38 protein-coding genes and 2 pseudogenes are annotated in these 46,314 nt (G+C 49.1%); 33 read left to right on the top strand and 7 right to left on the bottom strand.

What is annotated here, in order from left to right; genetic code table 11:
- The 5 genes from B5G28_RS08280 to B5G28_RS08295 all read left to right on the top strand — a co-directional run.
- A partial coding sequence (locus B5G28_RS08280; RefSeq protein WP_144265505.1) for an IS3 family transposase occupies positions 1–594 on the top strand: 594 nt, incomplete at its 5' end.
- 206 nt (positions 595–800) lie between these two features.
- Positions 801–965: a hypothetical protein gene (locus B5G28_RS14695; RefSeq protein WP_158098250.1), complete on the top strand. Its 165-nt coding sequence runs from the start codon at positions 801–803 to the stop codon at positions 963–965.
- Between the two features lie 197 nt (positions 966–1,162).
- Positions 1,163–2,371: a cation diffusion facilitator family transporter gene (locus tag B5G28_RS08285; RefSeq protein ID WP_087247756.1), complete on the top strand. Its 1,209-nt coding sequence runs from the start codon at positions 1,163–1,165 to the stop codon at positions 2,369–2,371.
- Positions 2,371–3,555: a pyridoxal phosphate-dependent aminotransferase gene (locus tag B5G28_RS08290; RefSeq protein WP_087247758.1), complete on the top strand. Its 1,185-nt coding sequence runs from the start codon at positions 2,371–2,373 to the stop codon at positions 3,553–3,555. The genes B5G28_RS08285 and B5G28_RS08290 overlap by 1 nt, the downstream gene beginning before the upstream one ends.
- A 51-nt stretch (positions 3,556–3,606) precedes the next feature.
- The gene (locus tag B5G28_RS08295) at positions 3,607–4,821 is read left to right on the top strand and encodes an NADP-dependent isocitrate dehydrogenase (RefSeq protein ID WP_087247760.1); all 1,215 of its coding nucleotides are present in this window, start codon (positions 3,607–3,609) and stop codon (positions 4,819–4,821) included.
- Between the two features lie 248 nt (positions 4,822–5,069).
- Here the strand turns inward: B5G28_RS08295 and B5G28_RS08300 are convergent, their stop codons facing one another.
- The 7 genes from B5G28_RS08300 to B5G28_RS08330 all read right to left on the bottom strand — a co-directional run bounded on the left by B5G28_RS08300 (position 5,070) and on the right by B5G28_RS08330 (position 14,264).
- On the bottom strand, positions 5,070–5,693 hold the full coding sequence (locus B5G28_RS08300; protein WP_087247762.1) for a DUF47 family protein: 624 nt from the start codon (positions 5,691–5,693) through the stop codon (positions 5,070–5,072).
- Between the two features lie 41 nt (positions 5,694–5,734).
- Complete coding sequence (locus tag B5G28_RS08305) at positions 5,735–6,787, bottom strand: inorganic phosphate transporter (RefSeq protein ID WP_087247764.1); 1,053 nt, start codon at positions 6,785–6,787, stop codon at positions 5,735–5,737.
- Positions 6,788–7,062: 275 nt separating this feature from the next.
- Positions 7,063–7,806, bottom strand: coding sequence for a carboxymuconolactone decarboxylase family protein (locus B5G28_RS08310; protein WP_087247766.1), 744 nt, complete (start codon positions 7,804–7,806; stop codon positions 7,063–7,065).
- A gap of 211 nt (positions 7,807–8,017) precedes the next feature.
- Positions 8,018–9,094, bottom strand: a complete 1,077-nt coding sequence (locus B5G28_RS08315) for a hypothetical protein (protein ID WP_087247768.1) — start codon at positions 9,092–9,094, stop codon at positions 8,018–8,020.
- 79 nt (positions 9,095–9,173) lie between these two features.
- Positions 9,174–12,659, bottom strand: coding sequence for a transcription-repair coupling factor (gene mfd, locus B5G28_RS08320; RefSeq protein ID WP_087247770.1), 3,486 nt, complete (start codon positions 12,657–12,659; stop codon positions 9,174–9,176).
- A gap of 154 nt (positions 12,660–12,813) precedes the next feature.
- The gene (gene pth, locus B5G28_RS08325; protein ID WP_087247772.1) at positions 12,814–13,392 is read right to left on the bottom strand and encodes an aminoacyl-tRNA hydrolase; all 579 of its coding nucleotides are present in this window, start codon (positions 13,390–13,392) and stop codon (positions 12,814–12,816) included.
- A 107-nt stretch (positions 13,393–13,499) separates the two neighbouring features.
- On the bottom strand, positions 13,500–14,264 hold the full coding sequence (locus tag B5G28_RS08330; RefSeq protein ID WP_087247774.1) for a DapH/DapD/GlmU-related protein: 765 nt from the start codon (positions 14,262–14,264) through the stop codon (positions 13,500–13,502).
- A gap of 383 nt (positions 14,265–14,647) precedes the next feature.
- Between B5G28_RS08330 and ppdK the strand changes: the two genes are divergently transcribed.
- The 28 genes and pseudogenes from ppdK to tnpB all read left to right on the top strand — a co-directional run bounded on the left by ppdK (position 14,648) and on the right by tnpB (position 46,027).
- Positions 14,648–17,314 carry a pyruvate, phosphate dikinase gene (gene ppdK / locus B5G28_RS08335; protein WP_087247776.1) on the top strand — a complete coding sequence of 889 codons (2,667 nt, stop codon included), beginning with the start codon at positions 14,648–14,650 and terminating at the stop codon, positions 17,312–17,314.
- Positions 17,315–17,547: 233 nt separating this feature from the next.
- Positions 17,548–18,084: a hypothetical protein gene (locus B5G28_RS08340; RefSeq protein ID WP_087247778.1), complete on the top strand. Its 537-nt coding sequence runs from the start codon at positions 17,548–17,550 to the stop codon at positions 18,082–18,084.
- Between the two features lie 232 nt (positions 18,085–18,316).
- Positions 18,317–18,703, top strand: a pseudogene (locus tag B5G28_RS08345) (chromosome partitioning protein ParB); the annotation flags it as partial.
- A gap of 1,236 nt (positions 18,704–19,939) precedes the next feature.
- Positions 19,940–21,004: an NAD-dependent epimerase/dehydratase family protein gene (locus B5G28_RS08350; protein ID WP_087247782.1), complete on the top strand. Its 1,065-nt coding sequence runs from the start codon at positions 19,940–19,942 to the stop codon at positions 21,002–21,004.
- Positions 21,005–21,106: 102 nt separating this feature from the next.
- The gene (locus B5G28_RS08355) at positions 21,107–22,357 is read left to right on the top strand and encodes a nucleotide sugar dehydrogenase (protein ID WP_087247784.1); all 1,251 of its coding nucleotides are present in this window, start codon (positions 21,107–21,109) and stop codon (positions 22,355–22,357) included.
- A gap of 22 nt (positions 22,358–22,379) precedes the next feature.
- Positions 22,380–23,396 carry a glycosyltransferase family 8 protein gene (locus B5G28_RS08360; RefSeq protein WP_158099601.1) on the top strand — a complete coding sequence of 339 codons (1,017 nt, stop codon included), beginning with the start codon at positions 22,380–22,382 and terminating at the stop codon, positions 23,394–23,396.
- Positions 23,393–24,601 (top strand): glycosyltransferase, encoded by a 1,209-nt coding sequence (locus tag B5G28_RS08365; RefSeq protein ID WP_087247788.1) that lies wholly within the window; start codon positions 23,393–23,395, stop codon positions 24,599–24,601. The genes B5G28_RS08360 and B5G28_RS08365 overlap by 4 nt, the downstream gene beginning before the upstream one ends.
- A 22-nt stretch (positions 24,602–24,623) precedes the next feature.
- Positions 24,624–25,406, top strand: coding sequence for a glucose-1-phosphate cytidylyltransferase (gene rfbF, locus B5G28_RS08370; RefSeq protein WP_087247790.1), 783 nt, complete (start codon positions 24,624–24,626; stop codon positions 25,404–25,406).
- Positions 25,407–26,468, top strand: coding sequence for a CDP-glucose 4,6-dehydratase (gene rfbG / locus B5G28_RS08375; RefSeq protein ID WP_087247792.1), 1,062 nt, complete (start codon positions 25,407–25,409; stop codon positions 26,466–26,468).
- Between the two features lie 2 nt (positions 26,469–26,470).
- Entirely contained in the window at positions 26,471–27,382 is a 912-nt protein-coding gene (locus B5G28_RS08380; RefSeq protein ID WP_158099602.1) for an NAD(P)-dependent oxidoreductase, read from the top strand.
- On the top strand, positions 27,382–27,966 hold the full coding sequence (gene rfbC, locus B5G28_RS08385; RefSeq protein ID WP_087247796.1) for a dTDP-4-dehydrorhamnose 3,5-epimerase: 585 nt from the start codon (positions 27,382–27,384) through the stop codon (positions 27,964–27,966). Before B5G28_RS08380 ends, rfbC begins: the two co-directional genes overlap by 1 nt.
- Before the next feature lie 11 nt (positions 27,967–27,977).
- Positions 27,978–28,997 (top strand): acyltransferase, encoded by a 1,020-nt coding sequence (locus tag B5G28_RS08390; RefSeq protein ID WP_242967534.1) that lies wholly within the window; start codon positions 27,978–27,980, stop codon positions 28,995–28,997.
- Positions 28,998–29,042: 45 nt separating this feature from the next.
- Complete coding sequence (locus B5G28_RS08395; RefSeq protein ID WP_087247800.1) at positions 29,043–30,203, top strand: glycosyltransferase family 4 protein; 1,161 nt, start codon at positions 29,043–29,045, stop codon at positions 30,201–30,203.
- On the top strand, positions 30,200–31,270 hold the full coding sequence (locus tag B5G28_RS08400) for a glycosyltransferase (RefSeq protein ID WP_087247802.1): 1,071 nt from the start codon (positions 30,200–30,202) through the stop codon (positions 31,268–31,270). The genes B5G28_RS08395 and B5G28_RS08400 overlap by 4 nt, the downstream gene beginning before the upstream one ends.
- A 1,038-nt stretch (positions 31,271–32,308) precedes the next feature.
- Positions 32,309–33,433, top strand: coding sequence for a polysaccharide pyruvyl transferase family protein (locus tag B5G28_RS08410; RefSeq protein ID WP_158099604.1), 1,125 nt, complete (start codon positions 32,309–32,311; stop codon positions 33,431–33,433).
- Entirely contained in the window at positions 33,430–34,602 is a 1,173-nt protein-coding gene (locus B5G28_RS08415; protein ID WP_087247807.1) for a glycosyltransferase family 4 protein, read from the top strand. The genes B5G28_RS08410 and B5G28_RS08415 overlap by 4 nt, the downstream gene beginning before the upstream one ends.
- Positions 34,603–34,612: 10 nt before the next feature.
- A complete protein-coding gene (locus tag B5G28_RS08420; RefSeq protein WP_087247809.1) occupies positions 34,613–35,881 on the top strand; it encodes a hypothetical protein in 1,269 nt (422 codons plus the stop codon).
- Positions 35,878–36,477 carry an acyltransferase gene (locus tag B5G28_RS08425; RefSeq protein WP_087247811.1) on the top strand — a complete coding sequence of 200 codons (600 nt, stop codon included), beginning with the start codon at positions 35,878–35,880 and terminating at the stop codon, positions 36,475–36,477. The genes B5G28_RS08420 and B5G28_RS08425 overlap by 4 nt, the downstream gene beginning before the upstream one ends.
- Before the next feature lie 11 nt (positions 36,478–36,488).
- A complete protein-coding gene (locus tag B5G28_RS08430; RefSeq protein WP_087247813.1) occupies positions 36,489–37,460 on the top strand; it encodes a glycosyltransferase in 972 nt (323 codons plus the stop codon).
- A 7-nt stretch (positions 37,461–37,467) separates the two neighbouring features.
- On the top strand, positions 37,468–38,397 hold the full coding sequence (locus tag B5G28_RS08435; RefSeq protein ID WP_087247815.1) for an alpha-1,2-fucosyltransferase: 930 nt from the start codon (positions 37,468–37,470) through the stop codon (positions 38,395–38,397).
- A gap of 179 nt (positions 38,398–38,576) precedes the next feature.
- Positions 38,577–39,266 carry a hypothetical protein gene (locus B5G28_RS08440; RefSeq protein WP_144265507.1) on the top strand — a complete coding sequence of 230 codons (690 nt, stop codon included), beginning with the start codon at positions 38,577–38,579 and terminating at the stop codon, positions 39,264–39,266.
- A gap of 157 nt (positions 39,267–39,423) precedes the next feature.
- On the top strand, positions 39,424–40,971 hold the full coding sequence (locus B5G28_RS08445; protein ID WP_087247819.1) for a hypothetical protein: 1,548 nt from the start codon (positions 39,424–39,426) through the stop codon (positions 40,969–40,971).
- A 4-nt stretch (positions 40,972–40,975) separates the two neighbouring features.
- On the top strand, positions 40,976–42,136 hold the full coding sequence (locus B5G28_RS08450) for a glycosyltransferase family 4 protein (RefSeq protein ID WP_087247821.1): 1,161 nt from the start codon (positions 40,976–40,978) through the stop codon (positions 42,134–42,136).
- 288 nt (positions 42,137–42,424) lie between these two features.
- Positions 42,425–43,174 (top strand): acyltransferase family protein, encoded by a 750-nt coding sequence (locus B5G28_RS08455; protein ID WP_087247824.1) that lies wholly within the window; start codon positions 42,425–42,427, stop codon positions 43,172–43,174.
- 257 nt (positions 43,175–43,431) lie between these two features.
- Positions 43,432–43,950: pseudogene (locus B5G28_RS08460) on the top strand (transposase).
- A 120-nt stretch (positions 43,951–44,070) separates the two neighbouring features.
- Entirely contained in the window at positions 44,071–44,994 is a 924-nt protein-coding gene (locus B5G28_RS08465; RefSeq protein WP_087247826.1) for a glycosyltransferase family 2 protein, read from the top strand.
- A gap of 351 nt (positions 44,995–45,345) precedes the next feature.
- Entirely contained in the window at positions 45,346–45,681 is a 336-nt protein-coding gene (locus tag B5G28_RS08470; protein ID WP_087247828.1) for a transposase, read from the top strand.
- On the top strand, positions 45,671–46,027 hold the full coding sequence (gene tnpB, locus B5G28_RS08475; RefSeq protein ID WP_087233766.1) for an IS66 family insertion sequence element accessory protein TnpB: 357 nt from the start codon (positions 45,671–45,673) through the stop codon (positions 46,025–46,027). Before B5G28_RS08470 ends, tnpB begins: the two co-directional genes overlap by 11 nt.
- Positions 46,028–46,314: the final 287 nt, after the last annotated feature.

Consider the following 46,314-nt stretch of genomic DNA (forward strand, 5'->3'; position numbering starts at 1 on the left):
ATTATGAAAACCAACGGTTTGCTGTCTGAAATCCGCAGACGCAGGCAGTGGAAGCAGCTGGGGCAGCAGATTCACAGGTATGAGAATCTGCTGAATCGGGATTTCCATACAGAAAGACCTAACAGCAAATGGGTCACAGATATCTCTTATATCCATACGGAACAAGGTGTCCTGTACCTGTCCATGATCCGGGATCTGTACGACAACAGCATTGTGGCTTACAAAACGGCAACATCCCAGACAGTCAATCTGGTGCTGGACACCGTTCGCCTTGCTCTCAAAAAAGAGAAAGTCGCTGGGGAGTTGCAGCTCCACAGCGACCAGGGGTTTCAGTATACTTCCCAAGCGTACTTTAACCTGACTAAAGAATACGGCATTACGCCGTCTATGTCAAGACGGGGAAACTGCTATGACAATGCGATGGCCGAAAATTTCTTTGGTATCCTGAAAACAGAATGTATCTACCGCCAAAAGCTCAAAACGTTTCAGCAGGCCAACGACCTGATCGACGAGTACATCCACTTTTACAACTATGAGCGGCTCCAGACAAAGACTGGCCTGGCTCCGCTCTCGCTTCGCCAGGCCAGTCTTTGATTCGCTTGTTCTACCCCTTGCAGGCCTCTTTTTTGTACTGTCCGCACAATATGGGGCGGTTCACTGTGGCCGGGCGCTCTTTTTGTGCCCCGGTGTGAAACACTGACCCCCTGTGGTACGTCTAACAGACAGAATCCACAACAAAGACCGGACAGGGGAGCGCGCCGCCTGTCCCGGCCGGTGACAACAAACGGGAGGAAACGAAGATGCTGTATCTTTATGTTCTTGGCTGTGAAATGGCGTGCCTGGTCCTGATGGGGGCCAGCAGTATGGAGACGGTGGACGTCCACCCGACCCGGGTGGCGGCCCAGATTGTTTTCTGGCCGGCGGCACTGCTGTGCTGGCTGAAAGACCGGTGGAAAAAACGGTGATGGGAGAAGGGCGGAAAAGGCCGGGCCGGGGGCGAATGCCCCCGGCTTTTTGGATGCAGGGGAGGGAAATTTCCCGAAAGCACTTTCCAACAGTAAAGTAAAATGCTATACTAAAGGGGTGCAGCCGCAGGAAAATGCCAGAGCTGCCAACAAAAGGTATATTTTGCTGAAATCTGTACAGAAGGGAGATCCTTTCCTTGACACAGCTGCTGATACGCGCTTTCGTCAAAGATTATAACAACCGCCAGGACCCGGTGGTCCGGGAGCGGTACGGCCGTCTGGCCGGTATGGTGGGTGTGATCTGCAACCTGCTTCTGTTTGCCGGCAAGCTGGCGGTGGGCACCCTGTTCGGGTCCATCGCCATCACGGCCGACGCCATCAACAACCTGTCCGATGCCTCCTCCAGCGTGGTGAGCCTGGTGGGCTTCAAGCTGGCGGCCAAGGCCCCCGACGCCGAACACCCCTACGGCCACGCCCGCTATGAGTATGTGGCGGGTCTGGCGGTGAGCACCATGATTATGGCCATCGGCCTGAGCCTGCTGAAAGAGTCGGCGGTGAAGATTTTCCATCCCGAACCGGTGGGCTTCAGCCTGCTGACGGTGGGGGTGCTGTGTGCATCCATCGCCATGAAGCTCTGGATGAGCGTTTTCAACCGGCGGGTGGGCCTCATCATTGAGTCCGAAACCCTCATCGCCACCGCCACCGACAGCCGCAACGACGTGGTGTCCACCAGTGTGGTGCTGATTTCGTCCATCCTGTGCAAGATCACCGGCCTGGACGTCATCGACGGCATCATGGGCGTGGGCGTGGCGGCCTTCATCCTGTGGTCGGGCTGGGGCCTGGTGCAGGATACCCTCAGCCCCCTGCTGGGCGAGAGCCCCTCGCCCGAGCTGGTGGAAAAGCTGGAGAAAAAAGTCCTGTCCTATCCCCGGGTGCTGGGTGTCCATGACCTGATGGTCCACGACTACGGCCCCGGCCAGCAGTTCGCCTCCCTCCATGTGGAGTTCCCCACCGAGGTGGACCCCCTGGACGCCCACGACCTGATCGACAACATCGAGCGGGATGTGCGGGAGGAAATGAATATCCTCCTCACCATCCACTATGACCCCATCGTCACCTCGGATGCCCAGGTGGGGGTGCTGCGGGCCCGGCTGAGCGCCGAAATCCGCTCCATCGACCCGGCCCTCTCCATCCACGACCTGCGGCTGGCGCCGGGCCCCACCCACACCAATGTCCTGTTTGACCTGGTGTTCCCGGCGGGCTATCAGGGGGACAAACAGGCCGTCCGGCAGCAGCTGGAGACCTTTGTCACCCAGCAGGACCCGGCCTATATCTGCAAGATCAAAGTGGAGCAGAGCTATGTGGCGGCCCCGGCCGCCCCTGCCGCCAAAAAGGGGGAATCCTGATGCTGAACGAGATGTACCGCCGGATGCTCTCCAACAAGAGCGTCATCCGGGAAACCGCCGCCTACGGCCACCAGCGGGCCGCCCAGATCGGCTATGAGAACGTGTTCGACTACTCCCTGGGCAACCCCAGCGTGCCCTGTCCGCCGGCCTTTACCAGGGCCATGCAGGACCTGCTGGCGCAGGAGGACCCGGTGGCCCTCCACGGCTACTGCCCCAACCAGGGCGATCCCGGCTTCCGCACCGCGGTGGCGGCCCATCTGCGGGCCAAGTTCGGCCTGCCCTATGAGCAGAAGGATATTTTCCCCACCACCGGCGCTGCCGGCGCCATCGCCCACGCCCTGCGGGCCGTGACGGTGCCGGGGGATGAGGTGCTGACCTTTGCCCCCTATTTCCCCGAGTACGGCCCCTATGTGGAGGGCACCGGCGCCCGCCTCAAGGTGGTGCCGCCCCAGGCCCCGGCCTTCCAGCCCAATCTGGATGCCTTTGAGGCCATGGTCACCCCCAGCGTGGCCGCCGTCCTCATCAACACCCCCAACAACCCCACCGGCGTGGTGTACTCTGCCGAGACCCTCACCCGGCTGGCCGCCATCCTCACCCAAAAGAGCCAGGCCTACGGCCATGTGATCTATCTGGTCAGCGACGAGCCCTATCGGGACATCGTGTTTGACGGCCAGACGGTGCCCTATCCGGCGGCTTTTTATCCCCATACATTGACCTGCTTCTCCTTCTCCAAGAGCCTGAGCCTGCCCGGCGAGCGGCTGGGCTACGTGGCCGTCCGGCCCGGCTGTGAGGGGGAGGAGGTGCTGGTGGACATGATGGCCCAGATCTCCCGGTTCACCGGCCACAACTGCCCGCCCAGCATCATCCAGAAGGCCGCTGCCCGGTGCCTGGACGTCACCAGTGACCTGGGGGTTTATCAGACCAACATGGACATCCTGTACGACGCCCTCACCGCCCTGGGCTTTGAGGTGGAACGCCCCGGCGGCACCTTCTACATCTTCCCCAAGGCCCTGGAGGACGACGCCAATGCCTTCTGCCGCAGGGCCCGGGACTTTGACCTGCTGCTGGTGCCCAGCGACACCTTTGGGGTCAAGGGCTATGTCCGCCTGGCCTACTGCATCGGGACCGAAAAGGTCCGCCGCAGCCTGCCCGCCCTGGAAAAGCTGGCGGCATCCTACCGGTAACTGCGCCGTGACGCACGGCGTACGATCACTATAGAGAGGAAGGAACGAATCATGGAAAAGATCAAGATGACCACCCCCCTTGTCGAGATGGACGGCGACGAGATGACCCGCATTCTGTGGCGGAGCATCAAGGACGAGCTGATCCTCCCCTTTGTGGACCTGAAAACCGAGTACTATGACCTGGGCCTGCCCAACCGGGACGCCACCGGCGACCAGGTGACCATGGACGCGGCTCTGGCCAACAAGAAGTATGGCGTGTCGGTCAAGTGTGCCACCATCACCCCCAACGCCCAGCGGATGGACGAGTACAAGCTCCATGAAATGTGGAAGAGCCCCAACGGCACCATCCGCGCTGTGCTGGACGGCACCGTGTTCCGCGCTCCCATCATGATCGACTGCATCAAGCCGGCGGTCCGCAGCTGGAAAAAGCCCATCACCATCGCCCGCCACGCCTACGGCGATGTGTATAAGTGCACCGAATTCCGCGTGCCCGGCCCCGGCCGCGCCGAGCTGCGGTTCACCGGCGAGGACGGCTCCAAGCAGGAGGCCGTCATCTATGATTTTGAGTGCCCCGGCGTGCTGCAGGGCTCCTACAACAAGGATAACTCCATCGCCAGCTTTGCCCGCAGCTGCTTTGCCTACGCCCTGGACGCCAAGCAGGATTTGTGGTTCGGCGCCAAGGACACCATCTCCAAGAAGTACGACCACACCTTCAAGGATATCTTCCAGGAGATCTACGACGCCGAGTACAAGGAGAAATTTGAGGCGGCCGGCATCACCTACTTCTACAGCCTCATCGACGACATCGTGGCCCGCGTCATCCGCAGCGAGGGCGGCTTCATTTGGGCCTGCAAGAACTACGACGGCGACGTCATGAGCGATATGGTCTCCACCGCCTTCGGTTCCCTGGCCATGATGACCAGCGTCCTGGTGAGCCCCGACGGCAAGTATGAGTTTGAGGCCGCCCACGGCACCGTCACCCGCCACTACTACCGCTGGCTCAAGGGCGAAAAGACCTCCACCAACCCTATGGCAACCATCTTCGCCTGGTCCGGCGCCCTCAAAAAGCGGGGCGAGCTGGACAACCTGCCCGACCTGGTGGCCTTTGGCGAGGCCCTGGAGGCCGCCAGCCTCCAGACCCTCAACGACGGCATCATGACCAAGGACCTGTGCGCCCTGGCCGAGGGCGTCACCCCCACCGCCGTGGACAGCGAGCAGTTCATCCAGGCCATCCGTCAGCGCCTGGAGGCCAAGCTGGGCGCCTGATAGCCCTTTCATATCTCTGTAACCAAAAAATCCCTGCCCCTTTCCCGGGACAGGGATTTTTTCTTTTGCCCGCTCTGTGATAGAAATAAATACACCCCCGCTCGCTGAAAGAGCAGGGGCGTATGTGGAATAGCTGCAACTGTGTCTTAAGAGCCCCATTGGGGCGGCGGCACAGCCGCGGGGGAATTGCCCGTCGCCGCTTGGCGACCCGCGGGGGAATTGCCCGCCGCTGTTTGGCGGCTGGCGACTTAGGAGTTCTTCATGACCACGTATTCGACGCTGTCGGCGATGGCCTCGCAGGCGTCGGCACACTTCTCCAGATAGGTGTAGATCTCGCCCCAGGCAATCACGTCGGCCATGTCCACCTGGCCGACGTGGAGCTCGTGCATGTTGGCAATGTAGAGCCGGTCGCACTCCTCTTCCAGAGAATTGATGCGGATGATGTACTCCTTGAGCTTCTTGGAATGCTTGTAATCCGCAAAGGCCTCCAAAAGCCGGCAGACCTCCTCGCTGGCCCGGATCACCACATCCAGCATGTTCAGGGCGCCGGGCCGGATGGTCTGGACGTTGTGCATGTAAACCCGGATGCAGACCTCCTCCAGCTTGTCGGTCAGGGTGTCGATGCGGGTACTCAGGGCCGAAATATCCTCCCGCTCGATGGGGGTGATGAAAGCATGGGCCAGCTGGTCGGTCATGGCGTGGCGGTGCTTGTCGGCGGTGTGCTCGATCTGGTGAATCTGGTCCATCCAGGTGGGCATCTGGGCCGGGTCAAAGTTGCGGAAAATCTCTTTCAGCATCTGTGCGGCCTGGCTGGCGTAGCCGGCGCACTGGATGAAATTGTCAAAGTACATGGCATCCTGCTTTTTCGACATGAGTTTCGTCTCCTTTTTCACTGGGGCAAAGCCAAGGGGCCTTACCAGATCTGCATGAATATCTTTGCCATTACAAAGCTGATGAGGCCGCACCCGGGGAAGGTGAAGATCCAGGTCAGCATCATGTCCTTGACCACGCCGAAGTTGATGGCCGACAGCCGCTTGACGGCGCCCACGCCCATGATAGCGCTGGTCTTGGTGTGGGTGGTGGACACCGGAATGCCGAACAGGCTGGAATACAGCAGGCAGAGGGCGCCGGCCACGTCGGCGCAGAAGCCCTGATACCGCTCCAGCTTGACCATGTCCATGCCGACGGATTTGATGATCTTTTCACCGCCGACGCTGGTTCCCACAGCCATCACCACACTGCACAGCAGCATCAGCCAGACCGGGATTTCCATGCCCACCACCGAGCTCTGCCCGTGGGCGAAGGCCAGGCCCAGGAACAGCACGCCGATGAACTTCTGGCCGTCCTGGGCGCCGTGCATGAAGCTCATGGCGGCGGCGCCGGCAATCTGCGCCAGTCGGAAAAACCGGTTGGCGGCCTGAAGCTCGACGTTGTAACAGAGGATGGTGACCAGTTTGCAGATGATCCAGCCGGTGGCAAAGCCCAGCAGCAGGCTGAGGGCCAGACCGTAGAGCACCTTGCTCCACTCTCCGAAGTTGATGCCGTCCACGCCGCCCTGAATGGCGATGGCCGCGCCGGACAGGCCGGCGATCAGACTGTGGCTCTCGCTGGTGGGGATGCCAAAGATGGATGCGCCCACGCTGTACACCACAATGGACAGCAGGGCGGCGCACAGGGCGATGAGGGCGCTGGATGTGTCGGCGCCGAAATCCACCATGTTGCTGATGGTGGAGGCCACCGAGCTGTTGATCTGGGTCATGACAAAGACGCCCAGAAAGTTAAAGACCGCGCTCATCCAGATGGCCTGGCGGACACCCAGACAGCGGGTGGTGACGCAGGTGGCGATGGCGTTGGGGGCGTCGGTCCAGCCGTTGACAAAGATGACCCCCAGGGTAAAGACTACCGTGATGATGAGGATCGGGTTGCCGGCCAGCTGCCCCCAAAATGAGGTGAATGACAGATCCATAAACTTGAAACAGTCTCCTTTCGGCAAAACCGGGGCTGCGGCGCCGGGGCCGCAGCCCGGGACGAAAAACGAACGCCTCTGTCGGACCGAAGCCGCAAAACGTCCAGGATCAGAGTTTGGCGGCACAGGCTTTGCGCGCCAAAATCTTACATCTATTTTACTTAATCTATAAGAGATTTTCAAGAATGATGTCATATTCTGCACCCTGTGTGCAGGTCCAGGCAACAAAAAAGCAGCCCCCAAAAAGGAGGCCGCCTCAGGGCGCAAAATGGATGTTACGGGAGCAGGGCGTAGTGGGCGTCGCTCACCGGCTCGCACCACTCGTTGCGGGCGTTTTCGCCGGGCACTTCCACCGCAATGTGGGAGAACCAGCTGTCCCGGGCTGCGCCGTGCCAGTGCTTGACTCCGGCGGGAATGGTGACGGCGTCGCCGGGGGCGAGAGGCTGGGCCTCCTTGCCCCATTCCTGATACCAGCCGCGGCCGGCGGTGCACAGGAGAATCTGGCCGCCGCCCTGGTCGGCGTGGTGAATGTGCCAGTTGTTGCGGCAGCCCGGCTCAAAGGTGACGTTGGCGGCGGTGACGCCGTTTTCGCCCGCCAGCATCTTGAGATAGCTGTGGCCCACAAAATACTGGGCGTAGGCGTCGTTGGGCTGGCCCAGACCGAAGATGCCGCCGTGGGGCTCCTGGGCGGGCTCCTCGTCGGCCCAGACCTCTTTGGCCATCCGGAACGCGGCCCAGGCCTTGGGCCAGCCGGCGTAAAAGGCGGCGTGGGTGATGATCTCGGCGATCTCGGTGCGGGTGATGCTGTTCTGCTTTGCGGTGGCCAGATGATACTGGAAGGAGCTGTCCACCAGGCCCTGGGCCAGCAGGGCCACCACCGTCACCAGAGACCGGTCCCGCAGGGAGAGGGCGTCCTCCCGGCTCCACACCTGACCGAACAGGACATCGTCGTTCAGCTGGGCAAATTGGGGCGCGAAGGAGCCGAGCTGGTCGCGTCCTGCTGTCTGTTTCACTGCCATGAGTTTCTGCCTCCGTTCTGGACCGGGCCGCAGAAAGGGGCGGCCGGTCATAAAGAATTCTTGTGCTTCTATTGTAGCGCGGCGGGGCTGAAATGTCGAATACCTATCCTGCATCCTGGAAAATGCGCCCAGAGCATGGATGCCGGGCGGGGCAAAAGAAAAAATCCGGCCCCGGCCAAAGGCCGGAACCGGACAAAACGGGAACGGGATATCAGACGCTCATCTTGATCTTGGAGGCGGGGAGCTTGTCCATGGCGCTCTGGTCCAGGCTGACGGTGAGAGCGGCGCCGGCCTCCTCCATGTCGGCCTCCACCAGGTCGGTGGCCATGTCGGACAGGATGGTGGTGCGCAGGGTGTCCAGGGTCAGGGTCTCCAGGGGATCCATCCGCATGGCGATGAGGATGGAGCTGCTGCCGTACTGGACGGCGCAGCTGTCACCGAAGGCGAGGCCCCGCAGGGTCTCGGCGTCCTCGTCGGCAAAGTAGCCGTCCAGCTCGTCCTGGCTCAGGAAGCTGGAACCCAGCTGCGCGGCGGCGTCCTCGGCAGAGACTTCCGACTCCAGAACGGCGTAGATGTCGGGCAGAGCCTCGGCCACCACCTGGTCAAAGGTATCGGGGGTGCTGGCGGCGGCTGCATCCTTGGCCAGCTGCAGCATCTGGGCGGTCTGGTCCTCGTCGGCAAAGGCGAAGGTGGAGGTGTTGTACAGGGGCACGGTGACGTAGCGGATGTACAGCATCTCGTTTTCCAGATGGTCGGTGAGCTGCTGGTCGGTGAGGGGATCGGAGCCGTCCTGGCCATAGATCAGGTTGATGAGGGAGGCCTGCTTGGACAGGTTGTACTCATACTGGCGGATGGTCTCCTCGCCGATGCCGTTGGCGGCGTAGATGTCGCCGTAGTTCTCCATCAGCTGTTGGGTGTAGCTGTCGGCCTGGCTGACGTAGTCGGGGTCCAGCTCGTCGGCCAGCTCGGCAAAGCGGTTCTCCACCGCCACATAGCGGCGCAGGTCCTCCTCGGTGGTCTGGGCCACAAAGTTGCTGACGGTGACGCTCTCGCCCTCGTCGGTGGTGATGGTGGCCTTCAGGAAGGACTTGACGTTGGAGGGGTCCTGGTCCTCGCCGGCGTACTGGGCGGCCTGCTGGTAGGCGTCAAACTGGGCCAGCAGGTACAGGCCCGAGCTGATTTCCTGATCGCCCACGGTGCCGACGGTGTCGGGGGTGGAGATGGTGCAGCCTGCCAGGGAGATGCAAAGCGCCAGCACAGTGGCCAGCGTGAGCAGTTTCTGTTTCATGTGCGGTATGCTCCTTGTGAAGATTTTTGAGCGTGTGGGTGATGAACTTACCTAGTATAAACCCGCCGGGCGGGGTGCGTCAAGGGTTTTGGGGCGCAGGGGCGGCGGTTTTGCTCTGGATGTCGGCCATGGCCTGGAGCAGCTGGCTCAGCAGTTCCAAGGGCTTTTCGTCGGCCCGGAGGGTCACTGACAGATAGGGCTTGGCCCCGGCTCCCGCCGTCACCCGGCCGTTGAACGCGGTCAGCAGGCCGCGGATCATGGGCAGTTCCAGCTTTTCCAGCGAGAGGGTCAGCAGGTCTTTTTTCTGGGTGACCTCATAGACTCTCACCGCGGCGGCCTGCACGCGCACCAGCGACACGTTCACCAGATCGCTGACCGAGGCCGGCGGGTCGCCGTAGCGGTCGATCAGTTCGTCCAGCACGTCGGCGGCGTCGGCGGGGTTCTGGACGGCGGCAATCCGGCGGTAGGCCTCGATCCGGCCGGGGCCGTCGGGGATGTACCGCTCGGGGATATAGGCGTCCACCCGCAGGTCCACCAGACATTCGCTCTTGTCCCGCTGGATGGGTTCGCCCCGGGCCTGGGCAATGGCCTGGTTCAGCATCTTCATATAGAGGTCGTAGCCCACCGCCTCCATGTGTCCGTGCTGGCTGTGGCCCAGCAGATTGCCGGCGCCCCGGATCTGCAGGTCCCGCATGGCGATGCGGAAGCCCGAGCCGAAGGCGGTGAATTCCCGGATGGCGGACAGACGCTTCTGGGCGATGTCCGAGAGGGTCTTGTCCCGGCGGAAGGTGAAATAGGCGTAGGCCTTGCGGCCGCTGCGGCCCACACGGCCCCGCAGCTGGTACAGCTGGGCCAGACCCATCCGGTCGGCATCCTCGATGATGAGGGTGTTGCAGTTGCGCACGTCGATGCCGGTCTCGATGAGGGTGGTGCAGACCAGCACGTCCAGCTCGCCGTTCAGCAGCTTTTGCCAGACGGGGTTCAGCTCCTCCTCGGTCATCTTGCCGTGGGCGATGCCCACCCGGGCGGAGGGAGCCATCTGCTGGACCCGGGCGGCGGTGGCCTCGATGTTGTCCACCCGGTTGTGGAGATAGTAGACCTGACCGCCCCGGGCCAGTTCCTTGCGGATGGCCTCGGCCAGAATCACCTCGTTGTACTCCAGCACAAAGGTCTCCACCGGCTGCCGCTCAAAGGGCGGCTCCTCGATGGTGGACATATCCCGGATGCCGCTCATGGCCATGCTGAGGGTGCGGGGGATGGGGGTGGCCGACAAAGTCAGCATATCCACCCCGATGAAGCTCTGCTTCAGCTTTTCCTTGTGGCGGACGCCGAACCGCTGTTCCTCGTCGATGATGACCAGGCCCAGGTCGTGGAACCGCACGTCCTTGGACAGAAGCCGGTGGGTGCCCACCACAATGTCCACACTGCCGGCCTGAATGCCCCGCAGGGCTTCTTTCTGCTGCTTGGCGGTGCGGAACCGGCTCAGCAGCTCGGCGTGTACCGGGAAGGCCTCCATCCGGGACAGGATGGTGTTGTAGTGCTGCCAGGCCAGCAGGGTGGTGGGGGCCAGGATGGCGCACTGCTTGCCGCCCATGACACACTTGAAGGCGGCCCGCAGGGCCACTTCGGTTTTGCCCACGCCCACGTCGCCGCACAGCAGCCGGTCCATGGGCCAGGTGTGCTCCATGTCCTTTTTGATCTCGGCGGTGGCGGCCAGCTGGTCCTCGGTCTCGTCGTACTCAAAGCGGGCCTCAAAGTCCTGCTGCCAGTCGCCGTCGGGCGGGAAGGCGAAGCCCTGGGCCTGCTTGCGCCGGGCGTAGAGCTCGATCAGCTCCTGGGCCATCTCCTCGGTGGCCTTCTTGACCCGGGCCCGGGTCCGCTGCCACTCGGCTCCGCCCAGCTTGGCCAGCTTGACCTTGTCCTCGTCTCCCGGCGGGGTGTAGCGGCTCAGCAGGTCCAGCTGGGTGACCGGCACATACAGCACGTCCGAGCCGGAATACTGGATTTTCAGATAGTCCTTGGTGGCGCCCTGCACTTCCAGACGCTGGATGCCGGCGTACATGCCGATACCGTGGCTCTGGTGGACCACATAGTCCCCGGGCTTGACGTCGGCCAGGCTGGACAGGGCGTCCTTGTTCTTTTTGCGGCGCTTGGCCCCGGCGTCGGCCTCGTCCACCCCGTGGCGGCGGCTGGTCAGGACGGCGCATCGGGCAAAGGGCAGGGTGCACCCGGCGGTCAGATGGCCGGGCAGCACCTGCACCACCCCCGGCGAGGGCCGCAGGTCCCGGCTCATGCTGACCGAGTATCCCTTGTCGGTCAGGTCCCGGGTGAGGGCGGCGGCGCCCTTGGGGGTGCCGGTATAGAGGGTGACGGCGTAGCCCTGTTTCACCAGAGGGTCCAGGTCCTCCAGCAGGCTCCGCAGTTCACCGTTCCAGCTGGGGGAGACGTGGGCCTCGGCGTTGATGAGGTCCTTGAGTTTGAACTCGTTCATCCCCCGCAGGAAGTTTTCGCACAGGAGGGTGGGCAGCTTGCCCGCCGTCACCGCCAGATCCTCCATGGTCTGATACAGCACGTCCAGGCCGGGACAGACCACCCCTTCTTCCAGCAGGCCGGTGAGCTCCTCGCCCCGGCGGTATTCGGCGGCCTTCATGGCGTCCCGGATGCCGCCCACCTCGTCCAGAATCAGGAGGGGGCTGTCCATGTGGTCCAGCAGGGTGGCGGGGGCGGGATACCGCAGGCCGTAGTATTTGTCCATGGCCTCGGGCATCTGGCCGGCGTCCAGCTGGGCCAGCTCGGGGGCCGTGGCCTGTTCCAGGGCGGCGCGGTGCTTGCCGCGGGCCTTCTTGACCGCTTCCCGCAGGGCGGCGGCGGTTTCCTGGCAGCTGCCGAACAGCACTTCCCGGGCGGGGGAGAGGTAAATCTTTTTCAGGGAGGCGTCCCGCCGCTGGCTCATCAGGTCAAAGGAAGAGATGGAATCGATTTCCTCGTCCCAGAACTCCAGACGGGCGGGGGCCTGCATATCGGGCGGGTAGATATCCACAATGTCGCCCCGGACGCTGAACTGGCCCGGGCCCTCCACCTGGGACCGGCGGACGTAGCCGGCGGCGAACAGCCGCTGGACCAGCCCTTCCCGGGAGAAGGTCATCCCCGGCTTGAGGGTCAGGGTGTTGGCCATGAACTCGGCCCGGGGGACGGTGTACTGGGTCAAAGCCTCGGCGGGGACGCAGACGGCCTGCAGCCGTCCGCCCGCCAGGCCGCCCAGCACCGACAGGCGGCGGTATTCGTATTCCCGGTTGGCGCCCTCCACCGGCCGCAGCATGAAGTCCCGCGGGGGGAACACCGCAGCGTGGACCCCCAGGGCTTTCAGGTCGTCGGCAAAGTGGGTGGCCTCGGCCTCGCCGGGGGTTACGATGCAGACCGGGCGGCCCAGGTCCCGCGCCAGCAGGGCATAGACCAGCACCCGCCCGGCGGGGGGCAGGCCAAAGAGGGCCGCAGGCCCCGGCGTGGCGAGGCTGGCAGAAATTTTCTGGTATTCAGGGGTTTGTTTCAGCAGTGCCTCGTACATGCTGGCTCCTTCCTCCGGCGGGCGCAGGGGAGAGATCCCCCGGCCCGCCCGTTTTCATCAAAAATTCCGGCCAGGGCGCACAGGCTGCGGGGCCGGTGAACTTGGCCGGAACAGAGAAATTTTCAAAGGCCCGGCAGAGGGACCCGCAGGGGCCTTACCGGTTGTACTTGTTCTGGGCTTCCCCCAGACGACCGGCCATGATGAGCCGTGCGGCGGCTTCCAGGTCGGGGAAGCGGTCCTTCACCGCCTTGGCGTCCTCCTCGGGGAAGCGGCCCAGCACCCAGTCGGCCAGGTCGTAGTCGGGGCGGGGCTTTTCGCCCACGCCGATCCGAATCCGGGGGAACTGGTCGGTGCCCAGACGGGCAATGATGCTCTTGAGGCCGTTGTGGCCGCCCGCCGAGCCGGAGGGACGAATCCGCAGCTTGCCGGGGACCTGGGTGATGTCGTCGCACAGGACGATCACATGGTCGGGGGGAATCTTGAAGAAGCCGGCCAGGGGGGCAATGGAGTCCCCCGACAGGTTCATATAGGTCAGGGGCTTCAGGAGGCAGACTTTGTGCCCGTCCACCTCGGTCTGGCCCCACAGGCCCTGAAACTTTGCCTTGGACACCGACACGCCCCACTTGTCCGCCAGGTAATCCAGGGCGGAAAAGCCGGCGTTGTGCCGGGTGCCGTCGTATTTGGCCTCGGGGTTGCCGAGGCCGGCGATCAGCCAAATATCATTTGTTATCATAAATCGGTTGCTCTTGTATTGTATGTCGTTTTTTCTGCAGACAAACAGACAAGGCCGCACAGCCGGTGCGCAGCCTTGGTTTGACTGGGGTTGGTGTGAATGATCGGTCAGGTTTCGGAGCTCTGTTCCTCCGCCCGCTGCTGGGCCTCCAGGTCCTGCTTTTTGGCGATGTAGGCCTCCATCTTGGGTTCGGCCCAGCCTTCCAGGTTGGACTGGCGGCCCCGGGCGATGCCCAGCGCCCCGGCGGGGACGTCCTGGGTGATGGTGCTGCCGGCGGCGGTGTACGCGCCGTCTCCCACCGACACCGGCGCCACCAGGTTGGTGTTGCAGCCGATGAAGCAATAGTCCCCGATGGTGGTGCGGAACTTGGACTGGCCGTCGTAGTTGCAGGTGACGGTGCCGCAGCCGAAGTTGCAGTATTTGCCCACGTCGCTGTCCCCGATATAGGTCAGGTGGCTGACGGTGTTGCCCCGGGCCAGGTTGGAGTTCTTGGTCTCCACGTAGGCGCCCAGATGGACGCCGTAGTCGGTGACGGTGCCGGCCCGCACATGGGTGAAGGGGCCGATGGCGTTGTGGGGGCCGATCTGGGAGGAGTAGATCTGGCTGGCGTTGACGGTGGTGTCGGCGCCGATTTCACTGTCCTCGATGAGGCTGTTGGGCCCGATGACGCAGTCCGGGCCGATCACGGTATGGCCCCGCAGGATGGTGCCGGGGAGGATTTTGGCCCCCGGGGCGATCTGGACCGTCTCGTCGATGCAGACGGTCCGGCTGTCAATCTGGACGCCGCGGGCCATGTGGCGCAGCAGCACCGCCTCCCGGGCGGCCTCGGCTGCGTCCAGCGCGTCCCGCATGGCCTGGATGGTATCTTCCATAACAAAGAACCTCCTTTAAGCAAAAAAGAAAATAAGCCTGGAAAAACCCTTTGGGGGATTTCCGGCGAAAAAGCAGGGAAAATGCCGCCGCCCGGCCTGCTGTCCCAAAGACGGGACTGCACCAGCCTTCCCGGGCGCGGAGGATGAAAAGAACTTCCAAACTTATCCCAGTATATATTAACGTAAAAGCCTCATTTTTTCAAGGGAAATGCACAAATTTGTCCAAACAAAATCGGCAGTTTTTAGCTGGTAGCGGCTGGATTTTATCTTGGTTGTCTGGTATAATATTTTTGCATGCAGCGAACGTTACGCAAAAAACGAACAATGGGTATGCCCCGGGCTGCAGCGCCTGGGTTGAATCAAAACGGGAGGTAAATGAATCCATGAGCAAAAAGTATATCTACTACTTCAGCGAGGGAAACGACGCTTTCGGCGGCGATAAGACCACGATGAAGAACATTCTGGGCGGCAAGGGCTCCGGCCTGGCTGAGATGACTGCAGCCGGCATGCCTGTGCCCCAGGGCTTCACCATCACCACCGAGGCCTGCACCCAGTACTACGCTGACGGCCGTCAGCTGAACGACGCCCTGGTTGCTGACATCTTCGAGCACGTCAAGGGCCTGGAGGAGATCACCGGCAAGAAGTTCGGCGACAACTCCAACCCCCTGCTGGTGTCGGTCCGTTCCGGTGCCCGTCAGTCCATGCCCGGCATGATGGACACCATCCTGAACCTGGGTCTGAACGACGAGGCCGTCGAGGGCCTGGCCAAGAAGACCGGCAACCCCCGCTTTGCTTATGACTGCTACCGCCGCTTCGTGCAGATGTTCGCGGACGTCGTCATGATGGTTCCCAAGAGCCTGTTCGAGGTCGAAATCGACAAGATGAAGGAAGAGAAGGGCTACAAGACCGACGCAGACCTGACTGCTGAGGATCTGAAGGCTCTGGTCGCTGTCTTCAAGAAGATCTATGAGGACAACGAGGGCCGTCCCTTCCCCCAGGATCCCAAGGAGCAGCTGGTTGAGGCTGTCAAGGCCGTCTTCCGCAGCTGGGACAACCCCCGCGCCAACGTTTACCGCAAGATGAACGAGATCCCCTACGAGTGGGGCACTGCTGTCAACGTCCAGCAGATGGCCTTCGGTAACTCGGGCGACCGTTCGGGCACCGGTGTTGCATTCACCCGTGACCCCGCCACCGGCGCCAAGAAGCTGATGGGCGAGTACCTGATCAACGCACAGGGCGAGGACGTCGTCGCCGGCGTCCGCACTCCGTTCCCCATCAGCCATCTGCAGGAGCAGATGCCTGAGGTGTACGAGGAGTTCATCTCCATCGCCAACCGCCTGGAGAAGTACTTCCGCGACATGCAGGACATGGAGTTCACCATCGAGGATGGCCACCTGTATATGCTGCAGACCCGCAACGGCAAGCGTACCGCTCAGGCCGCTCTGCAGGTTGCCTGCGACCTGGTGGACGAGGGCATGATCACCGAGCAGGAGGCTGTCCTGCGCGTGGAGCCCAAGCAGCTGGACACCCTGCTGCATCCCCAGTTCGACGCCGCTGCCCTGAAGGCCGCTGAGGTCGTGGGCAAGGGCCTGGCTGCTTCTCCTGGTTCCGCTTGCGGCCAGATCGTCTTCAGCGCCGAGGAGGCCGAGGAGATGGTCAAGTCCGGCAAGATGAAGAAGGTCGTTCTGGTCCGTCTGGAGACCTCTCCCGAGGATATCGTCGGCATGCAGGTTTCTCAGGGCATCCTGACCGTCCGCGGCGGCATGACCAGCCACGCTGCTGTCGTTGCCCGTGGTATGGGCACCTGCTGTGTCTCCGGCTGCGGCAATGACAACGACGTCAAGATCGACGAGGAGGCCAAGACCTTCGAGATCAACGGCCACAAGTTTGTCAGCGGCGACTGGATCTCCATCGACGGCTCCACCGGCAACATCTACGCTGAGCAGATTGCCACCGTGGCTGCCACCGGCAACAAGAACTTCAACCGCTTCATGGGCTGGGCTGACGCTGCCCGCCAGATGCTGGTTATGACCAACGCCGACAACCCGCGCGACGCACAGCAGGCTGTGGATATGGGCGCTGAGGGCATCGGCCTGTGCCGTACCGAGCACATGTTCTTCGCTGAGGACCGCATCAAGGCTGTCCGTGAGATGATCTGCGCCCGCACCGTGGAGGCCCGCGAGGCTGCTCTGGCCAAGGTCGAGCCGTTCCAGCAGGGTGACTTCGAGGCCATGTACCGCATCATGGGCGAGCGTCCCATGACCATCCGTTACCTGGATCCCCCTCTGCACGAGTTCCTGCCCAGCAAGGACGAGGAGATCGCCGATCTGGCCAAGGATATGGGCATGACCTTCGAGGAGCTCAAGAACGTTGTTGAGAGCCTGCACGAGTTCAACCCCATGATGGGCCATCGTGGCTGCCGTCTGGCCGTCACCTACCCCGAGATCGCTGCTATGCAGACCCGTGCCGTCATCAAGGCTGCCCTGAAGGTCAGTGCTGAGACCGGCAAGATGATCACTCCTCACATCATGATCCCCCTGGTGGGCGAGGTCAAGGAGCTGAAGTTCGTCAAGGACGTGGTCGTGGAAGTCGCCGACAAGCTGATCGCTGAGGCCGGCGTCGACATGAAGTACCAGGTCGGTACCATGATCGAGATTCCTCGCGCTGCCCTGACCGCTGGTGAGATCGCTAAGGAAGCTGAGTTCTTCAGCTTCGGCACCAACGACCTGACCCAGATGACCTTCGGCTTCAGCCGTGACGACGCTGCCAAGTTCCTGGGCGCTTACTACGATCACAAGATCTACGAGAGCGATCCGTTCCAGCACCTGGATCAGATCGGTGTCGGCAAGCTGGTCAAGATGGCTGCTACCGATGGCCGCGCAACCCGTCCCGAGCTGGGCCTGGGCATCTGCGGCGAGCACGGCGGCGACCCCTCTTCTGTCGAGTTCTGCCACAACATCGGCCTGGACTACGTCAGCTGCTCTCCCTTCCGTGTGCCCATCGCCCGTCTGGCTGCCGCTCAGGCTGCCATCAAAAATCCGCGGAAATAAGAATTCCGCAGGTTTGGCGTGACGCCACCTAAAGGATAGAATATGCTCCCCTCCTGTCTGTAACAAGACAGGAGGGGAGCTTTTTTGCATAAAGCGGAGAAGCGGTATTTATTGGGTGTCAGGTGTCCCGTTAAGGGGGCGATGTGGTTATAGTTGGATCGTTTTCAAAAACGGCTTGGCATGATATAATAAAGCTGTTGGATGATGGTGCAGTTTAAAGGGGAGATTTTTAAATGGAAAACATACTTTGTGTGAATGATAAAGAATATAGAATCCTGAAGTTATTGGGAAAAGGCAAGGGGGGATATTCGTATCTGGCGCAAATAGAGGACAGATATGTGGTCGTCAAGCAGATACATCATGAGCCCTGCGCCTACTATCAATTCGGAAATAAAATAGAGGCTGAAATACATGACTATAAAAGGCTGAAAGCGGTTGGAATATCCATGCCCGAAATGCTGGATGTGGATGTGACAAATGAGCGAATCGTAAAAGAATACATTGCCGGCGATACGGTGTATGAGCTGGTATTGGCAGATGGTTTACCGGAAAGCTGTTTGCACCAGATAAAAGAAATGTGCCGCTTGCTTTACAGTGCAAAAATAAACATAGATTACTTCCCTACGAATTTTATTTTACAAAATGGTGTTTTGTACTATATAGATTATGAATGCAACGACTATATGGAAGAATGGAATTTTGAAAATTGGGGCGTTAAATACTGGTCTAAAACGCCGGAGTTTATAGAATACGTTGGGGAACATTCGTAATGAAAAATCAATGGCTCGAAACACTCAAAACAGAGGTCCAGGCTGCCTGGAGATCAAAGATTTCTTCTACTTTTTAGCGGACTCCTGGTAAAAATGAGATGCTGACACATTAAATAATATTTTGCACATAAAAGCCAAGTGAATGGATGTAATTAATGGTGCAAACCGTCCAGGCTGAAAAGTTGCAGAATGTAACCCAAGTAAAAGCGTCTACCTAGGAAACGAGTGCTGGGTTCACAGGCGTATCCGTCTTACCCATCTGATTCCCGAGCTGTTGGAGCTGGTAGAGCAAAGGAGAATTTCCTTCAATCCCGCTGTGGAGCTGTCCTATCTGACGGACGCCGAACAGCGGGATTTTTTGCAGGCCATGGAGGACAGCAAGCACCCGCCGTCCCTGTCCCAGGCCCAGCGCATCAAGAGGCTAAGCAGGGCGAGCGAATGCAGCTATGACGCCATTTTGGATGTCATGAAGAACGCCCAGCTGGACCGGCTGACCCTGAAAAATGAAGCCATCCGAAAATACTTTCCGAGATCCTACACCCCGCGCCAGATGGAGGAGACCATTCTGAAGCTCTTGGAGCAGTGGCACAGGAAGCGCCAGCGCAGTCGGGAGCGGTGAGAGCAGGAATTAGTATCCAGTAATAAAAGATAAATGTTAGCTTCTAGTCCTAAAGTGCAAAAGAAAAATGGATCTCCTCCATTTTCTAAATGGTGGAGATCACCTTTACATTACATCATAGAGATGATATTAGGATTGTGGGAAGGTTGACTCTCGTATGGTTGTTAAGTCTAGACTTGGCTGGCTTGTAAGTGAAAATCTGCATTGTAGAGAAAGTCCATAGGGTGGATTTAACACGGCATATCGTGATAATGTCCCCACGGGAGATTAGCTGATGGAGTAAAAGACTAGACAATCAAATGATCCACAGAGCAGATGAAAAAGGAATGGAAACGAAACCTTTGAATGGCCCAATATGCGTTTAAATTCGGCAAATTTTACTTTATTTTTGCGTCAAGTATATTATGTTTTTGTTGATGAGTTTGAAGCTTATAAATGGTTATATTTTATTTTGATATTTGAGTCACTAGCTAAGTGAATGAATCTTTCAACAAATAAATCAAGTTTGATTATATGACAGGGATTTTGTGAGCAGTTTTGACATAATTTGACGAAATGAAGAGAAATGTTTTTCGTAGATATCGAAATGAAATCATGAAAAAGAGTCTGGTTCTATTGAACTTGACATCACTTCATGATAAAATACAAAAGTACCGGATCTTTCGAGGATATGCCCATTTTTCTGAATAAAAGAGTGAATAGGTAGTGGGGCAGTTACTTGCATGGAAAGTTTAAGATGAATCTGTTACTTCTGGGCAAAGAAAAAACGGGTGCTAAGATAGAGTGATGCATATTGCCATGTTCGGCTTGGTATAGGTAACGGAAGCATGGTGATGGTGATGTGGCGAACAGTACTTTGTACCCAACTATTTGTTCTACAGGCTGAGTTATGATTATGTATTGTGCTCAATTCAAGTACAGGACCAGTGAATTTGGTTAATGATAGCTGGATGGCAGCCAGTCTAGAAATGGTCGCGAGAAGTACAAAAGGCTGCTTTCCAAACGCAACAAAGCGTATAAGGTGAGTGGCTTTTTCTTTTGTATTCTTTTAGACAAACTTTGGGGCATTGAATTTATGAGTTTTATATCGAAAATTTTTGGACAGGCTTGAGGAGATATATTGATTGTTCGGAAATTAACAGTAAGGTAAGAAACTGTGGAAATTATGACAAATATTGGAATGATGACTACAGTGATTAATATATAGAACGATATTAACAGAGAGGGAGCAATGATATGAGTTGTATTGACTTGCATAAGAAAACAATACTGGTGACCGGAGCCGTTGGCTTCATTGGCTCTAATTTAGTAAAGCGTCTTTATGATGATATAAAGGATGTAACGGTGATTGGCATCGATAATATGAATGACTATTATGATGTGCGGTTAAAAGAAGCAAGGCTGACCGAACTGTCTAGGCAGAATTCTTTTGTTTTTATCAAAGGAAGCATTGCGGAAAAGAAACTGATTGAGGATGTGTTCAAGCAGTATCGGCCACAGATTGTCGTGAATCTGGCCGCACAAGCCGGTGTGCGCTATTCCATTATCAACCCAGATGCTTACATCGAATCAAATTTGATTGGATTCTATAATATCCTGGAAGCTTGCCGTCATTCTTATGATGGAGGCAATACTCCTGTGGAACACCTAATATATGCGTCCAGTTCCTCTGTCTATGGCTCTAACAAGAAAGTTCCGTATAGCACTGATGATAAGGTAGATAATCCAGTTTCTCTTTATGCGGCTACCAAAAAATCAAACGAACTGATGGCCCATGCTTATGCCAAGCTATATAACATTCCGTCAACTGGTTTGAGGTTCTTCACAGTGTATGGCCCTGCTGGCCGCCCGGATATGGCTTATTTTGGTTTCACCGATAAGCTAAGAGCCGGTAAGACAATCCAGATATTCAACTATGGCAACTGCAAACGCGACTTTACATATATCGATGACATTGTGACCGGTGTAGAAAAGGTGATGGGCAAGGCTCCTGACAGGGCAACTGGTAAGGACGGACTTCCTGTTCCGCCTTACGCTCTCTATAACATCGGTAACAGCAACCCGGAGAACCTGCTGGACTTCGTACAGATTTTGAGTGAAGAGTTGATACGGGCTGGTGTGCTGCCAGCAGACTATGATTTCAATGCTCATAAAGAACTGGTACCGATGCAGCCTGGAGACGTTCCGGTGACTTATGCAGATACGGCTGCCTTAGAAAGAGACTTTGGCTTTAAGCCTAGTACAGATCTGCGAACTGGACTGCGGAAATTTGCTGAGTGGTATCGGGATTTCTATATGTAAAATATAACAAGAAAACCGCTAAAAATAAAGTGAGGCTATTGGAAAGTATACGATCAAAAGTATAAAAACACATATTAGAGCTATTGGGAGGAAATAAGTTGTATGAAAGAATTTAAGGATTTGAAGATTGCAGTTGCAGGAACTGGATATGTGGGTCTTTCGATTGCGACGCTGTTATCACAACATCATAAAGTGATGGCTGTAGATATTATTCCAGAGAAGGTAGAATTGATTAATCAGCGTAAATCTCCAATTCAGGATGATTATATTGAAAAATATCTTGCTGAAAAGAATCTAAATTTGATAGCAACGTTGGACGCAAAAGAAGCTTATACAGGTGCAGACTTTGTGGTTATCGCTGCACCTACGAACTATGATAGTAAGAAAAATTTTTTTGATACTTCAGCAGTTGAGAACGTGATTAACCTGGTTATGGAATATGCTCCTGATGCGATTATGGTTATCAAATCGACGATTCCAGTTGGCTATACAAAAAGTATCCGCAAAAAGACCGGAAGCAAGAACATTATCTTCAGTCCTGAATTTTTAAGAGAGTCAAAAGCGCTATACGACAATTTATATCCCAGCCGTATTATAGTCGGTACTGATTTAGAAGACGATCGTTTGGTTGAGGCGGCTCATACTTTTGCAAAACTCCTACAAGAAGGGGCCGTTAAAAAGAATATTGATACACTTTTTATGGGTTTTACAGAAGCTGAGGCTGTCAAATTATTTGCTAATACCTATTTGGCTCTTCGTGTAGCTTACTTCAATGAGCTGGATACTTATGCGGAAATAAAAGGCCTTGATACACAGAAAATCATCAAAGGTGTCTGCTTGGATCCACGTGTCGGAGATTTTTATAACAATCCGAGTTTTGGTTATGGTGGATATTGTCTGCCAAAAGATACAAAACAGTTATTGGCTAATTATGCTGATGTACCGGAAAATTTGATTCAGGCTATTGTGGAGAGTAATAGGACCAGAAAAGACTTTATTGCTGACCGCGTATTAGATCTAGCTGGCGCTTATGGGGCAAATGATTCCTGGGATGAGAGCCGTGAGAAAGAAGTTATTATCGGTGTATATCGGCTGACTATGAAAAGCAATAGTGATAATTTCCGTCAGAGTAGCATCCAAGGGGTCATGAAACGGATTAAAGCAAAAGGTGCCACGGTGATCATTTATGAACCGACCTTAAATGATGGAGAGAAGTTTTTTGGAAGTGTTGTCATAAACGATCTGGAAAAGTTTAAGGAGATGTCTCGAGCTATCATTGCAAACCGGTATGATGCGAATCTTGATGATGTGAAGAATAAAGTTTATACGCGTGATATTTTCCAGCGTGACTAAGACAAAGAAAGAGGAAAAACTAGTGAATGTTGTCTACTCAACAAGTGATTTATATTCGGAAATTGCTGCGGTTTCGATTGTTTCACTTTTTGATAATTGCCAAGATATATCGGAAATAAACGTATATATTATAGATATGGGGATTTCTGACCGTAATAAACGGAGGTTAGAAGAACTTGCAGATCACTATTCCAGAAAACTAGTTTTCCTTAAAAATCTTAATATAGAAGAACTGGCAGGAATGCATATTGATGTAGGACGCTGGCATATTAGTACATTCTCGCGTCTATTCTTGATTCATGTTCTACCCGAGAGCGTTAAAAAAGTAATTTACATTGACTGTGATATGATTATTTGCCATTCTCTCAAGGAACTGTGGGAAATGGATATGGGAGATACATGGGTCATGAGTGCAGACGACTGCCGTGGTAAACTATACCGTAGTAATATAGGAATCCCTGAGGATTCAATATATACTAATAATGGACTCATGGTAATTGACTTGGATGCATGGAGGAAGAATAATGTTGAAAAAATGTTTATTGATTTTATCAGAAGATACAACGGGGATATTACCTATGTGGATCAGGGCGTCTTGAATGGTGTGTTTCAACCTATAAAGAAGGTTAAACTACTTCCAATTTCATATAATGCGCAAACGGCATGCTATGATCTTGGATATGATGGTTTACAAATTTGCCGAAACCCAGTTTGGGCCTATACTCGAGAAGAATTTGAAACAGGAATAGCTGATCCAATTATTGTTCATTTTACAACATGCTTTCTTTCTGGAACCCGGCCATGGATAATTGGAAATCAGCATCCTTATCGAGGTGAGTTTATCAAATACAGAAATATGACTGGTTGGAGAGATGACCCTTTATGGAAGGATGATACAAAATTTTTCAAAAAAATTATGACATCAATATGTAACATTTTGCCTAAATTCCTGACATTTAATATTATAAGAGTTTTCCATGTATGGGTTTATCCGGAAATAAGGATTTTTAAAAATGCAATATTAGGTAAAGCGAGATGAAAATCCTACTAATCAATAAGTTTTTATATAAATGCGGCGGTACTGAGACCTATGTGTTTAAAATCGGGCAATACCTAGAAAACAAGGGACATGAGGTTCAGTATTTTGGTATGGATGACGAGCGAAATATTGTTGGAAATCGCGTTGGAGCATATACTCCCAATATGGATTTCCATAATCATAACATATTGGTGTCGGCTTCCTATGCAATACAAGCTATCTATTCAATACAGGCGCGTATTCAGATTAGAAAGGTTCTAGATGACTTTATGCCTGATGTTTGCCATCTGAATAACTTTAATTATCAGCTTACTCCATCGATTATTTTGGAGATTGTGAAGTGGCGCAAAGAGAATAACATGTCCTGTAGGATTGTCTTCACTGGCCATGATTACAATCTTGTCTGTCCAAACCATATGTGCAAGAATCCAGTCACAGGAGAGAATTGCGAGAAGTGTCTTGGAGGACAGTTTATTCATTGTATAAAGAATCGCTGTATACATGGCTCGTTAGCCAAATCTGTAATCGGAACTTTAGAGGGGTATTATTGGAAACTGCGTAAAACATACCGGTATATTGACACGGCAATCTGCTGTTCTGAGTTTCTGAAAACTAAACTTGATACCAATCCGGAATTGGCACCGAAAACAGTTGCCTTGCATAATTTTATTGATGTTGTTGAGGATAGAGAGGTTCAAAAGAAAGATTATGTTCTTTACTTTGGCCGATACTCTGAGGAGAAAGGTATAGGAACGTTGCTTAAGGTATGTGAAGAGTTGCCAGAAGTGCAGTTTGTTTTCGCAGGAACGGGGCCTTTAGAAAAACAGATGGAAGCATTACCTAATGTAAAAAACATTGGATTTAAAAGCGGAGCAACATTGGAACAGCTCGTCCGTGCGGCAAGGTTTTCAATTTATCCCTCTGAATGGTATGAGAATTGTCCCTTCTCTGTAATGGAATCTCAGATGTATGGAACTCCGGTCATAGGAGCAAATATTGGTGGAATTCCTGAACTGATTCAGGCAGGAAAGACCGGCGAATTATTTGAGGCAGGCAATAAGGAAGAACTGAAGGACAAAGTACTCCAGCTATGGAACAACCCAGATAGAGTGTTGCTATATAGTGAAAATTGTAAGAACATTACGTTTGATACGATCGATGACTATTACAAGAAGCTCATTACGATATACCGTGGGAGGAATTGAATGAGCCCAAAGGAGAAATATCATGAAAGTCGTTATACTTGCTGGTGGTTTTGGAACAAGAATTTCCGAAGAATCTGTGTTTAAGCCGAAGCCAATGATTGAAATCGGCGGTATGCCGATTTTGTGGCATATCATGAAGACATATTCTGCGTATGGGTTTAATGAATTTGTTATTTGTGCAGGTTACAAGCAGCATGTGATTAAAGAGTGGTTTGCAGATTACTTTCTCCATACCTCTGATATCACATTTGACTATACTAATGGCAATAATGAGATGATCGTTCATAATAAACATGCTGAACCATGGAAGGTTACAGTGGTTGATACAGGACTGAATACGCAGACTGGTGGGCGTGTGAAGCGAATCCGGGAATATGTCGGTAATGAGCCATTTATGCTTACATATGGTGATGCCGTGGGCGATATTAATATCGCTGAACTTGTGGCTTTCCACAAGGCACATAGAAAGATAGGCACAATGTCTATGTACAACTTTGGCCAGAACAAGGGTGTGGTGGAAGTTGGTGCCAATGGTGTCATCGATGCTTTCCGTGAAAAGTCTGATATGGACGGTGACCTTATCAATATTGGATTTATGGTGTTCCAGCCGGAGCTGTTTGATTTGATTGAGGGGGACGATACAGTATTTGAAAAAGGTCCGCTGACGAAGCTGGTTGAACAGCGTGAGTTGGTCGGCTATGTACATAAGGGGTATTGGCAGTGTATGGATACTCTCCGGGAGAAACAGAAACTTGAATCGCTGTGGGAATCTGGCAAAGCACCTTGGAAGATTTGGGAGGCCTAAATGAATTTTGATTTAAGTTTTTATAAAGGTAAAAAAGTATTTGTCACCGGTCATACGGGCTTCAAAGGCTCGTGGCTCTGCAAGATGTTAGCGAATGCTGGCGCAATTGTAACAGGCTACTCGTTAAATCCTCCAACAAATCCGTCTTTGTTTAAGATCGCGGCGATTGAGCAAGATGTGCACTCTGTCATCGGTGATATCCGGGACTATCCGGCACTGAGGGCGGCGTTTAATGAAGCTCAACCAGAAATCGTTCTGCACCTAGCTGCACAGCCCATTGTCCGAGACAGCTATAAAGATCCTGCCTACACATATGAGACCAATGTTATGGGCACGGTGAATATTTTGGAATGTATCCGTAATAGCAATTGTGTAAGATCCTTTCTGAATGTGACCACGGATAAAGTCTATCTGAATAAGGAATGGGCTTGGGGCTACCGTGAAAATGAGGAATTGGATGGTTATGATCCCTATTCCAACTCCAAGTCCTGCTCGGAGCTTGTGACTCATTCCTATAAAAATAGCTTCTTTTCGGATGGTCGAGTAGCAATTTCCACGGCTCGAGCAGGCAATGTGATTGGTGGCGGCGACTTTGCTAACGATCGTATCATCCCAGATTGTATTCGTGCGGCAATGAGGCATGAAGATATTGTGGTACGCAATCCGTTCTCCACTCGACCTTACCAGCACGTTTTGGAGCCGCTGTATGCGTATCTGATGATTGCGGCGATGCAGTATGAAGACGGCAAATACGCTGGATATTATAATGTTGGCCCGGACGATGTGGATTGCTTCCAGACTGGTGCACTGGTTGATCTGTTTGTCAGTAAGTGGGGAGAGGGAATGAAGTGGATTGATCGTTATGATGGTGGTCCTCATGAGGCTAATTTCTTGAAGTTAGACTGCTCAAAACTAAAGGCAACTTTTGGCTGGAAGCCCCACTGGAATCTTAACACTGCCATTGAAATGGTGGTGGAATGGAGCAAGTGCTGGTCTGGTGGCAGTGATGTCCGAACTTGCATGGATAAAGAAATTGATGCTTTTTTAAAAAATGGGGAATGAAGATGGAATATGTAATCGTAACAGGAGCAAACGGGTTTATTGGAAAAACGTTGGTTAATGCGTTGCTTGAAAAAGGCTACTATGTAGTAGCGCTCGATATTCGGTTTGATGATGTGTTGGTGGATGACGAACGAGTCACTTGCATTAATGTGATGAATAAGGAAGTCGCAGCGCTGACCCAGGAAATTCCCCATCAGGAATATCGGTGTTTCTTCCATCTGGCATGGTCTGGAACTTCTGGGCCTGCCCGAGCGGACTATAATGTGCAATTGAATAACGTCAAACTGGCTTGTGATTACATCAAGCTGTGCAGTGAAATTGGTTGCAAGCGGGTAGTATATGCTTCCAGCATTAACGAAATGGAAACCTATGAGTATCTCCAGTCCGACGATATTGAACCGGCTGGTGGCTACATTTATGGAACCGGTAAGTTGGCTGCTCATCTGATGGGGGAAACAGTGGCTAAGCTTAATCATATTGATTTTATTCCCGTAATTATTACCAATATCTATGGTGTGGGTGAAAAGTCTGCACGGATGATTTACACTTCCATCAACAAACTAGTACATAAGGAGCATTGTTCCTTCACGGCGGGATATCAGACCTACGATTTCATCTATATTACAGATGCCATCAACTCCATTATCGCTGTGGCGGAAAAGGGTAAGGCGTTTAACCGATATTATATCGGCAGCGGAGAGCCAAAGCCGTTGCGTGATTTTCTACTGCAAATGCGGGATATTGTTGACCCGCAGGCAGAGATTGGTCTGGGAGATATTCCGTTTAAGGGCGTGGACATTTCTTATGACCAGTTCGATTTGAAAAAGGTTGAACGAGATACCGGATATCAGAATAAGGTTCCCTTTGCAGAAGGAATCCGCATGACGGCAGAATACATCAGAGGAGAAGCATAATGGTACAGAAATTTGATTTTCGGGAGCTTGACTTGAAAGGTGCATATCTTATCAAGCCTTTTTATGCCACAGATAACCGAGGTGGTCTGATTAAGGATTACAATGTGGACATTTTTCGAGCCAATGGCATTGATCACGAGTTGAAAGAGGTGTTTTATACGATTTCCAAGCGTGGTGTAATCCGTGCCACCCATTTCCAGATGGTGAAGCAGCAGCCTAAGTTGGTGCGTTGCATTTCTGGACATGTTTATGATGTTATCGTTGATCTACGTCCGGATTCGCCAACCTTTGGCCAATGGCGCGGTTTCCATTTAACTGGTGAGAATACCAATATGCTGCTGGTGCCTAAGTTTTTCGGTCACGGTTATTTGGTCATTGAAGACTCTGTCGTCAGCTACAAGTGTGCCGAGGTATTTTATAGTGAGGGCGACTCCGGCATCATGTACGATGACCCAGATATTGGCATCGAGTGGCCTTTCGAATTGATTGGCGGACAAGAAAATCTAATTATCAGCGAGAAGGATCTCAATTTGATGAGCTTTAAGGAATATAGTGACAAAACCACTTTGACAGAGAAAGTATGAATGTGGGAAGTATGAAGAGAATATACGAGAAAAATCTGACAGGGGGAGATGGAATTTATCCGGGACTCCATGCTCTCCGGGTTGGCTCTATGTTTGGCATTTTGGCTATGCATGTATTTATCAATGGGCAGTATTCCGTAGGTGCAGGCTTCTGGAGTAAGCAATTTATCCCATCTCTGACGGATCTAGTGTATGTTTTCTTTGCCATTAGTGCGTTTGGTATAAGTTGCGGTTATTATGACAAATTAAAGTCCGGTCAAATTCGAATAGAAGAATTTTACAAGAAGCGCTGGATAAAGATTTGGCCATTTTTTGCGCTACTTTGCGTGTTAGATTTTGTCCTATCACCGAGCAAAGAAGCGCTGTATGAGATGTTTGCGGATCTGACGTTAAGCTTTGGATACTTGTCTCATAAGCACATTCAGGTCATGGGCGTAGGTTGGACTTTGGGCGTCATCTTTTTGTTCTACATCGCTTTTCCGTATTTTGTGTTTTTGTGCGCCAATAGAAGGAGAGCGATTTTTTCTTTTGGCGTAGCTACACTCCTCAATTTTGTGTGTGTGCAGCACTTTGAAGTGGGGAGAAATAATTTTGCATACAGCGCTGTATATTTCCTGCTGGGTGAATTATTCTTTCTGTACAAGGTAGAGATTGAACGAATCCTCCAGAGACATCGAAGTCTGGTGTGGCTCCTTACTGCTGTGGCATTGGTGATGTACTATGCCTGGAAGGTAAATCTGCTGACAAGGTTGTTGGTTGTCTCTAGTATGCTATGCTGGGGTATCAGTGCAAAGAGATGTCCGCATCTGGTTCAATTCCTGAGCGGGGTGAGCTTTGAGGTTTATCTCTGCCATATGGTGATGTACCGGGGTATAGAAAAACTTCAGCTTCTGTATCTGTTTGGGAACAATGCAACATCGTACATTACGGTTGTTGTGATGGTTTCTGCTCTTGCAGTAGTATTTTCAACTGTTTGGAATAGGACACTGGCTTTGCTGAGAAAACAGCTTGAAAGGAATAAAACGATTTAACGGTCATGGTAAATTGTCTCAGCTTATGTTGAACGGGAGGAAGCTATGAAGATCCTGATTGTTCGATGTTATCCGACATATATGTCGGTTTCCAAAAGCACCTATAATATTCAAGAAGTTGGTTTGGCAAAAGCTTTCACTCGTGCAGGACACAAATGTGATATCATTTTGTGGACAGAAAAAGAAGAAGAAACGGTCGAAATTCCTGTAGATAAGCGGAAAATCATAGTCTATTACAAAAAGGGTCTGTCGATTCTCAACAATGTGATTTTCCTGAATCAGAAGCAATTGCTTGCACAGTATGACATTATCCATGTTAATGAATACAACCAAATTCAGGCATGGTATTATGCGCAGACCATGCCTCGGAAGACGGTGATCTACCACGGCTCATATTATTCTCCGTTCAACAAGCGGTTTAACATGATGTGCAGGGTGTTTGATAGTCTCTTTTTGCGATCGTATTTAAAGAAAGGCACTCACTTTCTTGTCAAGAGTCATTTGGCGAAGAAATTCCTTTGTGATAAGGGTATAAAGCCAGAAAATATAAAAGTGGTAGGTGTAGGTATTGATGTTGATGCATTGACCAACGTCACTGAGGCCTGCACCAGCGCCTTGTATCATAGCATTAGTAATGATATATCCAGACTGAAGATGCTGTATATCGGACGTATCGAGCCAAGAAGGAATGTGCTTTTTCTTCTGGAGGTATTTGCTAGGGTGCTGAAAAGGAAGCCAGATGCCAGACTGTATATGATTGGCACTGGAGAGGCGAAATACATGGGTGAGGTCAAGAAAAAGATTCGTACCCTACGGCTGGAACAGAATCTTTGCTGGGAGGAGCGGATTGAGCAGCGATTTCTGTCGGATATTTACAAGGCTGCAGATGTATTTCTCCTCACAACGGAATACGAGATCTTTGGCATGGTTCTGCTGGAAGCGATGTACTATCACTGTGTGGTGATGACCACGCACAATGGCGGAGCGGGTGTCCTGATCCAGGACGGAGAGAATGGTTTCGTCTTGGATATGGATAATGCGAACAGATGGGCGGAGAGAATTAGTGAGATATCGAAAGATACCGATCGGATGCAAATGATCAAGGATGCAGCCCACAAAACCATTGCAGATCACTTTACTTGGGATCACCTTGCCGGAGTATTTGTTGCGGAGTACAGGAAGGTCATGGGGGAAGAAGCACCATGAAAGAGATTATCATTGTGACAGGTGTCTTGGGAGGTGGAGGTGCAGAAAGGGTCTTTGTGAATCTGGCTAACGCATTCGCTGAAAGAGGCCATGTTGTGCGGATTGTCATTACAGGAACAAAGAAGTCCAGCTCCTATGAATTGGATCAGCGTGTCTTAGTGGATAAGATCGTTTCTGAGAACAGAAAAAAGGCTCTGAAAATAGCCGAAAAAATCAAGCGATTGAGGGCCTATTTCAAAGCTCACAGGGGGGCATCAATTATCAGCTTCTTTCCTGATGTTAGTGCATATTGCATTCTTGCCTCCGCTGGTTTGGGGATGAGGAACATTCTGTCTGAGAGAAATGACCCATATACTACGCCTAAAAACAAGTATAAGCACATGCTTAGGGATATTGTATTTAGATTCGCAGATGTCTGCGTGTTCCAGACGGAGGATGCGAGGTGCTACTTTCCCGCAGCTGTCCGGAGCAAAGGCGCTGTGATTAACAATCCTATGAATTTGGCGAAGGTGCCAATGGTTCAGCCAGGTCAAAAAAAGAGAAAGGTGATTATCGGAATAGGCCGTGTCAATCCGCAGAAGAATTTTTTGCTGTTGATCAAAGCCTTCGAGCGAATCAAGGAGAGGTTCCCGGAGTATATCGTCGAAATCTATGGTGAAGTGGGTGAGTTGTCCTCGGAAGTCACAGAGTATATCCGAAAGAATGCTTTAGAAGATTGTGTAAAGCTTATGGGATTCTCGGAGAACATCTATCAGCATCTCCTGGAGTCTGAGGTATATGTGTTGTCATCTGATTATGAAGGGGTGTCAAATACCATGCTGGAAGCATTGGCGATGGGGGTCCCGACCATTGCAACCGATTGCCCGATAGGTGGTACAAGGCGATTTATTCAGGACGGGGTCAACGGCTATTTAGTTCCAGTGAATGATGTTGGACAAATGGCAACCGCGCTAGAAAGGCTCCTTGGCAATGCGGAGCTGCAAGAGGCCTTCCGGAGAAAGTCGGTAGAGATTCGTAAGCAGGTGGATGTGGATAAGGTCTGCGATGACTGGTTAGCCATTCTATAAACAGGAGGAATATAAAACGTAGAAAATAAAAGTCTGAACCGAATCGATGTTGCGAAGTCCTTCGCGATTTATCTGATGAACATTACGCATCTGGGGACCTGGAGGGGCTTTGACAAATGGATTCATACGTTCCATATGCCGATATATGATGTTTGGAGCTGCTCTGTTTGTCACATGAAATGCTGGGCTGTATGTATTGAAGCGATACGATGAAATGAGGCCCATGACAGAAATGGGGTATTCTCTATGTTCGGTGTGAATGCAGAAATTATAACCTTTGATGTGGTTCAGTGGTTCTTAACCTGTATGTTCCTTTGCGGCCTCTTATTCTATGGTATTCTTAAGGCCACTCGATATTTTGGGTCTGTTGCTGACGACATCTGTTGTTGCCTATCTAATCCCTATCGTTGTTCCGGTTAGATTACCCTGGTCGCTTGACTCTGCAGTGGTCGCAGTTGTGTTTTATGAAGTGGGCTGGAGACTGAAAAGGCTGAATGTAGTGAAGTATTTGGATCAATACCCGATTCGGTCTTGCGCAGTCAGTATCGCGATGGTTGATATCAGTAGCATCTGCGTATTCCAAAACATAGCAGTCAACATCCGGTGTATTTCATATGGTAATTATTTTTTGTTCTATTTTTGCGCAATTGCGTTAAGCATTAGCTTCTGTGCGCTTTCGTACTTATTGTATAAAGTGGAATGTCTTCGAGGACTACTTAGCAAGCTTGCCTTCTTGGGACGGCATACGCTGATTATTTTATTGCTGAATTCTACGTTTGTCCGAATTTGGAGACTTTTCTCTGAAAAATGGGTTCAACTTAATGCTCGAACAGTGTATGCGGTGCACTTGATTCTCGCATTTGCTATCGTGGTGATGGCAGCGGGCGTATCGGTATGTGTTCAGAAATATATGCAGGAGCTAGTTGGCAAAGCGCGAATGAAAAAGAGTGCCTACACTGACTGAAATGGACGGGTGAATCTCAAGCCTGTGTAAGTAGAGCAACATTGAAATTCCCTTATAAAAAGGAGAAGCGTTCGGTGAATTACTTCTTTTATCAGACAAAAACAAAATATGACAATACCGGAGATGCACTGATCAACAAGGCTCTGATTTCCGAGCTTCGGAAGTACGGGAGAGTATTTGCTAACTGCAGCGCATACATTCCGGTAGAATTTCTGGAAGAGCTAGAAATTCGGAAGGATGAGCAGATTATCTGTAAAAATAGCAGGCAGTTTGCCCTGAAAATTATAGGCCATGCCCTTCTCCACAGGCAGGATAACACTTATATTGTTTCTGGCCTTGGAGACATCTACGGTGGCGGAGTTAAGAAGGTCATGAGAAATGTGTTGTCTGCTTGCGTTCTGCCTGTGTATTCGCTGCTAGGTGTGAAAAATGTAAGAATTGGTCGCTCTTTTGGAGTTATGACGAAGGCGATGCAGTGGTCGGAGGCATTAAGAGGACTGTTTGTCAACAGCTATTTTGTTCGAGATACACAGTCGCTGCAGAGATGTCGGAGTATGGGCATCAGCAAGGTCCAGCTTTGCCCAGATATGTCGTGGATCTATGAAGAAGGAACGGAACGGCAAGAAAATGCGTCAGATGTTGTAATGATCAACATGAAGGGCTCAACACTTAACATCAAAGAGCAGAAATATATAGATGCGCTTATCAAGAAATGCAAGACTTTTTTAGAAAGGCTGGAGAAAGAAAAAAACAAGAAGGTGCATGTACTGGTTGCCTATCAAGTGAGCGAAGATGAAGAATTTTCGCAATACATTTATCAACGACTGAAGGATGAATTCGATGTGGAATTCGTGGATACGCAGATGAAGTTGGGAGACTTAAGAAAGTATTATAGCCATTGCGGATATCATCTGAGTAACCGAATGCATTCCCTTTTGAGCGGATATAAATATGGTTCGTTGCCCGTTGCATTAATAGATGTGAAAAATCATCTAAAAATTGCAGCTACGTTGAAGGACTGTGATCTGGATGAATTCATGATTGATGTTTTTGACGAGTTTCCTGAAAGCAAAATGGACAATATCCTCACAAATAAGAGCAAGCTGTATCGCAAAATAACGATCTGCGAAGTGGAACAGGCTGAGAAAATCCACCGGATACTGAGCCGTGAATTTGATCGAGGGGAGGAAAAGGAGTGAAAAGAGCATTTATTTTTGGGTACTTCAACTTTCCCAGGGGATCTGCATCTGCAAATTATGTACAGTATTTGGGTGAGGCGTTTCGTGCGTTGGGATATGAGGTTGTCATTGTATCGAATTTAAATCATAAGGAATTAGAGTATGATCAGGGAAAATGGTGGAAACATTTCAAGTTGGAAGAGGTTAGATTTAGTAGCAATAAGCTTTTGCATTATATACAATACAATTACCTTATGAAGTGGTACTTGAAAAGAATTATTAATCAGTATCCTTCAAATCGCGAAGATGTTTTTGTGTGCTATTCAACGTTGAAGCATATTACTAGATTTGTCAGAATAACTGCAAAAAAGCGAGATAATATCTCCATTGCATGTATCGTTGAATTATATGCAAAAGAGGATTTTGCAGAATCCCGAAAGAATAATGTATACGAGAAATACCTTGAGGTGATTGACAGGGAATTTCCCCAATTCGATTTACTGTTTCCGATCAGCACATATATTGCAAAGTATTATGAAAACAAAGGTCCAGAAATACAGGTTCTGCCCATTATGGCGGATCCCAATGAGTGTAAATCGAAGAAAAGAGAGAACCCAGAAAAATTTCGATTTATCTATCCTGCAAACGGAAAGATTAAGGATTCTCTTGGAGAAATGCTGAAAGCGATCGCAGGGTTAGATGATGACGAGAGACAGAAAGCAGAATTCCATATCTGTGGTGTCAAAGAGCAGGAATTAAGGAAAATGCTTTCCTCTGGAGAATACGATGTAATAAGTAATGAAATTGTAGTTCATTCCTGGTTGCAATACCGTGAATTGGTAGATCTGTATCAGGAGATGGATTTCTTGTTGCTGTCTCGAGAAGTGAAACAGATGACACTAGCTAATTTTCCAAGCAAAGTACCGGAAGCTATGTGCTATGGCATAATACCTGTTGTATCCCGTGTTGGCGATTATACAGAGTATTACTTGGAAGATGGCGTTGACAGCATTATCTTTGACGGATATCAGGCTGATCAATGCAAGTGCGCGATCAAAAGAGCGCTAAACTTGGATCAGTCTGAAAGAAATGCCATGCGAGAGGGAGCATTGCGGTGTGTCCGGGAAAAATTTGGATATGTGAATTGGTGCGATACTATTTCAGCAGCAATGAAGCAAGCAAAAAAATAGGAGAATAAAAATGCTGAAAATAAAAAAAAGTAACATATTGCAATATATTCTTCTATATATGATGCTTGTTTCTCATGGCAGTGGTATTCGTTTGATGATCGGAAGCAGATGGCCATATATATTTTTTTTCATCAGTTTTTTGATCATCCTTTGGCATGCCAAAGCAGCGCACAGTAGAATATGCGCCTATACGGGGATGATTTGTGCTTTAGCAATTGTAACTCGAATGACTGCCGGCGGTATAGGACTCGAGATCATAATCACAATCGCTGCACGAATTTTAATTGCTTATGCGGCCGTGATTGTGAACCGTGAAACCTGTGCAAGAAATTATGTAAGGTTGTCGGTTTTTCTTGCAAGCGCAAGTTTGCCTTTTTGGTTTATAATAAATGCAAACAGAGGTTTACTTACCGTGTTGCTTCCTTACAGAGCTGCTGCAAGTGAGGCTGTTTTTTTCTGTTTTAATCCGTTTTATACGTATAATGTCAATGGCGCTACAGATGTAGTGATGAGAAACAACGGTATTTACACAGAACCGACATTGATGTGTATCCAGTTGCTTACCACTTTGTATGTCCTGGTGGCTATGAAACCACAGCTAAAAATTGAAGAAAAAAATTGGAAGCGCAGTCTAATCATAATGGTTGTTGCTTTGCTGACAACATTGTCTACAACCGGATATATTACCTTTATGGTAATTGTTGTTGCATTTGTTGCGACAAACGATGGATACAGCCGACGGTTAAAAAATAGAATCTGTTTTGGGATTGCGATTATACTTGCTTGTGCGATTATAGAGTATAACATCAATGGAGATAGTGGTATTGTTGGGTATTTCTTTCTTAGAAAAACCATTTCCGTGAATGACCTTGGACAGGCAACGCTGAATTTTGGGGCAGCCGGAACAGGAAATGCCAGACTATCCGTGATATTTGCCGCATTGGAGTTGATTCCCCGATACCCGCTGGGCTGCGGTTATCAGATTTATAGCAACTTTATTCTCAATCACAGCATTATGGGAATCCAATCATCGGGCGGTGGATTGATGGCTGAGATGGCTGTTTTTGGGGTTATTCCGTTATGTATGACGATAGTCTATTTGTACAACGGAGTTAAAAGAATATCAACAAGTAGAGAGATGATGGCTATTTATTTTATGATATGGGTAATAACGACATTGTCAGAATCTACAATGTATTATTCTGTGTTTTTTTTGATTGCTTTGTTGGGTTATAACTCACCAGATCTATCTTGTCAAAGCATCGAGGAGGCACTATGAACGGCTATGAAAAAATAAAACGAAGAGTTATAAATTCGGTAGGTTTACTTACCTCTTTATGTGCCCGTCTCCAAATGTGGATGCACGGCATAGAGTTTGGATCTGAAAACATCGTTCGCGGAAAGATATGCGTTTACAATGAGGGCAAAATTAGGATTGGATCTTGTAACCGTATTAACTCTGCATATTGGGCAAATCCCATCGGTCTAGGAAACTGCACCTCCTTGAAAGTTTCCTCACAAGGCTATCTGAGTATAGGCAGCCATTGTGCAATCTCAAATACGGCGATTGTATGCACTACTTCCGTAAGAATCGATGATTATGTGATGATTGGATCGGGATGTAAAATATGGGATACTGATTTTCATCCGATTGAACCGAAGTACAGAAAATATGGAAATAATGAGTTCACAAAAAAGTCTGCGGTGCATATTTGTTCGAATGCTTTCATTGGTGGTGGAACTATGGTGCTCAAAGGCGTTACAATTGGAGAGAATGCGGTTATTGGAGCTGGGAGTATTGTGACAAAGAATATTCCTGCGAATGAAATTTGGGCCGGTTCGCCGGCAGTGTTTATCAAGAATCTGAAGGATTAAGGGAAAAGAATATGATTTCGGTGATTGTACCTGTTTATAATGTAAAAGACTATTTGGTAGAGTGTTTGGATTCAATCCTTAATCAATCCTATCAGAATCTAGAAATTATCCTAGTGGATGACGGATCAACGGATGGATCGGATTTGATTTGCGATATGTATGCAAATAAGGATAAGAGAATCAGAGTAATTCATCAGGAGAACAAAAGTCTTTCAGTAGCACGCAATGTAGGGATGTCTGTTGCAAAAGGCGAGTATATTGCATTTGTTGACAGTGATGATGCGTTGGAATTGGATATGTACCAAAAAATGCACTCAGCCATTACAGCTTCTAACGCTGATGTCGCAATTTGTGGTTTTCATCAGTTTAGCGAGGATAGGATCGACTATCATCAGACAGCCAATGCCCTAAATAGGGAAATCGACGGAAAGGTCCTGGAGAGTGTCTGTTTTTTTCAATATATTGATATCTTTCGATTTATGGTGTGGAATAAGCTCTATCGAGCCGAAGCGTTAAAGGGAATACAGTTTATCCCCCGTCAGATTCATCAAGATATTCATTTTCAAAATCTCGTAATGCAGGGCAATAATAAGATTTGCTATATCAATGAAGAACTCTATAAGTATAGAGTGAACCGTCAAGGATCAACAAATACCAAAACATTCAAAACTGCTCGTCTGGGATTCATAGAGGAATTTTCAAGTATTTTAGAATATTTGAGTTCAAAAAATTGTATGGAAGCGTATGATGCCTTTTGGAGATATGCATTCCGGTACTACTTCAATGAATCGCGACTGGCTTGTAAGCTAGATGCTGCGGCGGAAGATAAAGACCGCCTTGTCAATGGTTTCAGGAAAATGGTAAAGAAAGCAGGAAAATTCCATTGGAAGATGAAAATGACAACTTCTCAAAAGCTTTACTGCATCTCACCGAGACTATATATGGCGCTATACAAAATAAAATGCAATAGAAATAAAGGATGAAAATAGCATGATAATTGTTCGAATTTCAGGGGGGTTAGGAAACCAGATGTTTCAATACATGCTGGTTTGTGCATTGAAAGAGAGATACCCGGATGAAATAATTAAAATTGACATTTCGGATTATATATATGTTCATGCCCACACGGGGTATTCATTGGAAAAATATTTTGATATCGAGTTAGAGAAGGCAGATATTACGCAGGTCAATCAGCTACGCTATATCCCGGTGGAACTGAGCAGGGTTGACATGGAAAAAAATCTACTCAGAAAATCGATCAACGGAATTCGATATAAGCTGGCGATGAGACAGAGAAAGTATCTGAAAAAGTGGAATATCCAAGATGGCGGGTTCAATATTTTCCGACCAGAGATTTTTGATCTGCTGCCAGGTAAGTGGTATCTTAACGGCTACTGGCAGAATCCAGAGTATTATAAAGCACTGGAAAGGAACATGCTGGAGTATTTTCCGTTTAAGAGGGAGATGAACAAAGTTGATAGGGCGCTGAGCCAAAGGATCGGCTCGACAGAGTCGGTATTTGTTCATGTCCGCCGTGGAGACTATGTGGGAAGTTCTTTTGTGGTATGCGATGAGGAATATTATCGTCAGGCAAAAGAAATTATTGAGAAAAATGTACAAAACCCACTTTTTGTATTCTTTTCGGATGATATATCGTACGTTTGTGATCATTTTGCATGGGTCGAGAATAAAGTAGTTGTTACACATACTGCTGAGGATTGTGACTTTGATATGCAACTTATGACCCAATGCAAGCATGCCATTATGGCAAATAGCTCCTTTAGTTATTGGGCAGCTATGCTCAAGAAACGTAGTGGGATTGTTATCTGTCCAAAGTATTTGAAGGTGCAGGATAATAGGCGATTTAGAATGCCGCAGCACCAAAATTGGATTTACCTAGATAATGTAATTGGGAGATGAAACGAATGTTTTGTACTTATAATGAGAATGATCCGATAATGTAAGAACAATACCAAAAGGAAAATTTTATTATTCTAAATAACTCTGTCATTCGAAAGAATAGAGGCAGAGCATGTTATATTTATTTTTCTGGAAATGGCCTCTATACAGCTAATAATCTGATCAGTTTTCAGAAAAATGTGCAGGAAGCAGATCGTTATGAATGGATGAGGTTGCGAGCTAGAAGAAAAGTTGCGAAAGAAATTTTTATCAGGGATATTTTCCTGTCCTGGTATGCGAAAGGAATCAATTTCCGGATAGATAATATAGAAAAGCTAATAGAATGGTTGAAAAGGGAAACTGAGGGTTATGATGAGATTGTGACCATCGGTAATTCAGCAGGTGGGTATATGGCGGTGATTTGTGGATGCGCTTTGCATGCAAAAAGAATCTTTAGCATCTGCGGACAGTTTTCACTGTCCCATCATAATGGACATACCGCTACTAATCCATTGCTGGTTAAATATGGAAAGGAAAAGTTTTATGAGAATTACCGTATGATTCAGAAAAATACTCAGATTCCTGTGTATTACATTTATTCTCATGGCGTTGATCATGATTGTGAGCAAGCGAGCTACGTTGAACCGCTTGATAACGTTCGCACTATTGCGGTGGATTCTGCACGCCATGGCAAGACCTTAAATCCCTTTGACTTTCCGGTGCTCTTTTCTATGGAACAGGAACAGCTCGAGGGGCTCTTTAATGCTTTTGCCGGAAGGGTTGTCACTGCAGATGCGGTTTCCATTCGAATTAAGGGGAAAATTTGGCTAAAAAAGAATAAAATAATGTCAAAAGTTGTGAAGATAAAAACAAAGTTTCTGTACAGATGAACAAATAACGCAGTATATGCTAAAAGCTACAATAAAGCAACCAAAGCAGGGAATGGATAGAAAAGAGATTGTTTCATGAGACCACTGATGTTAAGTTCAAATAGTCTGCAAGCTAAATGATTTGAATCTGGATCGCATGAAAAAGGAGATAAACAGTATGTTTAATAAATCGGAGCGCACGCAAAATGTGCTGAAATCTACAGTGACAGGAGAAATTTATTCTGTTGTAAATTTGCTTCTGGGCTTCACGTATAGAAGTATCTTCTTGCACTTTCTGACAGTTGAGTATTTGGGTATTAATGGACTTTTTACGCAGTTGCTCAATCTGCTTGGAATGGCTGACTTAGGAATTACAAATGCAATCGTTTTTCGTTTCTACCGGCCGATTCAAGAAGATGATTATGTTCAAGTTGGAAAACTAATGAATTTTTTCAAGCATGTCTATCGGATCATCTTCTGTGTGATCATGGGTGTTGGTTTGTCTATGCTACCGTTCATTAAAATCCTGATTAAGGATTCTTCGGAAATTCCGGCGGATGTAAATATCTATGTTGCATTCTTTCTCTATCTATTTCAAACTGCATCATCTTATATGTTTGCCTATCGTCAAACACTTCTGGTGGCAGACCAAAGAAAATACATTGTAACTGGAGCTCAGACGGTGATTACCATTATACGGTACACAATCCAGATTGTAACACTGGCTATTACACATGATTATATTTTGACATTGGTTGCCAATATTATCACGAATGTGGGTGGCAACTATTTAATTAGTCTGTATGCTGTCAGAAAATACAAAGCTGTATTTGCGGTAACAGAGAAAATTACCACCGCGGAAACCAAAGATATAATGAAGGATACTACAGCTTGCCTGAGTCATAAAGTCGGGTCTGTGGTTTTGCGCAGTACAGATGCCATCATTCTTTCCCAATTTGAGGGACTGATGGCGGTTGGCCTGTATTCAAACTATTCCCTGATTATCAACAATTTACAGACTTTAATTAGCCAGATGCTTTCCAATACAACTGCAAGCCTAGGAAATGTCAACGTTAGCATGGATAAAGAAGGTCAATATAGGGTCTACAAGAATTTGAATTTTGTTAATCTGTGGATTGTTGCGTCCATTACAATTTGTCTGTATACATTAGTTGACCCATTTATCACCTTATGGATTGGGCGGAAAATGCTTTTAGATGAGTTTACAGTAATACTGCTGTGTATGCAGTTCTATTTGGAACTGTCGCGTCAGACAAATATGTCTTTTACGAGCGCAAGCGGTTTGTTTGTCAAGGATGTCATTCGGCCTTATATTGAAGCAGGCTTGAACCTTGTAACATCTATTATTGCAGTCCAGTATTGGGGGATTGCCGGCGTGTTCATTGGAACGATTGTTAGCTGCTTGTTGACCGTGACATGGAGAGAACCGTATCTCTTATTTAAATATATATTTATGAGATCAATGGCTTCCTATTGGACGCAGTTTATCAGCTTTGCCCTACTTACCATAGCTATATGTACTGTAGCCAGAACAATCGTTGCTGGCATCATTGGATCTTTTATCAGTTGGATTCTCTGCGGTGTTCTTGTGTTTTTGGCCACTCAGTTGGTTTTTATTATTCTATTTTGGAAGAGCGAGGAAAGGAAATACCTGTTTAATCTGGTTTTTAATTTATCCAAAAAGATCATCAAAAAAAGGGGTTAAGTAAATGAAGGTGCTATTTGTAACCCACTATAGTCAAAACGGTGGAGCAAATAATGAGTTGCTTTGGCTCGCATCAGAGCTAAAAAAAAGAGGCTACAATGTTTATGTGGCTCTGCCGAAGTCGGGGGCCTTTGAAGAAAGACTAAAAGCGGCAGGTATACAGTATCAGATCTTCGGCTATAGGCGGTGGATTACGACTATCCCCCAAAAAAAGAATCCAATCAGCAGAATATGGGAGGAGATAAGAATATATGCCAACAATCGGAATAAAGCCAATGAAATTGCATCCTATGCAAAGGAAAATGGGATTGAGATTATCCACACGAATGATTCTTTGACAGTTGTTGGCTGTAAAGCAGCATCAATTGCCGGAATTGCTCATGTATGGCATCTAAGAGAATTTTTGGAAGAGGATTACTCCAGAACCATTGTTTTTTCAGAGAGATATATCCAGAAATGGTTTGCAAAGAGTGATCGAATAATCTGCATTTCAGATGCCATCAAAGCCAAATATCAGAGTCGGTTTGTTCGGGATAATTGGTGTAAAATATATGACGGCATTATTATTCCACAGTGTCATTGGATCAATTCGAAAAAGCAAATCGGGGATACGATGCGGTTGCTGTTTCTCGGTGGGACAAATGAGGGCAAGGGTTTTTCGGATTTGATTAAGATTACTGGTGTTCTGAAGAAACGGTATGGAATCCCTGTTCAGGTGTCTGTAGCAGGAAATTGCAGCCGAAAAGGTGAGTATAAACGCATTATTCAGGAATGCGGAGTAGAGGATTCTTTTGTGTTTTTGGGCTTTGTTACCGATGTGAATAAGCTGTTCCAGCAAACAGATATTTTTCTGATGTTGTCAAGGCTAGAGGCATTTGGACTGGTGACAGTAGAAGCAATGCTTGGCGGCGCAGTCGTTGTTGGAAATAATTGCGGAGGAACAAAGGAGATTATCCGGCATGGTAGCACAGGTTTTCTTTATGAAGAGGCTAATATAGATAGTGCAGCGGAACTTATAAAAAAGATATGGGATGGCGAGTTCGACCTGGACAGGATTCGTCAGCAGGCATTTGAATATGCAAAGAGCAATTTCTGCATTGAAAAAACCGCAGAATGCATTGAACAGGAATATAAAAATATATTATCAGAAAGGGCAAGCAGTTGATTCATCAGAATAGAGTATACAATATAGTTGACTATATGAAATTGGCCTTTGCAGTATGTATTGTGTTACATCACACGGAAATGCTGTCGGTCTTATTTGGCGGGGGATATTACTATGTTCGAAAAGCAATTTTCTGTGTAGCGGTACCGTTCTTTTTTGTGACAACGGGCTTTTTTCTGTCCAATTCTATGGCCTTAAAAGGGGTAGAGCATGCTATCGGTGGGTATATAAAACGCCTGCTTATGCCGCTTTTATTTTGGGAATATAGTTCTTGAAGTATATAAACAGATGGCAATTTCGAATGCCTCTTTGAAGCAAGTGATTAGAGATATAGTACTGCACATATTGTTCTACCCGTATGGTGCATTATGGTTCATGCAGGCTTGCATTGTTGGTGCATGTATTCTTTTGTTTTTCTACCGGATCAAGGCAAAGCGGAGTTTAGTCATATCAATTGCTATGATTTGCTATATTATTGGGCTTATTACAAACAGATACTATTTCCTTGTAGAAAATACATGCTTGGCAGATGTCGTTCGTCTTTACCGCAGATACTTCATTTCAGGACGAAACGGTGTTTTTGTGGGATTTCCATATTTGCTCATTGGAATAGGTGTATATTTGTTATGGTGCAGGTATGGAGAAAAATTTAGACTGAAGGTTTTGATTCTGATTGCGGTTGTTATATATGGGGTATATGCGTTGGAAATTATGACTGTTCAAAATTTCTCGTATGTGGATGATGAATCGCAGTACGTGATGCAGCCATTTTTAGCCAGTATATTGTTGTTGATTGCTCTGAAAGCGCAGACCTTGGTTCAGAAAAATAAACTTGATTCATCACTATACCGCAATCTGAGTGTAGGAATATACTATACACATCGGCCTCTAATTTCTATTTTTCAAATTGCATGCTTTTATCTTGATATAGAGCAAAATCCATTTATTATAGGGGCATTGGTTTTGACTCTGTCTTTGGGAGCCTGTATATTCGTATACAGGAATAAGATAAAGCCGTTATATTCGTTATTACGGTGATATTACGGCGATCGAACGATAAGAAACTCACGGTAAGCGCCTCACAAAATAGTGTACTTGTCAAGTCCAGCCTCCCAGTGAGAGAATGATTCTATGTAGTAGAAGTTTATTTTTGAGACCACTCTCAAAAATATATGCTCTCGCTTAGAAGACCGATAAGGTTCAACTATTGACACTACCTTGATAGTTTAAGAGCACCTAACAAAACCTGACAAATGGAGGAATATGCTGTAAAATATTAGCGGGGGGTGAAACAAATGCCCAAGAAGCTAGTAAGCGACGAAATGTGGAGTCAGGTTGAACCACTCTTGCCAAAACATGAGCTTACCCCCAAAGGAGGCCGTTCACGTATACCGGACCGGGCAGCTTTGACCAGATCATCTTTGTTCTCAAGACGGGGATACCGTGGGGAGACCTGCTGGCGCAGACTTCGGGATTGGCAGGAAGCTGGTGTTTAGGAAAACCTTCACCATGACATCCTGCAAAATTTGCATGGGAGACCTACTTGTCGCCCTCAGAAATTTCACGCTGATAAAGGATATGATTTTTGCAGGCAGGCGTGCACAGTACAGCGCATAAAACACCAAATTGCCAGATGAGGAGTGGACAGCGCTACTCATTTTGGAAAACACCGTTGGGTTGTCGAGCAGACTTTTGCCTGGCTTCATCGATACAGGCGTCTGCTTGTCCGTTATGAACGCAGAGCTGATATCCATTTGGCCTTTTTCACCCTTGCCGCTGCTTTGATCGCTTTTAGGTTTTGTTGGGTGTTTTAAGGCAACTGTAAGGCAGCCTGAATTGATGTGAAGACACGACCATAAGGAATTTGAAAGGATTCAAAAAAATATACCAGTATTATCTGTGTCAGAAAAATCCATTGGTGGAGGATATTATTTATGTACCAGTATAAATTTACTGTCTTTACACCTGTTTTTAATCGGGGGACGATACTAAGTAGATGTTTTAACGCATTACAACAGCAAACGCTTAAAGACTTTGAATGGGTCATAGTAAACGATGGAAGTACCGATAATTCCGATGAGGTCATAAAGGATATAATAGAACAAACAGATATTCCAATTACATATTTGCGTCTAGAACATAACAGCGGGAAGCATGTTGCTCAAAATCGCGCTGTAGATATTGCCAAAGGTGAATTATTTGTACCACTTGATTCGGATGATTATATTATACCAGAGGCACTGGAAATATTCTGGAATGCGTGGGTTTCCATATCGGAAAATGAACGCATTGATTATTCTGGAGTTGGTGTCCATTGCATGGATCAGCAGGGTGATATGATTGGAACACCGTACCCAAAGGATCGAATGGTTTCTAATGATCTTGAAATGCATTTCAAATTTAGGGTTGACGGGGAAAAATGGGGAGTGATTCGAACTGATATAATGCAAAAATTTAAAAATGTTGAAGTTAAGGGGCATTTTTTGTCTGAATCAACAGTTTGGTTTAGAATAGCAAAGAAATACCCTAAGAAGTTATTTCTGCAGAAATGCTTGAGAATCTACGAAGTTCATGAGGATAGTGTTACAAAGCAGATGAAGTCTCATGACTATAATATAGATAGCAGAATTGTTTCGGACTGTATTTATCTAAATGGGTTTTATAATTGGTATTTGCACTATCGACTGAAAACCGCTATTCGAAAGCCTCTCGCACTGACGTATAATTGTATTGTGAATGATAAAGCAATACTATTGGGTAAGGATGCTTTAATCAAAAAGGTTGATCCTTTGGTGTGTAAAGTACTAATTGCGATTGCTAGTATCTATAAATTAGTTTGGACTATTAAAAAAAGATAATTGGCTTTGTGTAAATGACTTATGCGTATAACCTTCAGAAAAGACACCTTGGCCGCAACTCATTAGACAGTGGCATCGGACTTCAATGGACAGCCGCGTCGCTCAAATTGGACAGGCACATCGGCGTTGTTGGACATTGACTTTTTTTAAGAAAAACGGTATCATAAAATGTTTTTATATGTTTGCAAGATAAGGCAACGCAGCGGTATGACCGTAAGCGCCCCACGAAACAGCGTACTTGCCAAACCCGGTCTCCCAGTGAGAAAATCGTTCCATGTAGTGGGCGTGTATTTTTGAGACCACTCTCAAAAATACACGGCCTCGGTGAGAAACCCCACAGAGGAGGCAAACATGGAAAAGAGAGCAATGGCAGTTCGGGAAGAACAATGGATTCAAACCATCGCCGCTGCAAAACAGAGCGGCCAGCCCATCAAAGTCTGGTGTGCAGAACATGGCGTTCCTGTGTCCAGCTTTTACAAGTGGCAGCGGAAAATGAGAGATAGTCTGCTGGCCGAAGAGAAGGCTGAAATTCAATTTCAGGAGCTGGAAGTACCGCAGAATATATGTGGTCCTGCAACTTCAGATCGAATCCTCTTACATATCCAGGATATCCTGGTAGAGCTTCCAGCAGGCGCAAGCGCAGAACAGATCAGCGCAGTCGTTCGAGGAATCCGACATGCTGGGTGACATCAGCCGGGTAGATCATATCTATCTGGCTTGTGGGTACACCGACCTGCGGCGCGGAATAGACGGATTGGCGCAGATCGTACAGCAGCAGTTTGAGCTGGACCCGTTTTCCAATAGCCTGTTTTTGTTTTGCGGCAAACGGCGGGATCGAATCAAGGCCCTGTTGTGGGAGGGAGACGGATTTGTTCTGCTGTATAAGCGAATGGAGAATGGCGGAGGATTTCAATGGCCCCGCAGCTGTGCCGAGATGCGGAGTCTGAGTTGGCAGGAATTCCGGTGGCTAATCGAAGGCCTTTCCATTGACCAGCCCAAAGCAAACAAGAGCATAGAACGGTGCGTTTTGTGAGGAAAAGTTTTCCACAAAAAATCAGGCCGTTTTTACAGCAGACCTCCTAGAATTTTTGCAGGAAGTTCTCTGTGCAGACAGCTCGCGTTGCGAGCTGTTTTGTAAGCGCTCCATAATCCCCCGTGAGGGATAAACAAAAGAGCTCCCATGAGGAGCTCAAATCGGTTGAAATTATTTGAGTTTGCAATACTCGGGAAGGTTTTCGGCCCAGGGGAGCAGCGGAACCAGTTGTTCCTCGGTAGGATTTCCGCCCAGTTTGGGCAGCTCCTGCAGCAGGAACAACAAGT

The sequence above is a fragment of the Faecalibacterium sp. An77 genome, from assembly GCF_002161315.1.
Taxonomy (GTDB): domain Bacteria; phylum Bacillota; class Clostridia; order Oscillospirales; family Ruminococcaceae; genus Faecalibacterium.

Bases quoted from the DNA above. Each gene is read 5' to 3' on its own strand.
- B5G28_RS08315 (WP_087247768.1), bottom strand. From the start codon at position 9,094: ATGAAACAGAAACTGCTCACGCTGGCCACTGTGCTGGCGCTTTGCATC.
- B5G28_RS08295 (WP_087247760.1), top strand. From the start codon at position 3,607: ATGGAAAAGATCAAGATGACCACCCCCCTTGTCGAGATGGACGGCGAC.
- B5G28_RS08450 (WP_087247821.1), top strand. From the start codon at position 40,976: ATGAAGGTGCTATTTGTAACCCACTATAGTCAAAACGGTGGAGCAAAT.
- B5G28_RS08340 (WP_087247778.1), top strand. From the start codon at position 17,548: ATGGAAAACATACTTTGTGTGAATGATAAAGAATATAGAATCCTGAAG.
- B5G28_RS08435 (WP_087247815.1), top strand. From the start codon at position 37,468: ATGATAATTGTTCGAATTTCAGGGGGGTTAGGAAACCAGATGTTTCAA.
- B5G28_RS08300 (WP_087247762.1), bottom strand. From the start codon at position 5,693: ATGTCGAAAAAGCAGGATGCCATGTACTTTGACAATTTCATCCAGTGC.
- B5G28_RS08355 (WP_087247784.1), top strand. From the start codon at position 21,107: ATGAAAGAATTTAAGGATTTGAAGATTGCAGTTGCAGGAACTGGATAT.
- ppdK (WP_087247776.1), top strand. From the start codon at position 14,648: ATGAGCAAAAAGTATATCTACTACTTCAGCGAGGGAAACGACGCTTTC.
- B5G28_RS08465 (WP_087247826.1), top strand. From the start codon at position 44,071: ATGTACCAGTATAAATTTACTGTCTTTACACCTGTTTTTAATCGGGGG.
- rfbG (WP_087247792.1), top strand. From the start codon at position 25,407: ATGAATTTTGATTTAAGTTTTTATAAAGGTAAAAAAGTATTTGTCACC.
- B5G28_RS08400 (WP_087247802.1), top strand. From the start codon at position 30,200: ATGAAAGAGATTATCATTGTGACAGGTGTCTTGGGAGGTGGAGGTGCA.
- B5G28_RS08305 (WP_087247764.1), bottom strand. From the start codon at position 6,787: ATGGATCTGTCATTCACCTCATTTTGGGGGCAGCTGGCCGGCAACCCG.
- B5G28_RS08445 (WP_087247819.1), top strand. From the start codon at position 39,424: ATGTTTAATAAATCGGAGCGCACGCAAAATGTGCTGAAATCTACAGTG.
- B5G28_RS08330 (WP_087247774.1), bottom strand. From the start codon at position 14,264: ATGGAAGATACCATCCAGGCCATGCGGGACGCGCTGGACGCAGCCGAG.
- B5G28_RS14695 (WP_158098250.1), top strand. From the start codon at position 801: ATGCTGTATCTTTATGTTCTTGGCTGTGAAATGGCGTGCCTGGTCCTG.
- B5G28_RS08365 (WP_087247788.1), top strand. From the start codon at position 23,393: ATGAAAATCCTACTAATCAATAAGTTTTTATATAAATGCGGCGGTACT.
- mfd (WP_087247770.1), bottom strand. From the start codon at position 12,659: ATGTACGAGGCACTGCTGAAACAAACCCCTGAATACCAGAAAATTTCT.
- B5G28_RS08425 (WP_087247811.1), top strand. From the start codon at position 35,878: ATGAACGGCTATGAAAAAATAAAACGAAGAGTTATAAATTCGGTAGGT.
- rfbF (WP_087247790.1), top strand. From the start codon at position 24,624: ATGAAAGTCGTTATACTTGCTGGTGGTTTTGGAACAAGAATTTCCGAA.
- B5G28_RS08420 (WP_087247809.1), top strand. From the start codon at position 34,613: ATGCTGAAAATAAAAAAAAGTAACATATTGCAATATATTCTTCTATAT.
- B5G28_RS08290 (WP_087247758.1), top strand. From the start codon at position 2,371: ATGCTGAACGAGATGTACCGCCGGATGCTCTCCAACAAGAGCGTCATC.
- B5G28_RS08380 (WP_158099602.1), top strand. From the start codon at position 26,471: ATGGAATATGTAATCGTAACAGGAGCAAACGGGTTTATTGGAAAAACG.
- B5G28_RS08395 (WP_087247800.1), top strand. From the start codon at position 29,043: ATGAAGATCCTGATTGTTCGATGTTATCCGACATATATGTCGGTTTCC.
- B5G28_RS08350 (WP_087247782.1), top strand. From the start codon at position 19,940: ATGAGTTGTATTGACTTGCATAAGAAAACAATACTGGTGACCGGAGCC.
- B5G28_RS08470 (WP_087247828.1), top strand. From the start codon at position 45,346: ATGGAAAAGAGAGCAATGGCAGTTCGGGAAGAACAATGGATTCAAACC.
- B5G28_RS08455 (WP_087247824.1), top strand. From the start codon at position 42,425: ATGGCAATTTCGAATGCCTCTTTGAAGCAAGTGATTAGAGATATAGTA.
- pth (WP_087247772.1), bottom strand. From the start codon at position 13,392: ATGATAACAAATGATATTTGGCTGATCGCCGGCCTCGGCAACCCCGAG.
- tnpB (WP_087233766.1), top strand. From the start codon at position 45,671: ATGCTGGGTGACATCAGCCGGGTAGATCATATCTATCTGGCTTGTGGG.
- B5G28_RS08310 (WP_087247766.1), bottom strand. From the start codon at position 7,806: ATGGCAGTGAAACAGACAGCAGGACGCGACCAGCTCGGCTCCTTCGCG.
- B5G28_RS08390 (WP_242967534.1), top strand. From the start codon at position 27,978: ATGAAGAGAATATACGAGAAAAATCTGACAGGGGGAGATGGAATTTAT.
- rfbC (WP_087247796.1), top strand. From the start codon at position 27,382: ATGGTACAGAAATTTGATTTTCGGGAGCTTGACTTGAAAGGTGCATAT.
- B5G28_RS08430 (WP_087247813.1), top strand. From the start codon at position 36,489: ATGATTTCGGTGATTGTACCTGTTTATAATGTAAAAGACTATTTGGTA.